Raw genomic sequence first — 52709 nt, forward strand, 5'->3', positions numbered from 1 at the left:
GCACGCCGTCCACCAGCGGATTGGCCGTTCCGATCGGGATGGCCACCGGTTCGGGGTACGCCTCGTAGGCCGCCTCAATCACGAGGTCCGGGTTGTAGTCGAACGTGGGAACGCCGTCGAACTCCGTCAGCACCGGCGAGCCGGAATCGCGGGTCCGGATGGCGTACCGGTCCGCGCGCATGGCGAGTTCCACCACTACCTGCTGCCCGTCCGCGCCGCCGAACTGCACCCACATCAGGGATTCCTCGTTGGTGAGGGAGGCGGTAATGGTCCCGTCCACGGGCTCGCCGGTTTCCACCAGCGTCAGGCCGTCCTGCGCCGCAGCGGTGAGTGTCGCCGTCGTGCCGTCCGTTGACCAGAGGCCGGGGGCGAGTTCGACGCCGGCGGGCCGGGATTCCAGCCACTGGAAGGAGGTGAGCGTCAGCCAGCCGTGGCGGGTGGCGAGGGCCTTGTTCCGGTTCGTGCGAAAACGCTGCCAGCGTTCCAGCTGCGCGGCTGCGGTGGTGTCCATGGTTCCATTCCACCACGGACCACCCCAGCCGTGTTGCTGCCGCAGCCCTTGTCTTGCCGGCGGCGGAGAGTAACGTCGAAAGCGGCGGAGCATCGTTCCGGACTCCCACGGCTGACCTTGGAGGAACCATGAAAATCGCGGTCCTGGGCACGGGTTTCGCGGGCCGGACCCTCGCGGGCGCCCTGTCAGCGCTGGGACACGACGTGGTGGTGGGCACCCGCGACCCGGGAGAGACCCTCGCCCGCAGCGCGCCGGACGCCATGGGCACGCCGCCCTTCAGCGAATGGCACGCAGCGAACCAGCACATAGCCCTGGAAACGTTTGCGGAGGCGGCAGCCGGGGCGGAACTGATAGTCAATGCAACGAACGGAGCTGGCGCACTGAGTGCCCTCAGTGCCGCGCGTTCGGCCAACCTGTCGGGGAAAGTGGTGGTGGACGTTTCCAACCCGCTCGACTTCTCCCAGGGTATGCCGCCGGTGCTGAACCCGGTCAACACGGACAGCAACGCCGAACGGATCCAGCACGCGTTTCCGGAGGCGCGGGTGGTCAAAACCCTGAACACCATGAACGCCGGGCTGATGGTTGACCCCGGACGGCTGGGCGGCGGGGACCACTCGGTGTTTGTCTCCGGCGACGACGCCGGTGCCAAGAACACCGTGACGGCGCTCCTCCAGGAGCTGGGCCACCGCGATATTATTGACCTCGGAGACATCACCACCGCCCGGGGAGCGGAGATGATGCTCCCGGTGTGGCTGCGCCTGTGGTCGGTGTTGGGGACTCCGGATTTCAATTTCAAGATCGTCCGCTGAAGTCCGGCGCGGCAGGGGCGGAGACCGGCGCAGTATCTGAGACGGATTCCGCCTTCGCCATCCCGTGCAGGTAGCATCGATAGCTAGTAACGTGGCTCACAGTATCCAGCGCAGTGTACGAGCCAAGTCCGAACCCTCGAAAGACAGTTTCCATGGCTAACACTGCAATGAACTCCTCAACCGACCTTGCCTCTGAACTGAGGGCCGACGTCCGGCGCGTCTCCACGCTGCTGGGTGAGTCCCTGGTCCGCCAGCACGGCCCCGAACTCCTTGATCTGGTGGAGCAGGTCCGCCTCCTCACCAAGGAGTCCAAGGAAGCCGCCCGCGGCGGTGCCGATGCCACCGGCCCATGGAGCGCGCACGACGTCGTCGAACAGGTCCGCGAACTGCTCGGCTCCCTGCCGATCGAGCAGGCCACCGACCTGGTGCGTGCGTTCGCGTTCTACTTCCACCTGGCCAACGCGGCCGAGCAGGTCCACCGGGTCCGCGGCCTGCGGACCCGGCAGGAAAAGGACGGGTGGCTGGCCAAGGCCGTCACCGAAATCGTCGCTCAGGCTGGTCCGGGCGTGCTCCAGGAAGTGGTCAACGGGCTGGACGTCCGCCCCATCTTCACGGCCCACCCCACCGAAGCCTCGCGCCGTTCCGTGCTGGACAAGATCCGCAAGCTCTCTGATGTCCTGGCCGAGCCCACGAAGGAAGGCACCACCGCGCGCCGCCGCCAGGACCGCCAGCTTTCGGAGGTCATCGACCAGATGTGGCAGACCGACGAACTGCGCCAGGTCCGCCCCACCCCGGTGGACGAGGCCCGCAACGCGATCTACTACCTCGGAGGCATCCTGACGGACGCCATGCCTGAGATGCTCTCGGATTTCTCGGAACTGCTCGGTGAACACGGCGTCAGCCTCTCCTCCCAGGACGCACCCATCCGGTTTGGTTCCTGGATCGGAGGCGACCGTGACGGCAATCCCAACGTCACGGCGGCGGTCACCCGGGAAATCCTGCAGATCCAGAACCAGCACGCCGTCCGCATCAGCATCGCGATGATGGACGAGCTGATCTCCATCCTGTCCAACTCCACCGCATTGTCCGGCGCGGACCAGACCCTGCTGGACTCCATCGACGCGGACCTGAAGAAGCTGCCGGGCTTGGACCGGCGCGTCCTGGAGCTCAACGCCCAGGAGCCGTACCGCCTGAAGCTCACGTGCATCAAGGCCAAGCTCATCAACACGGGCAAGCGGGTTGCCGCGGACTCCACCCATGAGCACGGCCGTGACTACCGCTCCACCGAGGAACTCCTCAACGACATCGAACTGCTGGAGCTGTCCCTCCGCAACCACTCGGCGTCGCTCGCTGCCGACGGCGCCCTGGCCCGTGTCCGCCGCGCCGTCGCGTCCTTCGGCCTGCACCTGGCCACCCTGGACATCCGCGAGCACGCCGACCACCACCACGACGCCGTCGGCCAGCTGATGGACCGGCTAGGCGGCCCCGGTATCCGCTATGCCGAACTGAGCCGTGAGGAACGCTTCGAGGTGCTCGGCTCGGAGCTCGCCTCACGCCGGCCGCTGTCCGGCCACCCGATTAAGCTCGACGGCGTCGCTGACGGCACGTACGACGTCTTCCGTGAGATCCGTCGCGCCCTGCGCACGTACGGTCCGGACGTCATCGAGACCTACATCATTTCCATGACCCGCGGCGCGGACGACGTCCTGGCCGCGGCCGTGCTGGCCCGCGAGGCAGGCCTGATCAACCTGTTCGGCGAATCCCCCTACGCCAAGATCGGGTTCGCGCCGCTTCTGGAGACCGTGGAGGAGCTGCGTGCCTCGGCGGAGATCGTGGACCAGCTGCTGTCCGTTCCGTCCTACCGCGACCTGGTCCGGTTGCGCGGCGACGTCCAGGAAATCATGCTGGGGTACTCCGACTCCAACAAGGAATCCGGCGTGATGACCAGCCAGTGGGAGATCCACAAGACCCAGCGCAACCTGCGCGACGTTGCGGCCAAGCATGGCGTCCGTGTCCGGTTGTTCCACGGCCGCGGCGGCTCCGTGGGCCGCGGCGGCGGACCCACCTACGACGCCATCATGGCCCAGCCCAACGGCGTGCTGGAAGGCGAGATCAAGTTCACTGAACAGGGCGAGGTCATCTCGGACAAATACTCGCTGCCGGAGCTGGCCCGGGAAAACCTGGAACTGTCCCTCGCTGCGGTGCTCCAGGGCTCGGCCCTGCACCGGGATCCGCGCACGTCGGACGACCAGCGCGAACGGTACGGGCACGTTATGGAAATCATCTCCGACGGCGCCTTCGACCGGTACCGGAACCTGATCGACCATCCTGACCTGCCAGCGTATTTCCTGGCCTCCACTCCGGTGGAGCAGCTGGGCTCGCTGAACATCGGCTCCCGCCCGTCCAAACGCCCGGATTCCGGGGCGGGGCTTGGCGGCCTGCGTGCCATCCCCTGGGTGTTCGGCTGGACCCAGTCCCGGCAGATCGTCCCGGGCTGGTTCGGTGTGGGCTCGGGCCTGAAGGCTGCCCGCGAGGCCGGAAACTCCGCGCAGCTGGTGGAGATGATGGAGAACTGGCACTTCTTCCGGTCGGTTGTCTCCAACGTGGAGATGACGCTGGCCAAGACGGACATGGACATCGCCGGGTACTACGTGGCCACCCTGGTTCCCGAGGATTTGCACCACATTTTCCGGGCCATCCGTGAAGAGTACGAACTCACGGTCACCGAGATCCAGAACCTGACGGGCGAGAACGTGCTCCTGGACGCGCAGCCGACGCTCAAGCGGTCGCTGGAGATCCGGGACCAGTACCTGGACCCCATCAGCTACCTGCAGGTGGAGTTGCTTCGCCGCGTGCGGGCTGCCCAGAACGCCGAAGGCGGGAGCATCAGCGGCGCCGAGATCGACGAACGCCTCCAGCGGGCCATGCTGATCACGGTCAACGGCGTGGCGGCCGGCCTGCGCAACACCGGGTAGAGCCGCGGTCCGGCTCGTGCGGTGGGCACTTGCTCGCCGGTAGGGTTGAAAGCATGCCTTCGTTCCAGACCCGCCTGAAAATCACCGGACTGAAGCCTGGCAACCCGCCGGAAGCCGTGATGGCCGCAGCGGTCGAGGCGTTGGAGACCCGTCACCATGTGGAATCCAACCAGATCGAACTTGCCGCCGGCGTCCCCCAACTGAACCTCCGCTTCCTCGTGGAGGCGACCGAATACAGCGGTGAGAACCAGCAGGCGCGCGAATCGGCAGCGATGATGCGCGACGCCGTCGAACGCGTTGCGCTCACCGGCTCACTGACGGTGCTCCGCCGCAACCGCGGCCGCTGGGCGCCCGTTTAGCTCAGTCGTCCTAGCTCACTCGCCGGGGGCGGGCTCGTCCACCGGTGAGCGGGTGCCGCGCCGGCGGGTGACAATGACGCCGACGGCGGCCCCGATCACCAGGCCCAGCACCACGCCGATCAGCGAACTCGCCCAGAACGGCAGGTTGGTTGCCGATCCCGTGAAGTAGCCCAGGCCCACCAGCCAGCTGGCCCAGAGGACTGCGCCGAGGCCGGCGCACAGGCTGAAACCCCGTGCCGAAACGTCGGCGATGCCCGAAGCCGCCGACGTCGCCAGCCGCCCGCCGGGGATGAAGCGGGCGCCGATGATGGTTCCGTAGGTGGAGGAGCGGCCGGCCTTGGCCATGGCCGCATGGATGCCCGTATGGACCTTGCGGCCCCAGCGCCAGCGGTCCAGGACATGGCTCAGCCGGCGTTTGAAGAGCTGGAACACCACCATGTCGCCGACCCAGGACGCCACTGCGGACAGTGCCCACACAAGGAAGACGTTGGCCCGGCCGTCGGCCGAGAGGGCGCCGCCCGTAATCACCACCATCTCTGAAGGGATGGGCGGGAAGATGGCATCGCCGAGGACCACGGGGATGATCCAGAAGTAGATCGCCGCCCCCCAGCTGTCGGCGTTGCCAAAGTCCATGGCCACAAAGTACCGCACTTTTGCGCAGCAGCACGGCCTGAGCCGGCCGGCGGCACGGACTTGCGGGGCGTTGGGTTCAGCGAGTGCCTCAGTACCCGGTGCCGATGTTCCGACGGCGTGGACCTGGGGCTCCGCCGGGAACTTCCCTGGGGACGTGGCTGAGGTGCCGGGCCGCGAGGAAATACCAGTACGGCCAGGCGACCCACGCTGTGGCGCCAACGGCCAGTCCCGCCCCGCCGATGCCCCAGCGGATCCAGGCCGGCGCCTGTTCCACCGCGGTCAGCGTCGCCAGGGGCAACGCCACCACCAAGGCGCCGCCAATGAACTGTCCCAGCTTCGCGAGATCCCGGGGATAGCTGCCCCTCTTGAGCAGTGCCCGGTGGGCCAGCAGGAACCAGCCGGCCTGGACCACCATTGCCCCCACCGAGATGCCAGTGGACACCGTGAAATCGAGCTTCCTCGCGACCAGGAGGAACGAGCTTGCTGATCCTGCGCCGCTGGCCGCGATCACCAGCCATTTGGCGGCCTCGGAGCCGGGTGTGCGGCGCAGGCGCCGGTGAACCTGGACGATCACCGGGATGATCACCAACTGGAAGACGCCGCCGGTGGCATCGTTGATCGTGCCGAAGACGTAGGGTCCGTTCTTTGGCACTTCGATGGCGTACATGGCGCCCAGTGTTGCCACGCCTACGACACCCACGCCGGCGGCCGCGTAGGCGAACTTGGCCGCCGTGCGGTCTCCGGGGATTTCGATGAGGGTATCCATGATGATTCCTCGCTCAGTGCGGATGGAACGCCGAGACAAGCTCGCTCAACTGGGTTGAGGGCAGGACACCGAGTTCGACCTCCAACCGGCTGGCAAACATCGTGTAGGCGCGGACCGCGGCGGCCCGGTTCCCGGCGGCCAGATGGGCCTGGACCAGCAGCAGATGGGCCGATTCCCTCAGTGGTTCGATGCTTGCCGCGGACAACGCCGCAATGACAGCTCCGCCGGGTTCGCCGGCCGCCAGATGTTGCCGGGCCATGAGTTCCAGCGCGCTGAGGCGCAACTGCCGTAGCCGCTCCTGTTCGAAGACCACCCAGTCGTCGTACCAGCCGGGAAGCAGGTCAGCGCGGCTCAGGTCGTCCAGATAGCTGTCAGGAATCCGGGTTTCAGGCTGGGTCTGCAGGGTGGCGACGTGGTGCTGCAGTGCCGTGACATCGACCCTGACCCCTTCGTGAAGCTCCAGCGTGTCCGCATCCGTCAAAAGGAGGTGCGGGAAGGCGTGGGAAATACACCAGACGGTGGTGCGCAGGTTCCCGGCCGCCTGCGTTTCGCTGCTTTTGGGCCACAGCAGGCCAGCCAGGAAACTCCGGTGCCTGCAGCCCAGTAGTCCCACACACGCGATGAGCCGCTGTTCCCGGCTGGCCACCGTCACGGTATTGCTGCCGCGGCGCAGCCGCCAGGCCCCCAGCAGGCTTAAATGCCAATCCTGTGCGAGAGCCACCGTCATGCCTATCCCCTTCAAATGACCGGACAACACGCGATACCCCAGATAACCATCGTGGCACTGGGGCGCATCATGTCAAGGCAATTTAGAAAGAGGGGGTTTTTGAGGGTATATACCGGGAATTGGTCCACATGCCGGTCAATCGACGTGGCGCCGGTTGTCATTCAAGAAAGCGTACCGGCATCAACTCAGCCCATAAGGAATCCAGGGTTATGCGCTGGGAGTGGTTTCTGCTGCTTTCAGCACGTCGAGCCAACGCTGAACAGCCAAAATGATTTCTTCTGCATCGCCGGCCGTCTCCACAATTTCCTGGTCCTGGCCCGGATGACTGGAGATCAGGCGTGCCCTTACGCGTTGGTTCTGGGCAGGCTCCGCCCACGCGCGGATGACCATGGTGCCTTCAATGTCCGCCATGAATCGGCGCCTGCTTTCCTTGTCTGCAATTTACGTCGTCCAGGAACATTACTGTCCAGTATGACCATCTTAGGCAAAGATTATTCGGCGCCCAAGTCAAGACTGCCACCACATTAGTTTCATGAAACAACAGAAAAATAACACCCCAGTAACGAAGCCGCTACGGGGCGACGCGTTGACTGATCGCGGGACGTCGAAAGGGGGTGATTGACATGATGAAGGAACTTACCGTTCACGAACTGGAAAGCCAGAAGGTGGAGCTGTTGCCTTCGCGGGAGACCCTGTTTCTGGACACGAACTGGGCGGGTGTTTACGCAAGCAACTCGTCTGTGGCTCTGAACGCTGCCTCGTTCTTTGCGGTAGCACACAGCACTGCGGTTCAGAACATCGCCGTAGTCCAGGGTTAAGTCCGTCTATCATCCGATATCTGGACCCCGGGACTGCCCGGGGGAGAGAGGTGAGGTGCTATGACGGCATCAACCCCGCTGTTACCGGTGGATCTCGACGCCGAGGTTGCAGAACTGCTTCCAATGAGGGAAACGCTGTTCTTCAACATCAACGTCGCTCCCGTAATCGCTGTGAACCTTTCGATGGCCATCAACGCGGCCTCGATCGGTTCAATCGCGAACTCGGCCGCCTGGCAGGAAGTGTTGGTCCTGCAGCAGTAGGTCCGCAGGATCAACAGGAAACCCGGAGGGCATGCTTCAGAGTCGGAGCATGCCCACCGTTCTTAGTGGCTCAACCAAGGTGGGGACCGTGACCACAGCACCCGAAGCCGCCTTTGTCCGGCATTGGTCGCCTTCGCCCGGGCTTGTTTTCCTGGGACCGGTTGAAGGGTCTGGCCTCAAGGACCGCAGCTACCTGCTGCAGCGCGGCGACGGGCAGATTGTCCAGCTGTCGGAGCTTTTACATCTGGTCATGGCCACCGTCTCGCCGGAGAAATCCGCTGATGAGCTGGCGCGCGATGTCAGCGACGCCTACGGCCGCGAACTCGGTGTGAGCGGACTCCTTCACCTCATCGACACCAGGCTGGCGCCGATGGGCCTCGTTCACGACGCCGATGCGGACTTGGCCGAGGCCGGGACGCCGCCGCGGGCAAACCCGTTACTGGCCCTGCGGCTGCGGGGAACGCTGCTGCCGGAAAAGGCAGTCAACACGTTGGCCCTGATCCTGGCCCCGCTGTATTGGAGTCCGGTGGTGGCCACCGTCCTGGTCGGGCTGGCCGCCGTCGACATCCTGGTGCTGGCCAAGGGCGACCTCCTGGCTTCCCTGGAGCAGGTACTTCTCACGCCGGCGCTGCTCCTTGGCATCTTCGCGATGCTGACGGCGGGAGCCGTGATCCACGAACTGGGGCATGCCACGGCGTGCCGGTACGGCGGCGCCAGGCCGGGAGTGATCGGCGTCGGCGTTTATCTGGTCTTCCCGGCATTCTTCACAAACGTCACCGACTCCTATCGTTTGGGCCGGGCGGGCAGGATCCGCACGGACCTTGGCGGGCTGTACTTCAACTGCCTGTGCCTGATCGGCCTGGGCGGCGCCTACCTGCTGACAGGGCAGGGCTTTTTCCTGCTGGCGGCGGCACTGATGCATTTCGAGATGATCCAGCAGCTGGTGCCGACGCTGCGCTTCGACGGCTACTTCGTCCTGGCCGACATCGCCGGTGTCCCCGACTTGTTCAACCGCATCCGCCCGGTTCTGCTCAGTCTCATTCCCGGGCGCGCGGTGGATCCGCGGGTTGCCGAGCTCCGGACGTTCGCGCGCCGCATCGTCACCATCTGGGTGGTCACGGTGGTGCCGCTCCTGTGCCTGGCGCTTGGCTGGATGTTGCTGAACCTCCCCATGATCATCGAGCAGACCGCTAACGCCATCCGGCAGCACGCGGGGCTCGCCAGCGAGGCCATCGCCGCCGGCGACCCGGCGGCCGCTGCGCTCTCCATCCTGTCCATCCTGATGCTGTCCCTGCCGGTGATCGGCCTGGCCATTCTGCTGTACCGGTTGCTGTCGGTCCTCCTCGACCTGCTTGGCCGCCTCGGCACGCGCCTGTGGCGCCTGACGGCGGAGCCGGACGCCGTGGCGCCACGGCATCTTCGGGCAGCGAGGCCACAGGCGGGGCGGCCATTACAGGCGGGGCGGCCACCACAGATGGGGAAGCCACTACAGAAAGGAACGTCCGCCATGGTTATCGCAGTCCCTCCCGCGGCCATGCCCGACGACGATGTCCCCCCGGCGCCGCTGCGTCCACCGGTGCATTTTCAGACTCCCGAGCGCTTTCAAGCTTCCGCGGCCCTCCCGGCTGCAGCCATGCACGACGACGTTCCCACCCTCCAGGATTTTCTCGCCGACAGGCCCGCCCAGCCCGCCCCGCTCGCCGAATTGGGCTGGCAGGGTGCCGTCCGGCGGCTCAGCCGCAATTCCCTGAGCCTCGGTCCCGGCCGGCGGGAACTCGCCCACCTGGACGCCGTCGAAGAGGTTCAGCGGCGCCTGGACGGCCCCCGGACCGTCGTCGTAGTTAACCCCAAGGGCGGCGCCCACAAGACGACGGCAACCCTGCTTTTGGCCGCGACGCTGGGGATCCAGCGCGGCGGGTACACGCTTGCCTGGGACAACAATGAAACACGCGGAACGATGGGGTGGCGGGCGCCTTTGGCCGGGCACGCCGGCACTGCCGTAGACCTGATGCAGGAAGTGGACCGTTTCGAAGACCCTGTCCTTGGCCGGATCGGGGACCTGGACCGCTATGTGCGCTACCAGGGATCCGCGCAGTTTGATGTGCTGGCCTCGGACGAGGACGCGGCCGGGGCCGCCACCATCGGCAGCCGTGAATTCGACCGGCTGCACTCGGCGCTGCGCCGCTTCTACCGGATCATCATGGTGGACACCGGCAACAATATGCGGTCCTCGAACTGGGAAGCCGCTGTGGCGGCGGCGGACGAGCTGGTCATCGTTTCCACGGTCCGCGAAGACACCGTGGCCAGTGCCGTCTGGCTCGTGGACGGGCTGCGTGAACGCGGCTACCAGGACAAAGTCAGCAACGCCGTAACCCTGCTGGCCGCGCCGTCACTGCACACCGATCTGCAGCTTCATGACCGGACCCGGACCCACTTCGAGACGCTGACAAGGGAAGTCCTCGACGTTCCCTATGACAAGTCCCTCGTCTCCGGCGGGCCGCTCAACTACCAGGCGCTGATGCCGGCCACCCGCGAGGCCTGGTTGCGTGCCTCGGCTGCGGTGATGCGGGGCCTATGAGCCGCACCCCGTAAGTGGGAAACTGGCGGCATGCGGATCACCATCCTCCAAGGCGACATCACCACCCGCACGGTTGACGCGATCGTGAACGCGGCGAACTCCTCGCTTCTGGGCGGCGGAGGCGTCGACGGGGCCATCCACAGGGGTGCCGGGCCTGAGCTGCTGGCCGCCTGCCGCGAACTGCGCGAAACGGACCTGCCGCACGGGCTGGCGCCCGGAGCCGCCGTCGCCACTCCTGGATTCCGGCTGCCGGCACGCTGGGTCATCCACACTGTTGGGCCCAACCGGCACGTGGGGCAGACCAACCCGGCGCTGCTGGTCTCCTGCTTCAGCGAAAGCCTGCGGCTGGCGGACTCGCTGGGCGCGGCTTCCATCGCGTTCCCGGCGGTGGGCGGGGGAGTCTACGGCTGGCACGGGCGCCAGGTGGCGGAGGCCGCGTACGACGCCGTCACAGGGTTTGGTGCCTCACATCCGGCCAGCGCGCTCAAGTTGGCGGAGTTTGTGCTGTTCGGCCCTGAGATGGAGCTGGCCTTCAAGACGGTGTTCGATCAGCGCAAGGTTTGAGCAGCCTCGCTGAGGTGGAGCCCGCTGCGGTATTCCACGGGCTTTTTGCTGATGGGGTCCACAAAACGGATGCCGCGGGCCAGGAGCTGGAGCGGTTTGGAGTAGTCGTCCGGCGCCTTGTCCAGCAGGTCCGGATAAAACGAGTCATTCACGATGCCCAACCCCAGGGACGCCATGTGAACCCTCAGCTGGTGCGTCTTTCCGGAGTGCGGCTCCAGCCGGTACCGCGCCAGGCGGGTTGGGTGGGTTTCGGCTGCGGTGCCAGCGGCAGGGGTGCCAGGCGCGCGGGTGCCGGCGGCACCTGCTGAAGTGCCGCCGTCGAACGTTTCCAGCCGTTCGATCCGGGTCTCCGCGTTCGGCTCGCCCTCGATCACTTCGGCCAGCAGGTAGCTGCGCGACTTGGTCATCCGGTTCCGGACCACCACGGGGAAGTCGACGGCGGGGTGTCCGGCGGCGGGCTCCGCAGCGGATACGCACTCGTATTCCTTCTGCACCTGCCGCTTCTCGAAGAGCACCTGGTAATTTCCGCGGGTTTCCGGGTTGGTGGACAGCAGCAGCACGCCGGCGGTCATCCGGTCCAGGCGGTGCATGGGGATCAGGTCCGGCAGGCTGAGCTGGTTCCGGAGCCGGACCAGGGCCGATTCCTGGATGTAGGTGCCGCCGGGGGTAGTGGGCAGGAAGTGCGGCTTGTCCACCACGAGGAGGTGGTCGTCCTGGTGCAGGATACTGATTTCCACCGGGATACGGGTCTCGGGCGGCAATGATCGGTAGTACCAGATGAAGGTGTGGTCCTCAAGCCTGGTGGCCCTGTCCAGGGCGACGCCGCCCTCGCCGACGATCTCGCCGGCGTCGAACCTGTCCTCGATGCCCTGCGGATCGATGTGGCCCCAGCGGTGCATCATGTAGTCCATCGCGGTGGTCCACGGCCCCTCGTCCGGGAGGCGCAGGCGGGTGGCGTTGACGCCTTCGCGCACGGGGAGGGGGGATTGCATCACCGGTCCATTCTACTTTGCCGGCTCCCTTGGCCCCGCCCCGAGCCCGTCCCCGCCCCGAGCCCGTCCCCGCCCCGAGCCCGCGCCCGCGCCCGCGCCCGCCCGCCCCACCCGCGCCCGCCCGCCCCACCCGCTCCCGTTTAGATGGTTCCCTGCGCAGACGATGGTTGGACCCATCGATCGGGCAGGGAACCATCGAATCGGAGCACAGATCCGGCGTTCTCGGCACCGACGGAAAAAAAGTTCTTGACAATAAAAGTTGTCGGTTGGCATGATGGAAGCATGTTGGACATCGAAGTGATCGAGGACCCGGCCGCGGCGGAAGCATCGTTGGACCCGATCCGGACGCGCATCCTCCGGGAGCTCGCGGAGCCGGGGTCGGCCACGCAGCTTGCCGCCAAGGTGGGCCTGCCGCGGCAGAAGGTCAACTACCACCTCAAAGCCCTCGAGCGGCACGGGCTGGTGGAGCTGGTGGAGGAGCGGCGCAAGGGGAACGTCACCGAGCGCGTCCTCCAGGCGACGGCGGCTTCGTATCTGATTTCGCCCGTGGCCCTCGCATCGGTGGCACCGGATCCGCACCGGTTCACCGACCGGTTCTCGGCCTTCTGGCTGCTGGCGCTCGCGGGCCGGATGGTCCAGGAAGTGGGCAAGCTGATTGCCGGTGCGGCCGCGGCCAGGCAGAAACTGGCAACGTTCGCGATCGACGGCGAGATCACCTTCCGGACGGCCGCGGACCGGGCCGCGTTTGCCGAGGAACTCGGCGTCGCCGTGACCCGCCTGGTGGACAAATATCACGACGGCGGCGCGGTCGCCGGCCCGGGCATCACGCCTCCGGCAGACACCCCGGCAGGCGGCTCGCCCCCAAGTGGCACTTCGGCGGGGGGCGGACGGAAGCACCGGCTCGTCGTCGCTCTTCACCCCGTTCTCAAAACCCCCATCAAACCCCTTTCAGCGAAGGAGCAGGACAATGACTGACAACCGCGAATTTGAGATCGTGTACGACACCGAACTGCCCGGCACGCCTGAGCGTGTCTGGGAAGCCGTGACAAGTGGAACGCCGGCGTGGATGTTCCCCACGGACCAGTGGCCGGACGTCAAGACCGTGCGCGAGCATCCCACACATCTCGTCTCCCGGATGGACGGCCCGGATGGCTGGTTCAACCAGCTGGAGCACATCCTGGAACCGCTCGACGGCGGCCGCGCCCGGCTGCACTATGTCCACAGCGGGATTTTCGCCGACAACTGGAACGAACAGTACGACGGCGCCAGCAAGCACACGGCGTTCTACCTGCACACGCTGGGCCAGTACCTGCAGCACTTCGACGGCAAGCCGGTCGTGTTTACGGACATCCAGTCTCCGGCGGCGTCGCAGACCCCGGACGGTTTCGACCGCCTGAAGAAAGCTATGGGCGTGGATTCTGCGGCGCAGGGTTCCGCTGTTGAGCTAGAGCTCGACGGCGTGGGGCGGCTGTCCGGGGAAGTGGACTTCTCCAACGAGCACTTCCTGGGCCTGCGGACGTCGGATGCGATGTACCGGTTCTTCGGCCGCAACGCCTTCGGCGCGCCGGTGGGTATGACTGTGCACGACTTCAGCGGAAGAGGTGACTCTTCAACGACCGCCGAGGCCTGGAGCGGCTTCCTCGAAAAGGTCTACGTTTAAGGGCTCCGGAGCCCAGCACCCGAATATCGACTCGCAGATTATCTGGCGCACCGGGAAATCCACCTGCGTCAGATAATTTGCGCGTCGCGGGCGGATCGGCGCGTCGGGAAAGTCCGCACGGGCGCGAGCATGCAGCGGCGTCAGGTCGCGTCAGGCGGCCCAGCCTCGGGCGACGGCGTCGAGGGCTGCGTTGTATGCGGCAGCCCAGTCTGCGTCCGGCGGCCCCACCTGTGCCAATTCCAGGCTGACCAGGCCGTGGACCTGGCCCCAGATTGCGACGGCGACCATTTCCACGGGTGCCTGCAGCACGGTGCCGGCAGACTGGGCGGAGGCCACTGCTTCCATCAGGGGCTCCATGGCATCGGCGGCAGCATCGGGGCTTGGCTGGCAATCGACGTAGGCTGCCAGCGCGCCACCGAACATCAGCCGGTAGAGCGCCCGATGCTCCAGCGCCCAGGTCCGGTAGGCCGCGCCGAGTCCCCGAAGCCCGCCCGGGGCCGCAGCCACCTGAGAGTCGCGGAACGACCGAAACCCATCGTCCACGACGGCCGTCAGGAGCTGGGATTTTCCGCCGAACAGCGAGTAGACGGCCGTGGTGGACGTTCCGGCGGCCGCTGCCACATCCCGCAGATTCACGCGTGCGGGACCGTCGCGGTCCACCAGGTCGGCTGTGACGGCCAGCAGGTCCTGCCTGAGGGAATCGTTATGCACTACGGGTCTTGCCATGGAGTCCATTGTTTCATAACCTTGTTTCGTAACCGTGTTATGAAACAAGGTTATGAAACCGCGAACCGAAGGAGTTCCCATGGCGCAGAACGTATTTCCGGGCCGGTACACCGCTGACCCGGGCCGCGAATCGGTGACGGTCTTCCTGATCGGCATGCGGGCGAACCGATGGTGGAAGGTCGGGACCGTCGGCAAGGTGGCTGCCGCCATGCCGCGGATGCTCCAGCACCTGGCCGCCGACCCCGCGGCAGGAATGCTCGGCTGTGAGCAGTGGTTCGGCCGCACCACCATCCTGCTCAGCTACTGGGAGAGCCCGGAGCATCTGCGGAAGTTCGCCGCGGACCGGGAGTCCCCGCACCTGGAACCGTGGCGACGATTCATGAAGGAACTCTCCGGGACCGGCGACGTCGGCGTCTGGCATGAGACGTACCAGGTGCCGGCCGGTGGAATTGAAGTTGTCTACAACGGGATGCCGGAGTTTGGGCTGGCCAAGGCGACGGCTCATGTCCCGGTCGGGGCCGGGACCAATACGGCCAAGCAGCGGATTGGGCGGGCCGCAGGCCGCGGTGCCAGCGGCACCTGATCCCGAAAGCCCACGCGCGTCACGCGATAGCCAGGGCCGGCGCGTTCTTCAGGGTCCGGCGGAGCTGCGGGGCGGCGTCGAGCCGGTCCTGGGCTGAGCGCAGGGCCAAGACGGCGGTCTCCAGCTGGTCCGGCGGCAGGGAGAAAGGCACCCGGAGGTAGCGTTCGAAAGCGCCGCCGATGCCAAACCGCGGCCCGGCGGCCAGCCGGATGCCAAAATCCGGAGCGATGACCGTCAGTGCAGTGCTGACTGGTGCGGGCAGCCTGCACCAGACGGACAGTCCGCCGGCCGGGCGTCCCGTTTCCCAGTCCGGCAGGTGTCCGGCAAGGAGCTCCAGAAGTGCGGTGCGGTTGTCCCGGAGGGCGCTAAGCCGTGCGGGGAGCGGCTCGTCGAGGGCGCGGACCAAGTGGGCCGCCGCCAGCTGTTCCATAAGCGGTCCGCCCAGATCCAGGGACGTCCGTGCCGCCGCAAAGCGCTGGATCATGGCTTCGGAGGCGCGGATCCAGCCTGTCCGAAGTCCGGCCCAGTGGGATTTGCTGAGCGAGCCGATGGTGACCACTGCGGGACTGAAGGCTGCCACGGGACTGGTTTCGACGCCGTCGAGGTTCAGCGCCCGGAGGGTCTCGTCCACCACCAGGACCGTCCCCGCAACCGCGGCCGCCCGGACCAGTTGGCGGCGCTGGACATCGGGCATCAGCTGCCCGGTTGGGTTGTGGAAGTCCGGCACGACGTACGCCATCCTGGGACGCTGCTGTGTCATGGCGGCCTGCAGGGCGTGCATGTCCCACGCCAGGGAGGGACCGCCGTCGGCCCTGTCAGTGCCGGCGCCGTGGGCTGCGGTGAACGCCACCGGAATGGCCCGGCACCCGGCCGCGCGGATCGCATCCAGGGCATTTGGGTAGCTGGGGTGTTCCACCAGCACCCTGTCCTGCCGGCCCGCCAAGGCGCGGATGATGATGTTCAGGGCGTGCTGCGCGCCCGATGTCACCAGGATCTGTTCGGCGGTGGTCGGCACGCCGGCCGCCGTATAACGCGCCGCCACCGTCTCGCGCAGGGGGAGCAGACCCATGGCGTCGTAGCCGAATCCCGGCAGCAGGGCGGGAAGTTCGGTGAGGGCTGCGGCGAACGCGCGATGCACCACCTCGCCGCAGGCGGGCAGCGACGCGTAGGCGAGGTCGATCAGACCCTCCGGTGCCGCGAGTCCGGGAGACGTTGTGCCGGGCGTCCGCCCCGCGGTTGTAAGGCCCGGGTCCGTGAGCACCGTGGTACCCAACGCCGTCAGGCGCGGAATCCGGGTCCGGCCCCTGCTGCCCTGCCCGCTGCTGAGGAAACCCTGCTCGCGGAGGTGGCCGTAGGCGGCTGTCACGGTGGTGCGGCTGACGCCTAGCGCCTCAGACAGTGCCCGCTCGCTGGGCAGGGCCGTGTCCAGGGCCACCCGGCCGTCCAGGACCAGGAGGCGGACGACGTCGGCCAGCTCGCGGTACGCGGGCGCGACGCCGAGGTTCCACTCGCCCAGGAGACGGGCCAGCGCAGGCGGGTTCAGCGAAGGGGACATGATGCCAGTATCTCAGACTGGCTATGTAATTCAATGCCAGTTTTCTGTCAGAGTGGTCGTTATGTTGACTCGCAGACTACTCCAGCTCTTTACCGGCCTCGCCATGTACGGCATCTCCCTGGCCATGTTCATCCGTGCCGGACTTGGACTGGACCCGTGGGATGTTTTCCATCAGGGAGTGGCCGGCCGGACGGGACTGAGCATTGGTGTGGTGGTCATCATTGTGAGTTTCCTGGTGCTGCTCCTCTGGATCCCGCTCCGGCAGTGGCCAGGGTTCGGCACGCTCTGCAACGCCGTGCTGGTGGGTGTCTTCGCGGACATCGGCCTGGCCTTGATCCCCGCGTTCTCGCATCTGGGCGGCCAGATCGGCATGCTCGCAGGCGCCGTGCTGCTGAACGGCATCGCGTCCGCCTGCTACATCGGCGCACGGTTCGGTCCGGGTGCCAGGGACGGGCTGATGACCGGGCTGGCTCGGCGCACAGGCTGGTCCGTGCGGGTCTCGCGCACGCTGATCGAAGTGGTCGTGTTGGGAGTGGGCTGGCTGCTGGGCGGTTCCGTGGGCGTGGGCACGGTGGTCTACGCCCTCGCCATCGGGCCGCTGGTGCAGCTGCTGCTCCCGCGGTTCATGGTGCCCACAGCGCTTCCAGCCGAACCTGCAGTCCTCGAGCAGGATGCCGGCGAGTTCGATGCCGCTGAGTTGGACGCTGGCGAGACGGTCACCGGCGAGCCGGTCGCCGTCGAACGCGTTGCCAGGACTTCCTAGGACCGCCTAGGACCGCCCAGGGCACAATGCTCAGGGCAGCATTGGCTGGCACTGCGGGCAGAAGTAGATGTCCCGTTCTTCCTCGCCGTTGGGTTTGCCCAGCGCGCCGCGGCGGATGGGGGTCCGGCATTTCAGGCAGGGCTGGTGTTCGCGCCGGTAAACCCAGTAGCCCGGGCGGCCCGCCATCCGTCCCACGGGCATGCCTCGCGGGTTGAGGACGGTCACCCGGCGTCCCGGGCCCAGGTTGGCTTCGAGCAACTGCTTGGCATCGGTCATCAGGGTCCTGAGGTCGTGGACAGTCGAAACCGGAGTCGCCGGGTGCACACCGGACAGGAAGCACGCCTCGCAGCGATAGATGTTGCCGATGCCCGCCAGATTGCGCTGGTCCAGCAGGGCGACGCCGATGGGCACGTCGGGTGCCGCTCGGATCCGCGCCTCCGCTTCGGCCACGTCCCAGTCCGGACCGAGGAGGTCCGGCCCCAGATGGCCCACGATGGTGTCCTCGTCCGCGGTGCGGACCACTTCCACGATGCCCAGGGAAAATCCGACGGCGTCGGCCACCGCTGTGCGCAGGACGCACCGGGCGGTGAATCCCGGCTTCCGCCAGCGCCCTCCCGGCGGATAGACCTGCCAGGTGCCTTCCATCTTCAGGTGCGAGTGGATGGTGAGTTTCCGCTCGTCCGGTCTATTCCCGTCCGGTCCCACCACGCGCATCAGGAGGTGCTTGCCGCGCGGGACCACCTCCTCCACGGTCCAGCCGGCCAGGTTGAGCGTGGCGAACCTCGGCACGCGGAAGTCCGAGGCGGTGAGCGTCTGCCCAGCCAAGGCCTGGTGCAGTTCGGCGGCCGCCCGCCAGACGGAGTCGCCCTCAGGCACGGATTCTCAGACCTTTGGGCGTGGAGTATGCCCCGGCGGCGGCCAGCGCCGCTGCCACCGGCGTGTCCAGGATGCCGTGGCCGTTGACCTTTTCCATGATGAGCTTGTCCACGGCTCCCCGGGTGACCACACCTACCAAGGCCGCGCCGGCGGCGGACAGCACGGCCGCGTCTTCGCTGAAGGCCAGCAGCGTTTTCCCGCCCCGTTCCACGTAGAGGACCAGGGCGCCGTCCACCATGACCACCAGCGCTCCTGCTTTCCGCCCTGGCCGGTGCCCCGTCCCGGCCTCCACATTGAGTGCCGGCCACGGCAGCGCCGCGCCATAGGGGTTAGCAGGATCCGTGGCCGCAAGGGCCAGTGCCATTGGCTCGGGCTTGGCCAGCTGGGTGTCCTCGGAATAGGAGCGCAGCCGGTCCACGGTTGCGGGAACAGCGAACTGCGCGGCCCCAAGATGCTCGATAAAGTACCCGCGGCGGCAGCGTCCAGCCTCTTCCAACCGGGCCAGGACCTTGTACATCAGGCCGAACCCGCCGAGGATCTGCTCCGCCATGACCGACCCCCGGGTCACCACGCCATACCGGTCCAGCAACAGTTCAGCCGTGGCGCGGGCGTGGATGGTGGCGTCCAGCTCGGGCGAGGGCAGGGCAGACCAACGCCCCGCGGCCAGCGGGGGTGTTGCCGCAGTGCCCGACAACGAGCCGTACCGTCCGCCGCCCAGCGCAGGGGAGCCCAGTCCAGGGGAGCCCAGCCCGGGCGATCCCAGGAGGCCGGTGCCGTGCGAGCGGCCCAGCCTGCTCAGCCTGGGGGCACGGGCGCGGGGCGAGCGGGCCACTTGGCGGTGCGCCGTGTGGCCGCCGGCGATGAGGGCGCGGACCGGGGCGAAGGTGTCACCGGTGATACGGCCCGCCCACGCCAGATCCCACAGTGCGGACACCACTTCCTGGTCGCTGAGCACCGAGTCCATGCCACCGGCCACGTCCTTCAGCTGGCGGAAGAAGTAACCGCCGCCGTTGTTCCTCAGGTGGTCAAGCAGGCGTTGCTGCGCGTCACCGGGTTCGTATTCGACGGCGGGATTCAGCGTCAGTTCGGCGGAATCGGCCAGGTGGAGGCTGACCCAGCCGTCGTTTCCAGGCAGCGCTCCCGCCCCGGACCAGAGGACCTCGCCGGCGGCCATGAGCTCGTCGAGCATGGCGGGCTGGTAGTTCGAAACCCTGCTGGCCAGGACCAGCGGCTCCCACGCCGAAGCCGGTACCGGCACGCCGGAGAGCTGGTCGATCGCGGTGACAATACCGTCCAGCCCCCGCAGGGACGGCTGCCCGCGCCCGGCTCCCGGAGTGCGGACATGCTGCCAGGCCGGCAGGAAGCGCCCATAGGCGGCGGCGTCCACCGGTTCCACTTCGGCGCGCAGTGCTGCGAGCGAACGACGCCGGAGCTTGCGGAGCACCTCGGCGTCGCACCATTCGCTGGTGGTGGGGGAGGGAAGATGCGTCTGCTTGGATTCTGGCGGGAGCGGCTGAGCCGTTTGGACATCCTCAACTGGTGTGTCGTCCGATGGCCCATAGTTGGCCGCCTGTTCCGGCGGGGCAGCGTGCGGCCGGAACTCGCCTTCCACCACGCGGCCGTCCGCGGCGAGACGTTTCAATGCAGTGCCCACCACGGCGACGCCGAGCCCCAACCGGGCCGCGGCTTCCGCCGAGGTGAAGGGCCCGTGCGTGCGGGCGTACCGGGAGACGAGGTCGCCCAGGGGATCGGCCACCGGTTCGATGAAGGCGAGGGGTACGCCCATGGGCAGCGGAACGCCGATGGCATCACGGAGCCGGGCGGCATCCTCGACCGCGGCGTAGCGTTCAGCCCCGCCGACGTTGACTTTGATGGCCCGGTTGGCCCGCAGCAGCGCAGTCAGGTGGGACGTGGCCAGAGGCGTGCCGGCATGCGGGGTTTCGACAGGATCAACCACCGGAGTTTCGACGGGCTCAACCACCACCGCAGGCTCCACCACCGGCGCAGCCTCCAGACGGGCGGCGACTTCTTCCGGGGTCAGCGGGCCCAGCAACCTGAGAAGATCGGCAACGCCTTCCATGCCCCGGGCACGGCGGTCCGGGGCAAGGCGTTGAAGTTCAAGCTCGGTGGCCTCGATGACCTTCGCGTCGAGCAGTTCGCGGAGCTCAACGCGGCCGAGCAGCTCGTTCAAGAGCGTCGAGTCCAGGGCCAGGGCCGCGGCCCGGCGTTCGGCCAGTGGCGAGTCCCCTTCATACAGGAACTGGGCCACGTACCCGAACAGCAGGGACTTGGCGAACGGTGAGGGCTGCTGTGTGGTGGTCTGCACGATCCTGAGTTCGCGGCGTTCCACCGAGGCCGCAATGTCCTTCAGGGCCGGAAGGTCGTACACGTCCTGGAGGCATTCGCGAACGGTCTCCAGCACGATGGGGAATGTGGGGTATTTCCGCGCGACATCAAGCAGTTGGGCGGACCGCTGGCGCTGCTGCCAGAGCGGCTGCCGCTTGCCGGGGGTTTGCCGGGGAAGCAGCAGGGCGCGCGCGGCACATTCCCGGAAACGCGACGCGAAGAGCGCACTGCCGCCTACCTCGGCGGTGACAATCTGCTCCAGCTCGTCGGGATCAAACAGGAACAGCTCGGCGCCGGGCGGTTCGTCCTCCATCATGGGGACCCGCAGCACGATGCCGTCGTCCGCCGCCATGGCAGACCCGTCCAGGCCGTACCGTTGGTGCAGGCGCTGCCCGACGGCGAGTGCCCAGGGAGCGTGCACCGGCATCCCGAACGGGCTGTGCAGGATCACCCGCCAGTCGCCCAGTTCGTCGTGGAAGCGCTCCACCACCAGCGTTGTGTCGCAGGGGACCACCTCGGTGGCGAGCTTCTGTTCACTGAGGTACTGGATCAGGTTGTTCGCGGCGAATTCATCCAGCCCGCTGGCCTTGCAGCGTTCGGTGGCAGGGCCGACGTCGGACGCGGACAGTTCACGCACGAAGGCGCCCAGCGCACGGCCCAGGTCAACGGGCCGCCCCAGTGAGTCCCCCTTCCAGAAGGGGAGTTTGCCCGGCTGGCCGAAGGCGGGGGAGACCAGGACGCGGTCGTGGGTGATGTCTTCGATTTTCCAGCTAGTGGCGCCCAGCGCAAAAATGTCACCCACCCGGGACTCGTAGACCATCTCCTCGTCCAGCTCGCCCACGCGGCGGCCGCCTTTTGCCGGTGACGCGGCGGGTTTGCCGTCCGCTCCCGGCGCACCGGAGCCTTCCACCTCCGTGCCGATGATGTAGACACCGAAAAGGCCGCGGTCCGGGATGGTGCCGCCGGACGTCACGGCAAGCCGTTGGGCCCCGGGCCTGCCTTCGATGGTGCCGGCGTTCCGGTCCCAGATGATCCGGGGCCGGAGTTCGGCGAATTCATCCGACGGGTACCGCCCGGCCAGCAGGTCAAGGGTTGCCTCGTACGCGGACCGGGGGAGGGATGCGAACGGGGCGGACCGGCGGACGGTGGCGAACCATTCCTCCACATCGATGCTGCCCAGGGCGGTGGCCGCGACGGTCTGCTGGGCCAGGATGTCCAAGGGGTTGGCCGGGACGAAAAGCCGCTCGATCTTCCCTACGAGCATCCTCTCCACTGTGATGGCCGTGTGCACCAGGTCTGCCCGGTGCTTGGGAAACAGTACACCCTGCGAAATTTCCCCCACCTGGTGCCCGGCACGGCCCACGCGCTGGAGTCCGCTGGCCACCGACGGCGGTGATTCCACCTGCACCACAAGGTCCACGGCCCCCATGTCGATGCCGAGTTCCAGTGACGAAGTGGCCACGACGCAGCGCAGCCGGCCGGACTTGAGGTCGTCCTCTATGAGCGCCCGTTGGTCCTTGGAAACGGAGCCGTGGTGGGCACGGGCCAGCAGCGGATCGGCTCCCGCCGTGCTGCCGGCCTGCGCCATCATGTGGGCCGGCGTCGCCGTGGAGGCAGGATTGAAATCAGGACCGAACGCAGCGGCTCCGGACGGAAACCCTAGGTCCGCGGCACCAGCGTCAGGCGAGTCCCAGCCACCGCCGACCGTGATCAGCTGCCGTTCGGCGTAAATCTCGTTGAGCCGCGCCGTGAGCCGTTCAGCCAGGCGACGGGAGTTCGCGAAGACGATGGTGGACTGGTTGGCCAGCACCAGGTCAACGATCTTTTCCTCCACATGGGGCCAGATCGAGGCCTGAGGCTGCAGGCCTGATGCCGGACCGGAGTCAAAGGCGCCCGCGGCGCCCGGGAGGTCGGACATGTCCTCCACGGGGACGGAAACGGTAAGGTCCCAGTTCTTCCGCGACGGCGGGGCCACGATTTCCACCGGCGCAGCACCGGCCAGGAACTGGGCCACCAACTCGCGCGGCTCCACCGTGGCGGAGAGTCCGATCCGCTGGGCGGGCTTGGGCAGCAGCGCATCCAGCCGTTCCAGGGAGACCGCAAGGTGCGCGCCACGCTTGGTTCCAGCGACGGCATGGACCTCGTCAACGATGATGGTGTCCACCTCGGTGAGGGTCTCGCGCGCCCTGGACGTGAGCATCAGGAACAGCGATTCCGGCGTGGTGATGAGGATGTCCGGCGGGTTGCTGAGCAGCGCGCGACGGTCCGCCGTCGTAGTGTCACCGGACCGGACCCCCACGGTGATCAGGGGCGCCGGCAGCCCCAGCCGCTTGGCAGTCTGGGTGATTCCGATTAGCGGCGAGCGGAGGTTGCGTTCCACATCCACACCAAGGGCCTTCAGCGGCGAGATGTACAGGACGCGGGTCTTGCGTTTGGGCGGGCGGGGGCGTCGTCCCTTGGCCTGCCCTTTCACCGGCACAGCATCCACGCCCGGCAATACAGGGTCACCCAGTTCCGGACCAGGGAAGGGAGCCTCAACAAGCAAACGATCCAAAGCCCAGAGGAACGCCGCGAGCGTCTTGCCGGACCCGGTGGGTGCCACCACCAGCGCGTGCGAGCCGGACGAGATGGCGTTCCAGGCGCCGGTCTGGGCAGGGGTGGGCTCCGCAAAGGCGCCCAGGAACCAGTCGCGCGTGGGCCGGCTGAAACGGCCCATGGGAGTGCCGGGAAGGGCGTCCGGCTCCGCTCCCGGCGGTTGCTGCTCCTGCATTCCTCCATCATGCCCTACCCCACCGACAGTATTGCTGGCCCCGCTGGAGGCGTGGATCAACCTTGCTCGAACCTCGGAAGATCCCTGGTGGCGGGTCCTTCAAGGAGCTTGCCGTCGGGGCTGAAGCGCGAGCCGTGGAGCGGGCAGTCCCAGGTCAGTTCGCTGTCGTTCCAGTGGACAATCCCGCCCAGATGCGTGCAGACGGCGGAGAGCCGGCACATGGTGCCGTCGACTGTGGAGACCGCCGCCGGCCGGGCGCCGTCGCGGTAAACCGTCGCCTCGCCGTCGGGCGGTACGGCACCTCCGGTGGTTGAGCCCGCCGAAGCCCCGGTTTCGGCAGGCTGAACCATAGACTTGCCAGCCGCCACCTTTCCCCAGTCGGTGGCCAGCCGCGCAGCCACGCCCGCGTTGACGGCGACGGCGGTCAGCGCCCCGCCAGGAGACGTCACGCGGTGATGGATCGTGTTGGCCCAACGGAGGCTGCCGCCGAGGATGTCCGCGGAAATGCCCAGGGCAGCGGCCACCGCGTTGGTCATGCCCCACTTGTTGTAGCCGGTGCCGAAGAAGATGTGGCCCCGGCCCCGGGGCAGTTTGCCAAAGAAGGGCATGAGGTTGGTGGCCTGGTAGTCCTGGGCCGACCACGTGTGGGTGGCCACCGCGCCCGGGAAGTGCCCCGTAGCCCAGTCCAACAGACCCGACAGATGGGACTTTTCCGATTCCGTCCGCGCCACCTGATGCCCATGCCCGCCCACCAACAGGAACTGACGACCGTCAGTCTCATAGTCCCGCAAGGAGTGGGTGGGTTCCTCCGCCGATAGGTACATTCCGGGCGGCGCAGTGACTCCGGCGGGCAGTTCCAGGGCCGCGGCATAGGAGCGTAAGGGCTTGAGTTTGGTGAAGTAGAGCCCGCGGTCCAGGACAGGGATCCCAGTGGCCAGCACAACGTTGTTGGCGGTGACCGTGCCCTGGTCCGTGTGGACGGTCAGCGGTCCGCTCCCGGAGACATTCCGCAGCCGGGTCCCGCCCACCACGCTCCCGCCGCGGGCCCGGACGTCCTTCAGCAGCGTGTCCAGGACGTCCATGGGATTGATCTGGGCCTGATTGGTCAGGAGCAGGGCGCCTTGGATGGGGAAGGGGAGGCGTGCATCGCGGACGTACTCGACGTCCAGGCCGGCGGTGGTCGCTGCGCCGAGTTCCTCAAGCAGCCGCTCCGTCCCCTGGGCAGTGGTGGCGTACGTGTAGGCATCCCGGCGCTGATACGGCACGTGGTGTTCGTCGAGATAGCGAAGCAGCCAGGACTGCCCCTCCCGGTTGGCCTCAACGTAGGCGCCAACCTGCTTCTGCGCATACTGCCTGGCCAGGGCGGACAGGACGGTCCCCTGCAGCAGGCTGACTTTCGCCGTTGTGTTCCCGGTGGTCACGGCCCCGGGAAACCTGGCCTCCAGGACCAGGACTCGCTGCCCGGACCGGGCCAGCAGCAGCGCGGTGACCAGCCCCGTCAGCCCGGCCCCCGCCACCACCGTGTCGTAGCTGCTGCCTGCCTCGAACGTGTCAGTGCTGAAGGATTGCCGGCGGTCTAGCCAGAGCGACATCATGGAAGCTAAGTGTACTTACTATGGCCCGCCAGGCCCAGAGCCTTGGGGATGCGGGCACACTGTTGACGCCGGATGTGATGCACGATACAGTTCTACGAAGTTATACGAATAACCCACGAAAGCAACTGGCCCGAGGAGGTGCCCATTTATGGCTGGATCACGGCCAAAGTCAGGACCGACAATGCACGACGTCGCTGCTGCTGCCGGTGTTTCACAGGCCACCGTGTCATTGGTGCTGAATTCGGCCTCCGGGTCGCGCTTCTCCGAGGATACCCGTAAGCGCGTTCGGGACGCCGTGAACCGGCTCGGCTACCGCACTAACGCCCACGCCAAAGTCCTTCGCGAGGGCGTGGCCGGCATGATCGGTTTCATCGGCGATTCCGTGGCCACCACTCCTTTTGCGGGCGCCATCATCGAAGGCGCGCAGCAGCGGGCGTGGGAGGACGGGCTCCTCCTGCTCTCGGTGAACACCGGTGGAGATAGGCAGCTCGAGGCCGCTTCGTTGGACACCATGCTCTCCTATAAGGTTGCCGGCGTGGTCTACGCCGCCATGTATCACCGGCGGCTGGAAGTTCCGGAGGCCCTGGCGGGCGTCAGGTCCGTGGTGCTGAATTCGCAGGACCGGGCCGGTCAGGTCCCGAGTGTCGCCCCGGACGAGGTCAAGGGCGGGTACGCGGCCACCACCCGACTGCTCGAGGCAGGCCACGCCAGGGTAGGGATGATCAATATCGAAACTCTTGAAAGCGGGCTTCCTGCCGCCGTCGGCCGCTACGAGGGCTACTGCGCGGCACTTGAGGAAGCGGGGCTGGACGTTGATCCGTCGCTGGTCCGTTTCGGTCAAGGCGGTGAGGAACATGGCTACAAGTACGCGATGGAGCTGCTGACCTCCAGCAACCCGCCGACCGCGATTTTTTGCGCGAACGATCGCGGCGCCTGGGGTGCCTATCAGGCCGTCTCGGACCTGCGCCTCTCAATCCCTGGGGACGTCTCGATCGTGGGGTTCGATAATCAGGCGACTCTGGCGCCGTTTCTTCGTCCGGGATTGACCACTTTTGAATTGCCGTTCGTCGCCATGGGCCGGCGCGCGGTTGAGCTGATCCTCCAGGATGCGGAACCCGATGGCCGGGTCGAGCTGATGGACTGCCCTCTGATTGAACGGAATTCAGTGACTCATCCTAAGGAGATGCCATGAGCCGCACCATCCCGGCCCGACGCGGGCGTCCTGCTGCGGCGCCGTTGCCGCAGCGGAAAACTTCTCTTTCGCTCCGCTTGAAGAGGATTTCCCGCGCCTGGCAGTTATACGTATTACTAGCCCCGGCGATCATCTACGTTCTGGTCTTCAAGTACTGGCCGATGTACGGCGTTCAGATCGCTTTCAAGAACTACAACCCGGTGGACGGGTTTACGGACAGCCCCTGGGTGGGCCTGACCCACTTCATCAGGTTTGTGAACTCTTACCAGTTCGGCCAGGTGGTCGGTAACACCTTGTGGATCGCCGTCCTAGGCCTGCTGCTGGCCTTCCCCATTCCGATCATCCTGGCGTTGCTGGTCAACCAGCTCCAGAGCGAGAGGTTCAAGAAGTTCACGCAGACGGTGCTGTATTCGCCCGCATTCATCTCCACCGTGGTGGTGGTGGGCATCATGTTCGTAGTCCTGTCCCCGAGGTCGGGGCTGGTGAACAACGCCATCCAGCTGGGCGGCGGTGAGCCGATCTTCTTCATGGGTTCGGCGGAGTGGTTCCGTCCTATCTATGTGATCTCGGATGTCTGGCAGAACGCCGGCTTCTCGATGATCGTGTACCTGGCGGCCCTGGCGGCCATCGACCCGGCGCTCCACGATGCGGCCAAGGTCGACGGTGCCTCGAAGCTGCAGCGCATCCGGCACATTGACCTGCCGGGCATCATGCCGGTGGTGACCATCCTGTTCATCCTGGCTATCGGCAACCTGCTCAACGTCGGTTTCGAGAAGGCGCTGCTGATGCAGACGCCGCTGAACCTCTCAAGCTCGGAGATCATCCAGACCTACGTCTACCACGCGGGCCTGCAGCAGGCGCAGTTCAGCTACTCGGCCGCCATCGGCCTGTTCAACTCCCTCCTCAACCTGGCACTGCTGCTCGTCTTCAACACGATTGCGCGCCGGGCCAACCAAGCGACCCTGTGGTGATGCCGAAATGTCCCTGACAACCAACCCCCGCACAACCGTGAACCCGAACCGGCCCCTCAGCCAGGTCCGCCCCAAGCCGTCGCTGCGCGACAAATACGGCGACCGAGCCTTCAACATCGCCGCCACCACTGTCCTGTTGCTGTCCATCCTGGCCGTGGTCTATCCGCTGTACTTCATCGTCATCGCTTCCATTAGCGACCCGAATGCCGTGTACGAAGGTAAGGTCTGGCTGTTTCCTTCCGGGGTGACTACAGAGGGTTACGAACGGATCTTCGCCGACAGCCGCATCTGGAATGGCCTGGGCAACACCGTCATCTACACCGTGCTCGGCACCGCCGTGAGCGTCAGCACCATCCTGTGCGGCGCCTACGCACTGTCCCGCAAGGACATGCCCGGCCGGAAGATTCTGATGCTCCTGTTCGTGATCACCATGTTCTTCGACGGCGGACTCATCACCAAGTACCTGGTGGTCCGCGACCTGGGCATGCTGGACACCGTCTGGGCAGTGGTCCTTCCCGGCGCGGTGGGCGTGTGGAACCTGATCATCGCCAGGTCCTTCTTTGAACACACCATCCCCAACGAGCTGCGCGAAGCCGCGCAGATGGACGGGGCAACCGACTTCAAATTCTTCTTCAAAATGGTGCTCCCACTGTCCAAACCGCTGATCATGCTCATGATCATGGTCCACGTCGTGGCTCAGTGGAACTCGTTCTTTGACGCACTGATCTTCCTCAACGACGACTCCAAATACCCGCTGCAGCTCGTCCTGCGCAACATCCTCATCCAGTCAGACGTCTCCTCCACCGGAACCACCGGCGGAGACATCGAATCCTATGCCGCCGCGCAAAGGATCGCAGAGCTCACCAAGTACGCCATGATCGTCGTCTCGAGCCTGCCCCTCATGATTGCCCTGCCATTCATGCAGAAGCACTTCACCAAGGGCGCCATGATCGGCGCCGTCAAATAGCTCCTTCCCTTAGGGAAACCGCCCGGGCAATCGCCGTCGGACGGCACCATCCCCACCTCAGAAACCCCCCTCAGAATAGGAATCACCATGGCATTCAGCCGCAAATTCACCGCCCTCGGCGCCGTCCTGGCCGGAACATTGATGTTCACCGCCTGCTCCGGCGGCGGCTCAGGCACCACGGAGATCAAAGACGCCTCCGCGGACTTCGGCTTCCAGGAAACAGGCTTCCCGATCGTCAGCAAGCAGCTCGACCTGACCTTCTCTGGCACCAAGTCGGCTCTCGCACCGGACTACAACACCATGACCGTGGTCAAGGAATGGGAAAAAGCCACCAACGTCCACATCAACTGGGAGAACCTGCCCGAAACGGTCTTCCAGGAAAAGAAGAACCTCATCCTGGCCAGCGGTGACCTGCCCGACGCGTTCTTCAACACCGGCCTGACCGACGCCGAGATCGCCACCTACTCCGCCAGTGGCACGCTCATCCCGCTCGAGGGTCTGATCGAGAAGAACGCCCCGAACCTCTCCAAGATGCTCTCGGAACGACCTGACATCAAGGCAGCCATCACCTCGTCGGACGGGCACATCTACTCCCTGCCGTCGGTGGAGGAGCTCGGCCTGGTCCAGTTCCCCAACGAACTGGCCATCAACACTTCCTGGCTGAAGAAGCTCAACATCCCGATGCCGAAAACCATCGATGAGTTCCACGACGCACTGCTGGCCTTCAAGACCCAGGACGCCTCCGGGACCGGCAAAACTATCCCGCTGAGCTTCATGCCCGGCTCTTGGTGCGGGGACATCGTTGACCTGATCGCCGCCCTCGGCGGAGTGCCGGACAACATGGACCACCGCATCGTCCAGGACGACAAAGTCATCTTCACCCCCACCCAGGACGGCTACAAAAAAGCCATCCTGACGCTGCACGAGTGGTACCAGGAAGGCCTGATCGACCCCGAATCCTTCTCCCAGGATGACAAGGCGTACCTGGCCAAGGGCAAAGCCGCCACGGAAAACCTCGGCTCATTCGTCTGGTGGGAAGTCCCCGAAATGGTCGGCGCTGACCGCGCCAACAACTACTCCCTCGTCCCCGTCCTCGAAGGCGTGAACGGCAAACGGATCGCCAGCCAGTCCAACAACCAGGAAATCTCCCGCGGCGCCTTCGCCATCACCCGGGCCAACAAATACCCGGCCGCGACCATGCGCTGGGCCGACAACCTCTATGACCCCATCCAGTCCGCCCAGGCCAACTGGGGACCCATCGGTGAAACCCTGCAAAAGGACGCCAGCGGCCTGCTGACGCAGATCCCCGCCCCGGCCGGGACCAGCGAAGGCGAACGCCGCCAAAAGGTCGCCCCGGGCGGCCCGAAGGCCAACACCGCCGAGAACTTCACCACCGTCGTCGCGCCAGAACCACGCGCCGCCGAACGCCAGAAGACCGTCAACGAACTCTACAAGCCCTTCGCCGGCAACGACGGCTACCCGCCGGTCGCCCTCTCCAACGAAGAACTGCAGCAGATCAGCACCATCCAGACGGACATCACCTCCCTGGTGAAGCAGAACATGGCCAAGTGGATCGTCTCCGGCGGCATCGAGCAGGAATGGGACGGCTACGTCTCCCAGCTCAAAAATGTCGGCGTCGACAAAATGATTGAGGTCTACCAGCAGGCCTACGACCGCTACAAGAGCAACTCCTAGCTCCGACAAACCGGGTGGGCCGGCGCAAACCGGCCCACCCGCCCACGAAACCCTGTACAGGGGCTCCCAGACTTGCAAAGAAACGAGACCTGACCTTCATGACTGCCGCGACCGCCACGACAGCCGACACCTTCCGGCCGGCCCTGCACTACGCCGCCCGGAACACCTGGCTCAATGATCCCAACGGCCTGATTTTTCACGACGGCGTCTACCACCTCTACTACCAGAACAACCCGCTGGATAATGTCTGGGGCAACATGTCCTGGGGACACGCCACCTCCCCGGACCTGGTCACCTGGACCGAACACCCCGTCGCCATCGCCTGTGACGAGGAAGAAGACATCTTCTCCGGCAGCATCGTCTTGGACCGGGACAACACCAGCGGATTCGGGACCGACTCGGCCCCGCCCCTGGTCGCCGTCTACACCAGCGCCTTCAAGCCCGGCTCCACACACGAGGGGCTCCAGGCACAGTCGCTCGCCTACAGCCGCGACGGCGGCTACACCTGGACCAAACACGCCGCCAACCCCGTCCTGAACCGTGGATCCGCCGAGTTCCGCGACCCCAAAGTCATCAGGTACGACGGCGGTGCCGGCAGCTACTGGGTCATGGTCGCCGTGGAAGCCACGGACTTCCAGGTGGTGCTCTACAAGTCGCACGACCTCAAGAGCTGGGAGCCGCTGAGTACGTTCGGCCCGGCCAACGCCACCGGAGGCGTCTGGGAATGCCCGGACCTGTTCCCGCTGCCCGTCGACGGTGATCCGACCAACCTGCAGTGGGTCCTCACCGTCAACCTCAACCCGGGCGGACCCAACAACGGCACCGCCGGGCAGTACTTCGTGGGGGATTTCGACGGGACCACATTCACCTCGGCCACCACCGTGACCGAAGGCCTCCAGGACCCGGACCGGCTGGGCGAGTACCAGTGGCTGGACTGGGGCCGCGACTACTACGCCGCCGTTTCGTTCAGCGACGTTCCGGACGGCCGGCGGCTCATGATCGGGTGGATGAACAACTGGCAATACGCCAACCAGATCCCCACCTCGCCCTGGCGCAGCCCCATGACGCTGGCCCGCGAAGTATCCCTCCGCACCATCGACGGAAAAGCGCGACTCGTTCAAGAGGCCGCCGGAGATTTCGCCTCAATTTCCGACCCGGCCCGGGCGTTCAGCCTCGCGCACACGGAAATCGCTGAGGGTACACACATCCTGGACGGTGCAGCGGGCAGCGTCCAACGCATCGATATCACCCTGACGCCCGGAAACGCCACGGAATTCGGGCTTGTGGTCCGCGGCGACGGGGACCAGGGAACCCGCATCGGCGTCAGCCCCGCTGAAGGCACCCTCGTTGTTGACCGCCGCGATTCCGGGCAGACAAGTTTCCACGAAACTTTCGCCTCCATCGACGCAGCCCCCATCCGCGGGATCGAAGGCTCCTACAAGCTCACCATCTTCGTGGACCGCTGCTCCGTTGAGGTCTTCGCCCAGGACGGCCAGGTCACCATGACCGAACTGATCTTCCCGGCACCCACCAGTACCGACCTGGCGCTCTATTCCATCGGTGGCACAGCCACCGTAAACAGCCTCAACGTCACTCAGTTCGTCGCCTGACTGCAGAGTTCGCGGTCACGGCACACCAGCCGAAGAAAGACAGCAGATGCACTACCCCGCCGCGCCCGGCCCGGCCGAACTTGCCTGGACGTCATCGTCGTCGGCGAGGCGCTCACCGACGTCGTCACCTCGCCCCAGGGCACAAGTGACCGAATCCTTCCCACATTTTCAGGCGGGCTGGAAAGCTCCCACGCTCAGGAGGGCGATGTTCGCATTAGTGCACGCGCTGGTGGGCTGCGGCAGGAACAACGACGCCGTGTCTTCGGGCGGGTAGATGCGGTAGCCGGCCGCGTCCGTCAGTGTGCAGTCGCTGTAATTCGCGGCCTGGGTGTAGCGGAGCACGGCAGTTCCGGTCTGGCCCGGCGCGAGCAGGACGTCCGCTACGGGGGTGGTTTCGTCGCGGGTCGCCGCCGCACCAATCGGTGCACCGTCGGCGTTGGCGGTCAGCGACACCCCCGGGTAGCCCTTGAGCAGGCAGGGCGCCGTGCCCGTATTCGTGAGGTTCAGCTTCATGTAGACGCTGCCCGCCGCGCCCCCGCCGGACGCATCGGTAGCCGCCGACAGTGTGGCCGCTTTGCAGAGCGCGGGACCGGCCTGGGTGGTGCCGGACGACGACGGCGACTGGGACGCGCCCGGAGACGCCGGCGTGGTGGACGGGCTGGCGGAGTTGGTCCCCGGCGTCGTCGTCCCCCGCGTCTGCGGCTGGCTCGGTCCGCAGGCAGTGAGCATCAGCGCCGCCGCCGCGACCGCCGTCGTAAAAACAAACACCCGTGACATTCGCTGAGAGCTCATGCCATAACAGTTGCGGCCTGTGTGGCTGGAGTCAACGATGCCACGGGCAGGCAGGACGATTTGATGCCCGGATTGTGATCATCCGGGCATCAAATCCCGCGATGTTACGTGGCGGATTCCTGCCGGCGCTTCGAGCCGCTGCGCGCGAAGGCCACCCCGCCCAGGGCGAGTCCACCGAGACCGGCAGCAAGCCCAGCCCAGCTGCGGGCGTCCGCGCCATTGTCAGTCACCGCGGCTGCCTGCTCGGTGGCATGGGCGGCGGTGGCCGGAGCCTCGGTGGTGTGCGCCGCGGAAGAAGCCGCGCCGTGGCCATCAGTGCTCGCCGCCTCGGTGATGGTGATGGACGGCGCCGGCGCCTTCAGGGAGTGCGGGTCCTGGCCGTCCTTGGCGATCTCCGACCAGTCAGTCTGCCCCGTTTCGCACGTCTGCAGCGTGGGGAAGTAGAGCGTGGAGCCGGCCGCGTCGGGCAGCTTCACGGACAGCACCAGGGCATCGCGCAGGTCGTGGGCCAGCGGAGATTTCGCCGTGTACACAATCTGGCTGGTGCGTTTGGTGATGGAGGTGCCGTCGGCCAGTTTCTTGGGCTCGGCGAGCTGCTCGGTCACCCTTTCCACGCTCCAGTTGGGGTTCACTGTGGGCTGGGCGTCGTTGAGTTCGGCCGGCAGGGTGATGGCCACCTTGGTGGTGCCGGACTCCTCGCAGCCGTGCGGGATGCCGAAGGTCAGCAGGGCGTAGGAATTGGCGGCGGTTTTGTCAGGGTTGACGCCTACGTGGGCGGACGCACCTGCTGCTGCGGTCAGGATCAGGACGGCTGCGCCGCCGGTGGCTGCCGCTGCGGTGAGGGTGCGGCGAAGGAATGTAGTGGTCATGGGGTTGCCTTTCGGACGCACGCCGGATGGGGGCGTGCGGAAGTACGGGATGAGGCCCGCGGCCTGCGGAAGTGCGGTGCGGGTGGAGTCAGGAAAGTACGACGGCGGAAGGCGGGCCGCGTCGGCTGTGTTGCCTGAGGTTCCGCCAGGGGCGGAGGGGGAGAACCGCCGGTGGGGCAGTCACCGCACGCGGTGTGCCGGCGTCGGGCGTTACTGCTTCGGGGAGCCGGACGAGGGGCCTCAGCCACGCGGCCAGAGCCCACAGCGCAGCTTCACCCCTGGCCAGCAGGAGGGCGCACGCGCCGGTGGCGAGTGCGTGGGTCAGGAGCATCAGGAGGCCCGCGGATCCGGGATCGTGGACGTGTCCGGTGGCAGCGATGACGGGCGCGGCGGCGCCGGCGAGGTGGGCGTTATGGAGCCCGGAGGCGGCAGCGCCTACAGCGGTACCCGACGAACTGAAGACCGTGAAGGCTTCGTGCAGGATGAACTGTCCCGCGCCGAGGACAGTGAGCATGGCTGGAAAATTGAGTCGCAGCCTCGTGGCGGAGGTGGCTGCCAGCACTGTCAGTGCGAGCACGGCCAGCAGGATGCCTGGGGCGGGAAGGTCGCCGCCGCCGGCCACGTGGGCGCCTGCGGCAAGAGTCAGGACTCCTGTGGACAGGGACGCTGCGCGAAGGAAATGGAAGGGTGGCCGGGCGTGGTTGGTGCGCACGGATCCTCCTTATTTCGGTCGCCGGTGACGGGCTTCAGTCGCGTTCTTCCAGTGGTCCTCGGCGACGTTCAGATTCTACCGGCCTTTGGGCGGGCGGTCCGTCGGTGACAGTCCGTGCAGCGCGATCACGTTGGATGGAGATTCTGTCGTTTCGGATGGCTCGGCTGGCAACTTCAAGAAACCCATGGCCAGGTCGAGGCACTGGATGGCGACCGGGGGAACACGGTAATCGGTCACCGCCTCCACCAATCCGAGTTCGGCGAGAAGGGTTAGCTTCTGCTGTGCCTGCAGGGCCGCGAACGACGCGTAGATCTCTTCAAGGCCCGTTTCTTCGAGTTCCGTGTCTTCAAGGTCTACGTCCTGCAAGGCGCCTTCAAGGTCCGGCGACGCCATAAGTTCGAGTTCCGCCACGGGCATCGGTTCATCGGTGGTGCCATAGGTGAGGACGGCCAGCAGTGTCCCGGCTACCGCTTCCTGGTCCCACACCTGGTCCTCGTCGGTGAGCACTCCGACCAGCAGGACCACCGACAGCATCCGGCGGATGTCCAGCCGTTCCTCGATCCTCGTGCTGTTCCAGGCGGCCACTTCCGGGCCGGGAACGGCTTTGGTGGATCCGAGCCTGATTAGGTTTGCCCCCACCAAGGCTGACCAGATCTCGCGGAGCACCGGCACGTCGTGCATGGTTCCGACTTCCAGCAACGTTTTGGGCCGGCTCTCGGCAGATTCCAGATCGAAAAGTGGGAGGGTCCGGCTCGCGGCCCGCTTTCCACTGGCATGTACTCCTACGGCTGCGGCTGCCGGCTCGATGTCCTTAAGCCGCAGGGCACCCGTGCTGGTGATTTCCTTGCCGGTTCCGATCCAGTCCAGCAGGGAGGTGGCATGCTGGATCAGCGGCATGGCATTGAACGCAGCCTCCTGGTGGTCGTCGCTGAGGTCAGGTACCTGGATAACCGGCAATTGCGGGACAGCCGCGGCGATACCGTTTCCCAGCGCTGAATGGAGTTCCTCGAAGTCGGCGTCCGTGCCGCTCCATCGGCCGGTCCCTTTCAGGAAATGGATGTACGAGTGAAGGGCGAAGTAGATGTCGTCGAAGGCCTCATCCATGTCGTCGGGGTCCAACGACGCCGCAATGGCTCCGGCCGCCTGCTCCACGCCTTCACTGTCGATTGCGGTGGCCGAACTCGAACCGTTGATGGCGTGCTGGGCCGTGAGAAAGAGCTTGACCAGTTCGAGGGACTCGAAGGCATCGGCAGGATCAGGAGCTTCAGCCGCGTTCCATTGAAGAAACTCGACAGCCATCGAGTCGATTGCCCGATGGTTCAGGACCAGCTGCAGCGGCATCTTGGGGGCCGAGGGAACAGCCTTGAGGTGCCGCCGGTCCTTGTTCTTGCTCTTGGATTTGCCGGTCTTTTTGGTCAAGGATTGCCTCCGGTGTCAACGGGCGATCGTCCCACATTCGATGGCTGGGATAACCGCGGATGTATCGAGCTTACAAAGCCGGACTGCCGGCGAGCAGTTCCGCAAGGACATCAGCGGCGGAGTCATGCCGGATCAGCGGTGTGGCCTGCCCCGCCCACAGCGACATAAGCTCCGTGTTTCCCTGGGCGGCTGCCTCCGGGCGGAAGCGGCCGGTGAGCCAGTTCTGCGTTGGGAACGGGGCTATTCCGGCTTCCGAGAGACCAGCTCCTGACAGTTCGGCGATGATGCGGTTGGGGATCCCGCGGGCAAGCCGTCCGCTGAGGGCTCTTGTCAACACTGTTTCCCGCGCGGCCGGGCTGTGCAGGATGGCCCGGTATGCAGGGACGGCCGCGGATTCGCGGGTGGCCAGGAACGCCGAGCCCACCTGGACCGCTTCGGCGCCGAGGGCTCGTGCAGCAGCGTAGCCGCGGCGGTCTGCAATGCCGCCAGCGGCGATTACCGGAATCCCGACGGCGTCAACCACCTGCGGAACCAGTGCAAAAGTTCCGATCAGGGACTCCTCCGCGGGCTTCAGGAACGAGACGCGGTGGCCGCCGGATTCCATGCCGCTGGCAACCACGGCATCCACGCCGCCTGCTTCCAGGGCAACGGCTTCCGCGACCGTGGTGGCGGTTCCCACCACGACAATTCCACGCCGGTGCGCCGCTTCAACCAGTTCCGGCGCGGGCACACCGAACACAAAGCTGACGACGGCGGAACGCGCCTCCAGGGTTGCCTCCACCTGCTCGTCGTAGTCGGGCAGGTAGCGGTCCGGCATGTGAGGAACCGGCAGGCCCAGTTCGTCAAAGTACGGCTTCAGGGTCCCGACGTAGTGGTCGAAATCCGGCTGGGGGAGCGAGGTGGCTTCGTCGCCGGTGGGAATCCAGAGGTTGAGGGCGAACGGCTTCGCCGTTGCCTTCTTGAGCTCGGCAGCTGTGTTCCGAATGGCGTCGGCACCGTAACCGTAGAGGCCGTAGGAACCCAGCCCGCCGCCGTCGCTCACGGCTGCTGTCAGCTCCACCGAAGAGACGCCACCGAAGGGACCCAGCACCACCGGAACGTCCGTGCCGAACAATTCGGTGATGCGGTTTGAGCTGGCTGAGGTGCTGTTCTCGAGAGTCATGCGGTGGCTCCTGGCAGATCGACGTCGGCTTCAGGACTCAGTCTCGCAGGGCTGGCGGCCGCTGCCCAACCTGTGGCTGGGTTCAGTCTGTTTCCGGGCCTGAGCAGTAATGGCAGTCGTCGGGGCAGGTATCGGTCACGGCTGGCTCCAGGTGAGTTCGAAGCCGTCGCTGACATGGAAGAGCCTGCGGCCGCCCACCGGCGTCCTGACCCAGACGGTCTCGCCGTCCGTTGTCCTGTTGTCCACGGCGCCGGCGTACTCGGTGTGGCCGTTCCGGGTCAGCAGAACGGTGTCGCCCACCTGGACGTCGTCCCATTGGCCGGGGGCATTAACGCGATTCGTCATCGAAGTCACGGTTCTTCCTTTAAAGATCGGGTGCCGGACAGGTGTGCCGGGTCCACTACATACAACCCGAAGGGCTCTGGTCTGCTCAATGGAGGATGTGACCACTCTTGCTGCGGCCGTTTGTGCAGGCATCCAGTAGGGCCATGTACCACGGCATGGGGCGGGGCTAGACTGCTGGCGTAAGTGGCCAACTACCTCAGGGAGCACATGATGAACTACTCAGGGACTGGCAACGAGAAAGCGATTCCGGCCAGTGAACTTAACAGGACCCACGTGGGTCAGACCGTCAGTTTTGAGCCAGACGAATTCACGCTGGTGTTCGGAAAAATCGCGGCCATTGCGCGCAAGGAAGGCGGCGTGACCATCGCCCTGCAGGGCGTCGAAGGAAGCGGCGGCCTGCAGTCCAGTTACAGCCTCCCGGGCAGTCAACACGTCTACCTTCAGCCGGACATGCTGACGAATACCGAATCCACCATCAAGGATCTCTTCGGCAAGGTCCAGGAAAACCTGCGCGGCGGGCACAAGGGAGATGACAAGACGGACAAGCTTTAGCGGGGGGACTGTCCGTCGGGTACAGCAAAGGCCCTTGCCGTCTATGACGGGGAGGAGGGCCCGAATTGGGCTGGGCGTAGGGTGGAAGTTAGACGGAAGGAGCACTTCATGAAGAAAATTCTCATGGTACTGACCAGCGTTTCCGAGATCGGCGATACCGGAGAGAAGACCGGATACAACGTGGCCGAGGCTGCACATCCCTGGAAGGTCTTCAAGGATTCAGGGCATTTCGTCGACTTCGCGTCCATCCAGGGCGGCCAGCCCCCGCGCGACGAGGTGGACTCAAAAGATCCCATCCAGGTCGCCTTCACGGAGGACGAGACCACGCGCGCCGGTCTCTACAACACCGCCCGCGTCGACGTGGTTGATCCCGACCAGTACGACGCCGTCTACCTCGTGGGAGGGCACGGCGCCATGTGGGACTTCCCGGACAGCGAAGGCTTGCAGAACCTCGTAGCCAGCGTCTACAACGCCGGCGGCGTGGTGGGCGCTGTCTGTCACGGGCCGGCCGGACTGCTGAACGTCGAGTTGGCCAACGGCTTTCGGCTGGTCGAGGGCAGGAAGGTCGCTGCTTTCACCAACGACGAGGAGGTTGCCGCAGGGAAGGACCAGGTCATCCCGTTCTTTTTGGCAGACCGGCTTGAGGAACAGGGTGCCACCCACGTCTCCGCTGGTGTCTTTGAGGAAAAGGTCGTGGTCGACGACCGGCTGGTGACCGGCCAGAACCCAGCGTCAGCGGCCGGCGTGGCCAAGGAGATGGAGAAGCTCCTGGCAGAGGTCATCCACCAGGAAAAAGCCGAGGAGCAGCACGAGGCGGAGGCTCTGCGCGCCGAGAAGGACGCCGAGAAGAACGCCAGGAAGGCTGCTGCGGCAGGCACCGAGCACTAGCGCCCGCAGCGCACTGACACTGGCGGCCGCCTCGACGACGGGGCGGTCGCCAGTCGGCGTATTGGCGCCGGCAACAACACTGTCCAACGCATCGCCGACCTGCTTCAGGTTTTCGCGCCCCACGATCTACGGCAACGTCAGCAAATCAAGGGGCTAAGTTTGGGGCAAAACAAAACCCCCACTTCCCTTTTATAAGGGAAGCAGGGGCCTTGCCAATTGGCGGTGACGGTGGGATTTGAACCCACGTTGGCTTTGACACCAAACAACATTTCGAGTGTTGCACCTTCGGCCGCTCGGACACGTCACCAACCTGAATAGGTTACCGGAGCATACCGCCCATCCACAAAACGGCAGGCGTTCAGCCCCCGGATGGTGCGAAGGGATCCTTAAGCCCACTCCAGCGCCCGAACGGACACTTAAGCCCCACAACGTTGGCGCGCCCGCGCGAACGGACACTTGAGGCCCTGAATTGCCGCGGCGCGATTCGCGGCACCGATCGTTGCTTCGCAGGGTTATGCACATAGCCCTTCAGCCTCGCCGTTATTGTCACACCCTCCGGGGATGATTTGAGTATGGATAGCAGAGCAGCTGTGGCGACGGCGGAGGCCCTTTCTGTGTCCTTCGCTGAGCTTGCGGTTGTGATCCGTGAGGCTGTCGAAGCCCCGGGTCAGTGTGCTGATCCGCTGCATCGGAGGTCCGAGCTCGCCCTGCAGACGCTGGCTGCCGTGGCCCGCGGGGAGGCGAAGATGGCGGCGCTGAAAGTCCAGGCGGTCGCCGACTATGACGACGCTGCCCAAGCGCTGGCGGGTCCGGCCACGTCACCTGAGGACAACACCGGGCAAGAGATGGCCGTGGTCGCGGAGGTCGCGTGCGTGCTCACGGTGAGCGAACGGTCCGCTGGGGCGCTGTTGGCCGAGGCCCACCAACTCACCACCAGGCTGCCCCTGACCTTATCCGCGCTGCAGGCCGGGACGATTTCCTGGCAGCACGCCCGGATTATGGTCGACGAAACCACCAACCTTGACCGGCCGGCCGCTGCGGCGTTGGAGGCGCATTTCCTGGACGCCGCCACCGTGAATCCTGCCCGGGGGTGCCTGGCCGGTGGGCTCGTCCCCGGCCGGTTCCGGCACAAGGCCCGGACGTGGCGGGAGCGGCATCATCCGGTCAGCATCGAAAAACGCCACGCACGAGGTGTCCAGGATCGGCGATTGGAGTATGCCCCGGACCGTGATGGCATGGCCTGGCTCAGCGCGTATCTGCCCGCCGATCAGGCCGCGGGGATCTGGGACCGCACCACTTCAGCCGCCAGGGCCCTGCAAGGCCCGGACGAAGGGCGGACCCTCAGCCAGATCCGCGCCGACACCGCCGCCACCTGGCTCCTCGGCGGCACCGGTGACCAGGCAGATATCGACGGCGGCAGAGTGGTTGCTGGTGTCCCGTCGCCGCGGGCTCAGGTTCTTGTTACGGTCCCCGTGCTTTCGCTGCTGGGTGTCACGGATGAGCCGGCCATGCTGGACGGGTACGGGCCGATCCCGCCGTCCATGGCCCGCCGTCTCGTCGCGAACGGTGCGGAGTCCTTCCATCGGGTTCTGATCGACGCCCGCGACGGAGCTCCGTTGGAGATCGGGCGGACCAGCTACCGGGTGACGAAAGCCCAACGCCAATGGCTGCGAATGCGGGATGGGAAGTGCCCGTTCCCCGGCTGCAGCAACCAGTCCCTCGACAACGAAGCCGACCATCTCCTCGCCTGGGCCAAAGGAGGCAGCACCGGGATCAGCAATCTCGGCCAGCCATGCCACAAACACCACAGACTCAGACACACCACGGCCTGGAAACCTACCACCGCAACCAAGAACGAACCACCCGGCTGGACATCACCGACCGGACGCCACTACCAAAGCGAACACCCCGACTGGGAACCACCCCACTGGCCAAAACTCCGGCCACAACAACAACCGGGCCAAAAGTCAGAGCTGGTTCTCCATGCTGATCCGCGTGGACTCGGATATCCAGGGGCACCCGTAGTCGAAACTCCCGGCGGCACCTTGGAGGACGATCCATCTCCAGAGCTGCACGGCGTCAATATTCACGGCATCGACTTTGACCGGGCCGGCCCAAATGAGCCCGGCGATGAACTGTTCGACTATGCGCTGTTCCCGGACGACACGCCGCCCGACGGACCCATGCCCGAAGACCCCTACCCGAACTGGGACTTCACTGCCCACAGCACTGTCTGACCGCCAGCCCCAAGCGGCGGCGAGGCCGCATTTGGTCTGAGGCAGAGTCGGGGCGGGCAGAACAGGGCTGCCTCCCATCAACCGTGCGAACCATCAACAGCGCGAACGGACAGTTATGGCCCCGATTCCAAGGGCCCCAAGTGTCCGTTCGCGCCGGGTGGGTGTCGCGGAGAGCGCTCGCGGACTAGATTCATAAGCAAGATGACCAAGTCACGCAAAGAAGCGCAGGCGACCGCATACTGGACCACGGGCCCGGAACACGGCGAGCTCCGCAACGAGGCACTGCCCGCTCCCGGGCCCGGCGAAGCTTTGGTCCGTACGCTGTATTCAGGCATCAGCAAGGGCACGGAAATTGTTGTGCACAAAGGCTCCGTCCCGCCCCGCGTGGCTGCGGAAATGCGCGCCCCGCACCAGGAGGGTACCTTCCCGTCGCCCGTGAAGTTCGGATATCTCTCCGTGGGCGTTGTGGAGGAGGGGCCCGAAGGCTGGGCGGGCCAGAAAGTCTTCTGCCTCAATCCGCATCAGGACCGCTATGTCATTTCCACCGACGCCCTCACCAGGATTCCCGACGGCGTCCCCGCCCGCCGCGCCGTCCTCACCGGCACCGTGGAAACCGCCGTCAACGCCCTCTGGGAAGCCGGACCGAGGCTGGGGGACCGGATCGCCGTCGTCGGCGCGGGTCTGGTGGGTGGAATGGTGGCGACCCTGCTGCGGACTTTCCCGCTGGCCCGCCTGCAACTCGTGGACGTGGACCCGGAACGCAAGCAGTTGGCGGACAGGCTCGGCGTGGAGTTCACCCGCCCGGATGATGCCAAACCCGACTGCGACATCGTGTTCCACTGCTCCGCTTCCCAGGAAGGCCTCGAACGCAGCCTGCAGCTGGCCGGCGATGAGGGGGAGATCATCGAGATGTCCTGGTATGCCAACCGCAAGGTCACGCTGCCGCTGGGTGAAGACTTTCACGCACGCCGGCTCTCCATCCGGGCCAGCCAGGTGGGCGTGGTTGCCCGGGCACGGCGGCACCGCCGGACCACGGCCGAGCGCCTGGAATTGGCTGTTGAGCTCCTCAAGGACCCGGTCTTCGATGTATTCCTCACCGGGGCCTCTCCGTTCACGGACCTGCCGGCAGTAGTGCAGAACCTAGCCGACGGCACGCTCGAAGCCCTGTGCCATGTGATCGAATACCCCAACGCAGACAGCCCCGCGGAAGCCAACCCCAAAGACAGGAAGTAGCCCGTGTTCAGCCTGACCGTCCGACGCCACTTTATGATCGCCCACAGCCTCCCGCGGGAGGCATTTGGCCCGGCCCAGGCCCTCCACGGGGCGACGTTCGTGGCGGAGGTGACGTTCCGCCGTCGTGCGCTGAACCAGGACTCGATCGTCCTGGACATCGGAGCCGCCGGCGGCATCATCGAGGACGTAGTGTCCGGCCTCAACTACAAAAACCTGGACGAACACCCGGACTTCGAAGGGAAGCTCAGCACCACCGAGGCGCTCGCGGAGTACATCGCCCACGCCGTCGCAGCCAAGCTCACGGATGACGGCGACGGTGACGGCGACGGCCGCGAGCTCGCGGGGATCGACGTCACCCTGCGCGAAAATCCGGACGCGTGGGCCACTTACACCCTCGACCTGTCCGCCTGATCCCATGTTGGTCAGGTTCCTGGTCCCCGCCAACATCCGCCACAACTCCGGCGGCAACGTCTACAACGCGCGGCTCACCCAGGGCCTGAGATCGTTGGGGGTTGCTGTGGAGATGCTGGCGGTGGAAGGTTCGTGGCCTGACGCCAGCGCTGGAGACCGACGGCGGCTGGGCGGCCTGCTGGGCGCCTGGGACCCAAGGTCGGACCCCCCGCAGGCGGACATCACCCCGGAAGCGGTCACCCTCGTGGACGGGCTGATTGCGTGCGGTGCGCCTGGCGAACTGGAGTACGCCGCGGCCGCCGGACAACACACCTGGGTCCTGCAGCATATGCCGTCGCCCAGCCACCCCGACGGCGAGGGGCGGGCACTGTGGGCGGCCGCCGGAGTGATCTGCACCAGTTCGTCCGCAGCGGCCTCGGCGGCAGAAAAGCACGGGCTCCGCGCCAGCCGGGTTGTCTTGCCCGGGACGGACGCGGCACCGGTGGCGTCAGGTTCGGCCCCGCCCCACATCATTGCGGTGGCCGCGCTGCTGCCCAACAAGGACCAGTTGCTGACCGTGGCCGCGCTGGCCCGGCTCCAGGACCTCGCCTGGACAGCCTCCCTGGTAGGAACGGACGACGCCGATCCCGCCTATGCGGCACAGGTCCGGGCAGCCATTGCCTCCTCTGGAATGGAGGACAGGGTGCGCGTGACCGGCCAGCTCGCCGGGACCGAACTGGCGAACGAATGGAACCGGACAGACCTGAGCCTTCTCGTGTCGCGGGCCGAAGCCTTTGGGCTTGTGGTGACGGAATCGCTGGCCCACGGCATTCCCGTCATCGTGAGGGAGGGAACCGGCGCCGTGGACGCGTTGGGCCTCGCCGGGAGACTCGCCGGCAGGCTCGCGGGAAGACCGGACGGCGAGCGTGGTGGTGGTGAACGTGATGGCGGGACATCTGCGGTGCCAGGTGCCGCCGTCGGACTCGCCGGACCCGAAGGCGACGCACCTCGTGGCAACGGACCTGAAGACCACCACGCGGACGTGCTCGCTGCCGTGATCCGGCAGTGGCTGGTGGACGAATCCCTCCGAGTCGGCTGGCGTTCCGCTGCCCTGGCGGCACGGGAACGGCTGCCCGGCTGGGACTCCACCGCCCGGAACGTCCTGGAAATCCTCGGCACGCCTGCTAAAACGCCTCATGCCAAATCGCCCGCTGAAGAAAACTCCGCCGAGGGGATGCCTACCGCTGCGCGTACGGCCGGTGGACAATAAGCCATGACCACGCTGCCGACCTCCGCCGCCGTATTGACCCCCCAAGCTGTGATCCCCCAAGCCGTGACCCCACAATCCTTCAGCCAAGATGCCCCGGATCCGCAGGTGCTCACTCCGGAGTTCCTCAGGGCATGGGCCTGGCACAAGCAGGGCCTCGACGGCACACTCCAGGGCGCGGATGCCGCCGACGTGTTTAGCAGCGCGGGCTGGGCCCGTTCCGTCGGCGGCGCCAACCCGTACCTCACGCTCTTTGCCCGCGCCGGCACTAGCCGTGAGCGGGCGGATGCCGACGTCCTGTCGCTGAACATCCATGAGCTGCCCACCGCCCGCGGCTGCACCTATGTGCTGGGACAGGATGACTTCGCGTGGGGCCTCCAGATTGGCCGGGACGCTGCCGTGGCGCCGTTCCGTGTGCTGGCAAGAATGGGCGTCGAGCGCGGCGAGATCACGCTGCTGGAGGAGGAGATCCTCCACGCCCTCGCCGAGGCCGGCCACCCGCTGGACCCCAAACAGCTCAAGGATCTCCTGGGCGATTCGGTCCGGAACCTCGGCGAGGAGGGCAAAAAGAAGGGCGCGGCCACCACGTTGCCCACGGCCTTGGGCCTCCTCCAGGCGGACGGCCGGATCCGGCGCGTGCCCGCCAACGGCCGGCTGGATCAGCAGCGCTACGCCTACACACTGTGGGGTTTGCCGCCCACCGCCATGGACGACGAAGCCGCCCGCAGTCTCCTGCTGCAGCGCTATCTCGGCTGGACTGGCGGCGCCACGGTCAAGCAGTCGCAATGGTTCACCGGGTTCACCCTGGCCCACACGAAGGCAGCGTTGGCCGCCACTGGGGCGGTGGAGGTTCCCACCGCCAACGGTGAGGTGTTGTGGATGATGCCCGACGACGTCGGGCGGCTTGCGTCGTTCGAGGCGCCGGCGGAGGAACAGATTCAGCTGCTGGCCGGCACGGATTCGTTGGTCCTGCTCCGCAGGAACTCGGGGGATCTGTTTGCCGAGCAGGACAAGGGTAAGCAGGTCCTGGGGTCCACGTTGGCGTTGCAGGCTGACCTGCCGGATCATCCCATCTTCGACCGCGGCCGGATCATCGGGCTGTGGCAATACGATCCCGGGAAATCACGGATTGCCCATTGGCTCTTTGGCGGGGCCACACCCGCTGTATCCCGGCGCATCGCCGAGGTAGAGGCCTGGATCCGGGACGAACTGGGCGACTTCCGCTCGTTCAGCCTGGACTCGCCGGCCTCGCGCCAGGACAGGATCGACGCCCTGGATGCCGCAGGCTGAGAGTCGTGCAGGCAGGTGAGAGCGCTACAGCAGGCCCGAGACGAATTGCAGCCCGCTACGACCCGTCACAGCACGACCCGTTACAGCCGACTGCGGTGCGCTGCGAAGAAGTCCCTGAGGACCGCTCCGCACTCCTCTTCCCTGACCCCGCCGTACACCTCAACCCAGTGGTTGAGCCGGCGCTCGCGGAGGACATCGAACACCGAGCCCGCCGCTCCGGCTTTCTCATCCCAGGCACCGAAGACCACGCGGGGAATCCTGGCCAGGACCACCGCGCCGGCGCACATGGCGCACGGCTCCAGAGTCACCACGAGCGTGCAGTCGGCCAGCCGCCAGCCGTCCCCGGTGCCGCCGTCGAGTTTGGACAAGGCACGCAACCGGTCCGCCGCCTGGCGGATGGCCACTATCTCTGCGTGGGCAGTGGGGTCTCCCAGTTCTTCCCGCTGGTTCCGTCCGGAACCCAGCACGGCGCCGTCGGGCCCAATCACCACGGCGCCGATCGGCACGTCCCCGGTGGCCAGCGCGCGCCGGGCTTCGTCCAGGGCAAGACCCATCCATTCGAGGTGGTTCTTTTCTGCGGCGACCATGGCTCAATGATAGTTTCGAAGGATATCCAGCCTGCAAAGCATTAACGCCGGGGAGGCATCGTGGACAGATTCAGGGACCGTCTGGGCAAATGGTTCAAACCGTACGCCGCGCTGTGGATCACCATGCTGGTTGGCGGTGCCTTGGTGGTCACCATGGCGCTCCTGGGTGCCGAGGTCTACGACAACGTGGTGGATGAAGAGGGCCTGGCCGCCCTGGACCTGCCCGCGCTGGAGCTGTCCCAGGGCTTGCGGAACCCCGTACTGGATGCCGGGGTAACGGCTTTCACCAACATCGGCGGGGGCATCGGCATGCCCATCCTGGCAAGCATCCTTACGGCCTGGCTCACGTTCCTGAGCCGGACTTGGCGGCCCATCATCCTGGTGGGCGGCGCCGCGGCCGTCTCCACACTGGCCACCACGGTGGGCAAGCGGCTGGTGGGCCGCAACCGCCCGGACCACTCGGAAGCGGTCCCGCCGTACGAGACCTCTCCGTCCTTCCCCAGCGGCCACACGCTGAATACGACGGTGGTGATCGGTGTCCTGGTCTATGTCATGTGCCTCCAGTTCGAGTTGCTGTGGGCGCGCATCACGGCCATCATCGCCGGGGTGATCTTCATCATCGCGATGGGCCTGAGCCGGGTGTTCCTGGGCCACCACTGGCTGACGGATGTGATGGCCGGCTGGTTCCTGGGCCTTGCCTGGGTGGGCATCGTGATCCTGGCGCACCGGCTGTTCCATGTGCTGCGGAAACGCGAGCACGCGGGCCCGGCACCCACGTTCGAACAACCCGCCTTGAGGGACGATCCGTCGAGCTGATTCCCGGCCGGGCGCTGCCCGCGCGGGTGATAGTTTTGACGCATGCGCACTCTCGTTGTGGACCACCCGCTGGTCGCCCATAAGCTCACCGTCCTGCGGGACAAGAACACTCCGTCACCGGTCTTCCGGCAGTTGACGGAAGAGCTGGTGACCCTCCTGGCCTACGAAGCCACCCGTGAGGTCCGCACCCAGCCGGTCACCATCGAGACGCCGGTCAGCACCACAGTGGGCACCGCTTTCACCAAGCCCACGCCTCTGGTGGTTCCCATCCTGCGCGCCGGGCTCGGCATGCTCGAGGGCATGACCAAGCTGGTCCCTACCGCTGAGGTGGGCTTCCTGGGCATGGCCCGCGATGAGGAAACCCTGGACATCATCACCTACGCGGAGCGGCTCCCGGAGGACCTGACGGACCGGCAGATCTTTGTGCTGGATCCGATGCTTGCCACCGGCGGAACCCTGCGCGAAGCCATCAAGTTCCTGTTCAAGCGCGGCGCCTCCGACGTCACGTGCATTTGCCTCCTGGCCGCGCCGGAAGGCCTGGCCAAGCTCGAAGAGGAACTGGCCGAGGCCAACGTGACCATCGTGCTGGCCTCCATTGACGAACGGCTCGACGAGAAGTCCTACATCGTTCCCGGGCTGGGCGACGCCGGCGACCGCCTGTACGGCATCGCTGGCTGATTCGGGGTTGCTTCGGATTTCAGGTCTTCCGCTTTCCTGCCGCCGCCGTTAGCCTGTGGCGCATGGACTGGAAACTTGAACTCGTTTTTGTGCCCGTATCCGACGTCGACCGCGCCAAGGATTTCTACGTCAACAAAGTTGGCTTCAACCCGGATTTCGACGAGCGGCCCATGGATGGCATCCGCTTCGTCCAGCTGACCCCGCCGGGATCCGCCTGCTCCATTTGTATTGGCGAGGGCCTCAATGACGCCCCTCCGGGTACGGCCCCAAGCCTGCAGATGGTGGTCGGCGACATCCAGGCTGCCCACGACCACCTCAAGAGCAACGGTGTGGAGGTCAGCGACATAGACATCCAGGACTGGGGGCACTTCGTCTACTTCGCGGATCCCGACGGCAACAAGTGGGCGGTGCAGTACATCCCGGGCCGTGACGCCTAAGGGCGTGATGCCCGGGGTCGCGACGCCTAAGCCCGTGACACTTAAGCCGGTGACGCCTAAGGCAAAATAGGCAGCATGAACATCCCCACACCTGCCGCCACACGAGTACCTGCCGCCACACGAGCACTGACATGCCGGGCCGTCCTTTTCGATATGGACGGCACACTGGTGGACTCCACGGCAGCAGTGGAGGAGGTCTGGGGAGAATTCGCGGCCCGGTACGGCCTGGACATCGCCGAAATCCTGCGCACTTCGCATGGCGTCCAGGCTGCCGATACCGTACGCCGGTTCGCGCCGGGGGGAGCGGACGTCGAGGCCCTCACCGAGGAACTGGGCGCGATGGAACGGGTGCGGACTGCCGGTATCGTCGCGTTGCCGGGGGCTGCCGACCTGCTTCGCAGCCTCCCGGCCGAGGCAGTGGCGCTGGTGACTTCAGCGGACAGGACCCTGGCGGACATCCGCATGGACGCTGCCGGGCTGGACATGCCGGCCATCGCCGTGACGGCGGACCTGGTCACACGGGGCAAGCCGCACCCGGAAGGCTATCTGATGGCCGCCGGGCTGCTGGGCGTCAATCCGGAGGACGCCGTGATCTTTGAGGATGCGCCCGCCGGAATAGCGGCAGGCGTTGCTGCTGGTATCCGGACGGTGGCCGTGGGTCCCAATGCGGGCGAATTGCCGGCAGGCGTGCTGCATATCGCGGATTACCGTGCCGTGACCGCCTCCGTGGAAACGGACGCCGCGGGACGGAAGCTCATTTCTTTCCGGCTTTGACGCCGGCGGATCACTATCGTGATCCGCCGGCGCAGCTCAGCGACGCCAGCCGCCGGCGCCGCTCGGTCGGCTTAGTACCAGTTGTGCGACAGGTGGAAGTTCAGCGCGCCGCACGGTGACTGGTAGCGCTCCTGGATGTAGTTCAGGCCCCAGTTGATCTGCGTGCGGTAGTTGGTGACGTAGTCCGCGCCGGCGCTCGCCATCTTCTCAGCGGGCAACGACTGGACGATGCCGTACGCGCCGCTGCTGGCGTTGGTGGCCGTGGTGGTCCATTCGGATTCCTTGGTCCACAGCGTCTGCAGGCACTGCATCTGGTCAGCGGACCAGCCGTACGTCGCCAGTTGGCCGGCAGCGTAGGCCTGCGCTCCTGCGGGGTCGTTGACGGCCACAACAGGGGCAGGCTCGGGGGCCGGAGCAGGAGCACCAGCGGGTTCCGGTGCCGGGGCAGGTGCCGGGGCAGGTGCCGGATCGGCGGCCTGGGGCGCGACGTTGATTTCAGCCGGAGCCGCTTCCGGAGTGGCCGGGGCCTGGATCTCAGCCGCTTCGAAGCTGAGCTTCGACTGGGCGTTCTCTTCTTCGGCGGCCTGGTTGGCGCTGGCCGCAAGCGAGGCCGACTCGGAAGCGTGTGCTGCGGCGCTTACACCGACCAACAGGGCGCACGCGGTGGCGAACACCGCGACGCGCTGGCCCACGGAGGGAATCCGGGCGGCCTTGGAAAGTGGGGACATAGCTGCGCCGAAGCGGGTCTGCTTGCGGTGGCTATCGGACTTGTTGTCGCCCTGCGGGCGCGGTTCTACCTTGAATTCAGACATGATGGATCGCCTCTCACACCTGCGGAGTTAGCTGTCGGGTTCGGATGAGGGCATCCGGCCACACGGCACAATCACGTGTTGGCTTAACCCCAAAGGGCACTTGGTGCCCGGGACGGTGGGTCCCCCGCCTCTGCCTCTGAAAACGGAATCCGGGAAGCGGCAGAGCTTGGCGTCATCCGGATATGCGGCCCAAACGGGAACCACACCTCATCGACGCTACAGGAGCTGGAAGCTTAAGTCACATTTTGGTAACAGGAATCACGACGACGGTGTGTCGCCTTGCTGGGCTCGGGTGCCAGTGGGTCGCGCCAGCGCGCCGGCAGGGAAGAGTAACGCGAACTCCGTCCGTCCGGCCCGCGATGTCACTTCCACGCTCCCGCCGTGGGCCTCCATGATCGACTGGACAATGGACAGGCCCAAGCCACTAGTGCCTTCGGACGCCCCGGCGCCCGAGGCCGGCGCCGTACCCTTGCGCGCCGCGTCTGCGCGGGCAAACCGGGAGAAAACGTGGTCTACGAATTCCGCAGGGATGCCCCCGCCGTCGTCCGTTACCGTCACCGCTGCGCCGCCATTGGCAGACTTCGTGACAGCGGTGACCACCGTGGTCCCCGGCGGCGTGTGCTTGCGCGCATTGGAGAGCAGGTTGACAAGCACCTGACGCAGTTGGGACGCATCACCCGTGACGGCGAGCGGCTCGTCAGGCAGTTCAAGGCGCCAGTGGTGGTCCGGGGCGATGACCTTCTCGTCACTGACGGTTTCGATCACGAGTTGTGTGAGGTCTACTTCGCTGAGCTTCAGGGGCTGGCCCTCATCGAGCCGGGCAAGCAGGAGCAGATCCTCCACCAGGGTGGTCATGCGTTCGGACTGGCTTTGGACCCGGGCCAGGGATTTCCGGCCGTCCGGCGTGAAGTTCTCGGTCATCCGCATCAGCTCCGTGTACCCGCGGATGGCGGTCAGCGGGGTGCGCAGCTCATGGGAAGCGTCGGCAACAAACTGCCGCACCTTGGTCTCGCTCCGCTGCCGCGCCTCGAGTGCGTTGGCGACGTTGTCCAGCATCTGATTGAGGGCGTGCCCTACGCTGCCCACGTCGGTTCCGGGATTGGAGTTCGACGGCGGGACGCGCACCGCGAGTGCCACCTCGCCCGCGTCCAGCGGGAGCCGGGCCACCCGGGTTGCCACCTCGGAAAGCTGCTCCAGCGGCTTCATGGTGCGCCGGATCAGCACGGTTCCCGCCAGTCCGATCAGCGCCAGGCCGCCCAAGGAGACAAACACAAAGGTCCACACCAGCGATGCCAGCGTGCTCTCCTTGGCGGCGAGCGGAAGGCCCGTGACAAGGACATCGCCGTAGCCGGTTTGCACTGCCACAATCCGGTAATCCCCGTTGGACAGCGAGCGGTTCACGGGAAGGCCGTTCTGCGTCAGCGCCAGCAGGGTCTGCTTGTCCTCGGCGTCGAGGGCCAGGCGCGTGGTGTCCGAGTCCAGGAAACCGCCGCTGGGGATCTGGCCGTCCAGGATCCGCGCATTCAGCGTTCCGACACTCTGCCCGCGGGAGTCAAGCGGGTCCGGCCTGCCGTTGAATCCGCCCATGGGCGGGCGGCCCGGATCGTTCGACCGTTCGGCGGCCTGGCTCAGCTGTTCATCCAGCTGCCCGGTGAGAAAGGAATCCATGGACGCGTAACTGAACAGCCCCACGGCGCCGCAGATGGCCACCAGCAGGGCCATGGCCAACAAGATCAGGCGCGTGCGCAGATGCCAGGTGTCCGGTTTCAGCCAGCTCCGGGCTGGTGCTGGGGTTGCTCGCGGCGAGGACATCGAGCTGCTACTCAGCCGGCTTGATGACGTAGCCGGCGCCCCGCACGGTATGGATCATGGGCGGGTGCACTGCATCCACTTTCTTGCGCAGGTAGGAGATGTAGAGCTCCACAATGTTGGCCTGGCCGCCGAAGTCGTAGTTCCAGACGCGGTCCAGGATCTGGGCTTTGCTGATGACGCGTTTGGGGTTCTCCATGAGGTACCGGAGCAGCTCGAACTGGGTGGCGGTGAGCTGGAGGGCGTCGCCCGCACGGGTCACTTCGCGGGTGTCGATGTTGAGGACAAGATCGCCCACCACAAGTTCGGCAGTGTCCATCGCGGCAACGCCGGAGCGCTGGACCAGGCGGTGCAGCCGCAACAGGACCTCTTCCATGCTGAACGGCTTGGTCACGTAGTCGTCCCCGCCGGCCGCCAGGCCCACGATCCTGTCCTGGACAGCGTCCTTGGCAGTCAGGAAAAGCGCAGGTACCTCGGGCGCGAAGGCGCGGATCCTGCCCAGCAGCTCAACGCCGTCGAACCCTGGCAGCATCACGTCCAGCACCAGGACGTCCGGGCGGAACTCCTTGGCAAGCTTGACGGCCTCCGGGCCGTCCGAAGCCACGGCAACAGACCAGCCGGCCATGCGCAGCCCCATGCTCATGAGCTCGGAAAGGCTGGGTTCGTCGTCAACCACCAGGGCGCGGATGGGGGAGCCGTCCGGGTGGGTCAGTTGGGGAAGGTTGTTGGTCATGGAGTGCGAAGTGGCCATGGGACAACTCTCCGATCATTCGGTTAGCCCGCGCTATGGGGTTCCTGTGCGCACGCTGTGAATCCCAGCCTAGCGAGCTGGATGGGCGATCTGCCCGGCAGGGCGGGCGCCGATAATCCGCAGGCGGCCGCCTTCTCCGTTGGACAGGCGGCAAAACCCAGCAGGGAATCTTGGCAAGTAATTGGCCAGTGAATTTCAAGGTCTTAGTATGGCGAAAGGGCGAACATTGTTCGCCGGAGAGGGCCATTTGCGCACCCTTGGCGGACAACAACTCCTATTTTGCCGCCAAATCAGAATGGTGATCTGTAACACAAATCCGCATTTTGTCTCAGTATGCGGAACGTTGCACCCATTGTTACTTGCAAGTTTTCATTGTTACGTTGCACACTTTCAATTGTGAACAAGAACTCAACAGCACCTGCAGCCGCAGAATATTGGCCCAGCACATCCGCTGCTGCCGACATGCGCTGTTGTCGAATGCACGCCTGATCTTCAGACCCCACGAAGTTCTTAGGCATTCGCCCCCAGCCCAGCGTAGGGCGCCATCCCCAGATTTCATTGCGGGGACAACCAGCATTCGAGCCGCGATGACGGCCATTCACATTGAGGTAAGCATTCATGTCAGTTGCATCTGGATACGTCCACATCTCCGTCCGTAACGCGGGCAAGGCCGGCCAGGCTTCCGGCCTTCGCCAGGGTTTCGGTGCCCGACCGGCGTTCGCCCCGGCCGCCCCCGGCGCCAGCTTCCCCGCCCCCGGCTACGCACCGCAGGGCTACAACCCCAATTCCTACGGCCAGCTCCGCGCCGTCCAGCCTGCCGAAGCAGCGCCGCTGACCGCGCCCACTCCGGTTGTCGCTGGACCCAACGCCGTGCGGCCCGTCGCCAACGACACCGTGGCCCGCGGATTTGTCCTCTACATGGGCATCGACGAGGAGACCGCGGCGGCTGCCGGAACCTCCATTGCCAAACTTGCCCAGGAAATCCGCGCATACGCACAGTCACTCGTGACCGGTGCCGAAAGCTACGCGGCCGTGGCCGTGGCCCCGGCCGGCACCCCCGGTTCCGCGCTCGACGTCGTCCGTTCCACCTTCGGTGACCCCACCGTGAACGCGCAGAAGCGCACGGAGACTGCCCGGCTGCAGCAGCCCCAGGACCTGCGCCCGTCCGGCGTCCTGATCGACCTCGCCCGCCGCGAAGTCCACCTTGACGGCGAATCCCTGAACCTGACCTTCAAGGAATTCGAACTCCTGAACTACCTGGTGGAAAACGGCACCCGCACGGTTGGCCGCGATGAACTGCTCGAGGGCCTGTGGCGCAACGCCGAGGAAGTCCCCAACGAGCGCACCATCGACGTCCACATCCGCCGCCTCCGCTCCAAGCTGGGCCGCCTCGCCAACACCGTCCGTACCGTCCGCGGCCAGGGCTACCGCTTCTACGAGCACCCCGAAGTGATTGTCTGGGCCGCTCCGGAATACTCGATCTAGCCTTTTTGTCCCTTGCGGGACGCCCGTTCCGGGCTGAAAATGTGCTTGTGGTCGCCTGCTGACGCCGTGGTTCTATGGTTCGTTGAGGCCGTGATCTAGCCG

50 protein-coding genes, 1 tRNA gene and 1 riboswitch (1 of these 52 cut by a window edge) are annotated in these 52709 nt (G+C 66.1%); of the genes, 28 read left to right on the forward strand and 23 right to left on the reverse strand.

Going from position 1 to position 52709, the window contains the following annotated elements; all coding sequences use genetic code 11:
- A protein-coding gene (locus tag ACX80V_RS14865) for a DUF1684 domain-containing protein (protein WP_485843790.1) crosses the window boundary here: on the reverse strand, positions 1–511 show its 5' portion. The gene continues 326 nt to the left of window position 1, outside the view; 511 of the gene's 837 nt are visible here — the first part of the coding sequence; the start codon lies at positions 509–511; its stop codon lies off the left edge, out of view.
- Between the two features lie 128 nt (positions 512–639).
- Here ACX80V_RS14865 and ACX80V_RS14870 point away from each other — a divergent pair, with 128 nt between their 5' ends.
- The 3 genes from ACX80V_RS14870 to ACX80V_RS14880 all read left to right on the forward strand — a co-directional run bounded on the left by ACX80V_RS14870 (position 640) and on the right by ACX80V_RS14880 (position 4654).
- On the forward strand, positions 640–1320 hold the full coding sequence (locus tag ACX80V_RS14870) for an NADPH-dependent F420 reductase (protein ID WP_485843791.1): 681 nt from the start codon (positions 640–642) through the stop codon (positions 1318–1320).
- A 152-nt stretch (positions 1321–1472) separates the two neighbouring features.
- Positions 1473–4295, forward strand: a complete 2823-nt coding sequence (ppc, locus tag ACX80V_RS14875; protein ID WP_485843792.1) for a phosphoenolpyruvate carboxylase — start codon at positions 1473–1475, stop codon at positions 4293–4295.
- 53 nt (positions 4296–4348) lie between these two features.
- Positions 4349–4654, forward strand: coding sequence for a hypothetical protein (locus ACX80V_RS14880; RefSeq protein WP_058930109.1), 306 nt, complete (start codon positions 4349–4351; stop codon positions 4652–4654).
- Positions 4655–4669: 15 nt separating this feature from the next.
- Here ACX80V_RS14880 and ACX80V_RS14885 read toward each other — a convergent pair whose 3' ends face one another.
- The 4 genes from ACX80V_RS14885 to ACX80V_RS14900 all read right to left on the reverse strand — a co-directional run bounded on the left by ACX80V_RS14885 (position 4670) and on the right by ACX80V_RS14900 (position 7191).
- The gene (locus ACX80V_RS14885) at positions 4670–5287 is read right to left on the reverse strand and encodes a DedA family protein (protein WP_485843793.1); all 618 of its coding nucleotides are present in this window, start codon (positions 5285–5287) and stop codon (positions 4670–4672) included.
- A gap of 88 nt (positions 5288–5375) precedes the next feature.
- Positions 5376–6053 carry a hypothetical protein gene (locus ACX80V_RS14890; protein WP_485843794.1) on the reverse strand — a complete coding sequence of 226 codons (678 nt, stop codon included), beginning with the start codon at positions 6051–6053 and terminating at the stop codon, positions 5376–5378.
- Positions 6054–6066: 13 nt separating this feature from the next.
- Entirely contained in the window at positions 6067–6780 is a 714-nt protein-coding gene (locus ACX80V_RS14895; RefSeq protein ID WP_485843795.1) for an AfsR/SARP family transcriptional regulator, read from the reverse strand.
- A gap of 207 nt (positions 6781–6987) precedes the next feature.
- Positions 6988–7191, reverse strand: a complete 204-nt coding sequence (locus ACX80V_RS14900) for a hypothetical protein (RefSeq protein WP_485843796.1) — start codon at positions 7189–7191, stop codon at positions 6988–6990.
- A 212-nt stretch (positions 7192–7403) separates the two neighbouring features.
- On the opposite strand from ACX80V_RS14900, the gene ACX80V_RS14905 reads away from it, so the two are divergent.
- The 4 genes from ACX80V_RS14905 to ACX80V_RS14920 all read left to right on the forward strand — a co-directional run bounded on the left by ACX80V_RS14905 (position 7404) and on the right by ACX80V_RS14920 (position 11001).
- Positions 7404–7598: a hypothetical protein gene (locus tag ACX80V_RS14905; protein WP_485843797.1), complete on the forward strand. Its 195-nt coding sequence runs from the start codon at positions 7404–7406 to the stop codon at positions 7596–7598.
- A gap of 60 nt (positions 7599–7658) precedes the next feature.
- Complete coding sequence (locus ACX80V_RS14910; protein ID WP_485843798.1) at positions 7659–7859, forward strand: hypothetical protein; 201 nt, start codon at positions 7659–7661, stop codon at positions 7857–7859.
- 88 nt (positions 7860–7947) lie between these two features.
- Entirely contained in the window at positions 7948–10437 is a 2490-nt protein-coding gene (locus ACX80V_RS14915) for a MinD/ParA family ATP-binding protein (protein WP_485843799.1), read from the forward strand.
- A 30-nt stretch (positions 10438–10467) separates the two neighbouring features.
- Positions 10468–11001, forward strand: a complete 534-nt coding sequence (locus tag ACX80V_RS14920; RefSeq protein WP_485843800.1) for an O-acetyl-ADP-ribose deacetylase — start codon at positions 10468–10470, stop codon at positions 10999–11001.
- Here ACX80V_RS14920 and ACX80V_RS14925 read toward each other — a convergent pair.
- Positions 10986–11993, reverse strand: a complete 1008-nt coding sequence (locus ACX80V_RS14925; RefSeq protein WP_485843834.1) for an RluA family pseudouridine synthase — start codon at positions 11991–11993, stop codon at positions 10986–10988. The two genes, ACX80V_RS14920 and ACX80V_RS14925, sit on opposite strands and share 16 nt — an antisense overlap.
- Before the next feature lie 282 nt (positions 11994–12275).
- Between ACX80V_RS14925 and ACX80V_RS14930 the strand changes: the two genes are divergently transcribed.
- Both ACX80V_RS14930 and ACX80V_RS14935 read left to right on the forward strand, forming a co-directional pair.
- Complete coding sequence (locus ACX80V_RS14930; protein WP_058930101.1) at positions 12276–12968, forward strand: winged helix-turn-helix domain-containing protein; 693 nt, start codon at positions 12276–12278, stop codon at positions 12966–12968.
- Positions 12961–13653 (forward strand): SRPBCC family protein, encoded by a 693-nt coding sequence (locus ACX80V_RS14935; protein WP_485843801.1) that lies wholly within the window; start codon positions 12961–12963, stop codon positions 13651–13653. Before ACX80V_RS14930 ends, ACX80V_RS14935 begins: the two co-directional genes overlap by 8 nt.
- Before the next feature lie 150 nt (positions 13654–13803).
- Here ACX80V_RS14935 and ACX80V_RS14940 read toward each other — a convergent pair whose 3' ends face one another.
- A complete protein-coding gene (locus tag ACX80V_RS14940) occupies positions 13804–14379 on the reverse strand; it encodes a TetR-like C-terminal domain-containing protein (RefSeq protein ID WP_485843802.1) in 576 nt (191 codons plus the stop codon).
- Positions 14380–14458: 79 nt separating this feature from the next.
- Here ACX80V_RS14940 and ACX80V_RS14945 point away from each other — a divergent pair, with 79 nt between their 5' ends.
- Positions 14459–14962: a DUF4188 domain-containing protein gene (locus tag ACX80V_RS14945; RefSeq protein ID WP_485843803.1), complete on the forward strand. Its 504-nt coding sequence runs from the start codon at positions 14459–14461 to the stop codon at positions 14960–14962.
- Between the two features lie 19 nt (positions 14963–14981).
- On the opposite strand, the gene yczR is transcribed toward ACX80V_RS14945, so the two are convergent.
- The gene (yczR, locus tag ACX80V_RS14950) at positions 14982–16517 is read right to left on the reverse strand and encodes a MocR-like transcription factor YczR (RefSeq protein ID WP_485843804.1); all 1536 of its coding nucleotides are present in this window, start codon (positions 16515–16517) and stop codon (positions 14982–14984) included.
- A 61-nt stretch (positions 16518–16578) separates the two neighbouring features.
- Here yczR and yczE point away from each other — a divergent pair, with 61 nt between their 5' ends.
- On the forward strand, positions 16579–17280 hold the full coding sequence (gene yczE, locus ACX80V_RS14955; RefSeq protein ID WP_485843805.1) for a membrane protein YczE: 702 nt from the start codon (positions 16579–16581) through the stop codon (positions 17278–17280).
- 30 nt (positions 17281–17310) lie between these two features.
- Here yczE and ACX80V_RS14960 read toward each other — a convergent pair whose 3' ends face one another.
- The 3 genes from ACX80V_RS14960 to ACX80V_RS14970 are packed head-to-tail and all read right to left on the reverse strand — an operon-like array spanning position 17311 to position 24867.
- Complete coding sequence (locus ACX80V_RS14960) at positions 17311–18156, reverse strand: DNA-formamidopyrimidine glycosylase family protein (protein WP_485843806.1); 846 nt, start codon at positions 18154–18156, stop codon at positions 17311–17313.
- Positions 18149–23272: an ATP-dependent helicase gene (locus tag ACX80V_RS14965; RefSeq protein WP_485843807.1), complete on the reverse strand. Its 5124-nt coding sequence runs from the start codon at positions 23270–23272 to the stop codon at positions 18149–18151. Before ACX80V_RS14965 ends, ACX80V_RS14960 begins: the two co-directional genes overlap by 8 nt.
- Positions 23273–23328: 56 nt before the next feature.
- The gene (locus ACX80V_RS14970) at positions 23329–24867 is read right to left on the reverse strand and encodes an FAD-dependent oxidoreductase (RefSeq protein WP_485843808.1); all 1539 of its coding nucleotides are present in this window, start codon (positions 24865–24867) and stop codon (positions 23329–23331) included.
- Positions 24868–25048: 181 nt separating this feature from the next.
- Here ACX80V_RS14970 and ACX80V_RS14975 point away from each other — a divergent pair, with 181 nt between their 5' ends.
- The 5 genes from ACX80V_RS14975 to ACX80V_RS14995 all read left to right on the forward strand — a co-directional run bounded on the left by ACX80V_RS14975 (position 25049) and on the right by ACX80V_RS14995 (position 31302).
- Positions 25049–26059 carry a LacI family DNA-binding transcriptional regulator gene (locus ACX80V_RS14975; RefSeq protein WP_485843809.1) on the forward strand — a complete coding sequence of 337 codons (1011 nt, stop codon included), beginning with the start codon at positions 25049–25051 and terminating at the stop codon, positions 26057–26059.
- On the forward strand, positions 26056–27030 hold the full coding sequence (locus ACX80V_RS14980) for an ABC transporter permease (RefSeq protein WP_485843810.1): 975 nt from the start codon (positions 26056–26058) through the stop codon (positions 27028–27030). Before ACX80V_RS14975 ends, ACX80V_RS14980 begins: the two co-directional genes overlap by 4 nt.
- A 7-nt stretch (positions 27031–27037) precedes the next feature.
- Positions 27038–27997 (forward strand): carbohydrate ABC transporter permease, encoded by a 960-nt coding sequence (locus ACX80V_RS14985; protein ID WP_058930092.1) that lies wholly within the window; start codon positions 27038–27040, stop codon positions 27995–27997.
- Positions 27998–28084: 87 nt separating this feature from the next.
- The gene (locus tag ACX80V_RS14990) at positions 28085–29692 is read left to right on the forward strand and encodes an ABC transporter substrate-binding protein (protein WP_485843811.1); all 1608 of its coding nucleotides are present in this window, start codon (positions 28085–28087) and stop codon (positions 29690–29692) included.
- A 98-nt stretch (positions 29693–29790) separates the two neighbouring features.
- On the forward strand, positions 29791–31302 hold the full coding sequence (locus ACX80V_RS14995; RefSeq protein ID WP_485843812.1) for a glycoside hydrolase family 32 protein: 1512 nt from the start codon (positions 29791–29793) through the stop codon (positions 31300–31302).
- A 168-nt stretch (positions 31303–31470) separates the two neighbouring features.
- Here the strand turns inward: ACX80V_RS14995 and ACX80V_RS15000 are convergent, their stop codons facing one another.
- The 6 genes from ACX80V_RS15000 to ACX80V_RS15025 all read right to left on the reverse strand — a co-directional run bounded on the left by ACX80V_RS15000 (position 31471) and on the right by ACX80V_RS15025 (position 36601).
- Entirely contained in the window at positions 31471–32094 is a 624-nt protein-coding gene (locus ACX80V_RS15000) for a DUF4232 domain-containing protein (protein ID WP_485843813.1), read from the reverse strand.
- Positions 32095–32198: 104 nt separating this feature from the next.
- Positions 32199–32963 (reverse strand): YcnI family copper-binding membrane protein, encoded by a 765-nt coding sequence (locus ACX80V_RS15005; protein WP_485843814.1) that lies wholly within the window; start codon positions 32961–32963, stop codon positions 32199–32201.
- Between the two features lie 88 nt (positions 32964–33051).
- Positions 33052–33675, reverse strand: a complete 624-nt coding sequence (locus tag ACX80V_RS15010) for a hypothetical protein (RefSeq protein WP_485843815.1) — start codon at positions 33673–33675, stop codon at positions 33052–33054.
- Positions 33676–33750: 75 nt separating this feature from the next.
- Positions 33751–35094 carry a hypothetical protein gene (locus ACX80V_RS15015; protein ID WP_485843816.1) on the reverse strand — a complete coding sequence of 448 codons (1344 nt, stop codon included), beginning with the start codon at positions 35092–35094 and terminating at the stop codon, positions 33751–33753.
- Between the two features lie 70 nt (positions 35095–35164).
- Entirely contained in the window at positions 35165–36256 is a 1092-nt protein-coding gene (locus ACX80V_RS15020; protein ID WP_485843817.1) for an NAD(P)H-dependent flavin oxidoreductase, read from the reverse strand.
- Between the two features lie 135 nt (positions 36257–36391).
- Positions 36392–36601: a hypothetical protein gene (locus tag ACX80V_RS15025; RefSeq protein WP_058930086.1), complete on the reverse strand. Its 210-nt coding sequence runs from the start codon at positions 36599–36601 to the stop codon at positions 36392–36394.
- A gap of 210 nt (positions 36602–36811) precedes the next feature.
- On the opposite strand from ACX80V_RS15025, the gene ACX80V_RS15030 reads away from it, so the two are divergent.
- Together ACX80V_RS15030 and ACX80V_RS15035 are read left to right on the forward strand one after the other, a co-directional pair.
- Positions 36812–37153 (forward strand): hypothetical protein, encoded by a 342-nt coding sequence (locus tag ACX80V_RS15030; protein WP_485838325.1) that lies wholly within the window; start codon positions 36812–36814, stop codon positions 37151–37153.
- Positions 37154–37261: 108 nt separating this feature from the next.
- Positions 37262–38041: a type 1 glutamine amidotransferase domain-containing protein gene (locus tag ACX80V_RS15035; protein ID WP_485843818.1), complete on the forward strand. Its 780-nt coding sequence runs from the start codon at positions 37262–37264 to the stop codon at positions 38039–38041.
- A gap of 217 nt (positions 38042–38258) precedes the next feature.
- On the opposite strand, the gene ACX80V_RS15040 is transcribed toward ACX80V_RS15035, so the two are convergent.
- Positions 38259–38348 (reverse strand) — tRNA-Ser (locus tag ACX80V_RS15040).
- A 265-nt stretch (positions 38349–38613) separates the two neighbouring features.
- On the opposite strand from ACX80V_RS15040, the gene ACX80V_RS15045 reads away from it, so the two are divergent.
- The 5 genes from ACX80V_RS15045 (at position 38614) to ACX80V_RS15065 (ending at position 44458) form a co-directional block, all read left to right on the forward strand.
- Complete coding sequence (locus ACX80V_RS15045; RefSeq protein ID WP_485843819.1) at positions 38614–40278, forward strand: HNH endonuclease signature motif containing protein; 1665 nt, start codon at positions 38614–38616, stop codon at positions 40276–40278.
- Between the two features lie 201 nt (positions 40279–40479).
- Positions 40480–41511, forward strand: a complete 1032-nt coding sequence (locus ACX80V_RS15050; RefSeq protein ID WP_485843820.1) for a zinc-dependent alcohol dehydrogenase — start codon at positions 40480–40482, stop codon at positions 41509–41511.
- Positions 41512–41514: 3 nt separating this feature from the next.
- Complete coding sequence (locus tag ACX80V_RS15055) at positions 41515–41922, forward strand: 6-pyruvoyl trahydropterin synthase family protein (protein ID WP_485843821.1); 408 nt, start codon at positions 41515–41517, stop codon at positions 41920–41922.
- A 4-nt stretch (positions 41923–41926) separates the two neighbouring features.
- Positions 41927–43171: a glycosyltransferase gene (locus ACX80V_RS15060; RefSeq protein WP_485843822.1), complete on the forward strand. Its 1245-nt coding sequence runs from the start codon at positions 41927–41929 to the stop codon at positions 43169–43171.
- Between the two features lie 3 nt (positions 43172–43174).
- The gene (locus tag ACX80V_RS15065; RefSeq protein ID WP_485843823.1) at positions 43175–44458 is read left to right on the forward strand and encodes a DNA glycosylase AlkZ-like family protein; all 1284 of its coding nucleotides are present in this window, start codon (positions 43175–43177) and stop codon (positions 44456–44458) included.
- 80 nt (positions 44459–44538) lie between these two features.
- Here ACX80V_RS15065 and tadA read toward each other — a convergent pair whose 3' ends face one another.
- Entirely contained in the window at positions 44539–45045 is a 507-nt protein-coding gene (tadA, locus tag ACX80V_RS15070) for a tRNA adenosine(34) deaminase TadA (RefSeq protein WP_485843824.1), read from the reverse strand.
- A gap of 123 nt (positions 45046–45168) precedes the next feature.
- On the opposite strand from tadA, the gene ACX80V_RS15075 reads away from it, so the two are divergent.
- The 4 genes from ACX80V_RS15075 (at position 45169) to ACX80V_RS15090 (ending at position 47750) form a co-directional block, all read left to right on the forward strand.
- Positions 45169–45861 carry a phosphatase PAP2 family protein gene (locus ACX80V_RS15075; protein WP_485843835.1) on the forward strand — a complete coding sequence of 231 codons (693 nt, stop codon included), beginning with the start codon at positions 45169–45171 and terminating at the stop codon, positions 45859–45861.
- A gap of 42 nt (positions 45862–45903) precedes the next feature.
- Entirely contained in the window at positions 45904–46539 is a 636-nt protein-coding gene (upp, locus tag ACX80V_RS15080; protein WP_056342624.1) for a uracil phosphoribosyltransferase, read from the forward strand.
- A 62-nt stretch (positions 46540–46601) separates the two neighbouring features.
- Positions 46602–46976, forward strand: a complete 375-nt coding sequence (locus tag ACX80V_RS15085) for a VOC family protein (protein ID WP_485843825.1) — start codon at positions 46602–46604, stop codon at positions 46974–46976.
- Between the two features lie 75 nt (positions 46977–47051).
- Positions 47052–47750 carry an HAD-IA family hydrolase gene (locus tag ACX80V_RS15090; RefSeq protein ID WP_485843826.1) on the forward strand — a complete coding sequence of 233 codons (699 nt, stop codon included), beginning with the start codon at positions 47052–47054 and terminating at the stop codon, positions 47748–47750.
- 71 nt (positions 47751–47821) lie between these two features.
- On the opposite strand, the gene ACX80V_RS15095 is transcribed toward ACX80V_RS15090, so the two are convergent.
- The 4 genes from ACX80V_RS15095 to ACX80V_RS15110 form a co-directional block, all read right to left on the reverse strand.
- The gene (locus ACX80V_RS15095; RefSeq protein WP_485843827.1) at positions 47822–48562 is read right to left on the reverse strand and encodes an aggregation-promoting factor C-terminal-like domain-containing protein; all 741 of its coding nucleotides are present in this window, start codon (positions 48560–48562) and stop codon (positions 47822–47824) included.
- 5 nt (positions 48563–48567) lie between these two features.
- A riboswitch (cyclic di-AMP (ydaO/yuaA leader) is annotated at positions 48568–48720 on the reverse strand.
- A gap of 100 nt (positions 48721–48820) precedes the next feature.
- Positions 48821–50374, reverse strand: a complete 1554-nt coding sequence (locus ACX80V_RS15100; protein WP_485843828.1) for a HAMP domain-containing sensor histidine kinase — start codon at positions 50372–50374, stop codon at positions 48821–48823.
- Between the two features lie 7 nt (positions 50375–50381).
- Positions 50382–51122 (reverse strand): response regulator transcription factor, encoded by a 741-nt coding sequence (locus tag ACX80V_RS15105; protein WP_254752394.1) that lies wholly within the window; start codon positions 51120–51122, stop codon positions 50382–50384.
- A 290-nt stretch (positions 51123–51412) separates the two neighbouring features.
- The gene (locus ACX80V_RS15110; RefSeq protein ID WP_157768949.1) at positions 51413–51742 is read right to left on the reverse strand and encodes a hypothetical protein; all 330 of its coding nucleotides are present in this window, start codon (positions 51740–51742) and stop codon (positions 51413–51415) included.
- On the opposite strand from ACX80V_RS15110, the gene ACX80V_RS15115 reads away from it, so the two are divergent.
- Positions 51741–52607, forward strand: coding sequence for a winged helix-turn-helix domain-containing protein (locus ACX80V_RS15115; RefSeq protein WP_485843829.1), 867 nt, complete (start codon positions 51741–51743; stop codon positions 52605–52607). The genes ACX80V_RS15110 and ACX80V_RS15115 overlap by 2 nt on opposite strands.
- The last annotated feature ends 102 nt before the right edge of the window (positions 52608–52709 follow it).

It is taken from the genome of Pseudarthrobacter arbutini (assembly GCF_054510915.1).

Coding starts and splice junctions, on each gene's coding strand:
- ACX80V_RS14965 (WP_485843807.1), bottom strand. CDS start 23,272: ATGCAGGAGCAGCAACCGCCGGGAGCGGAGCCGGACGCCCTTCCCGGC.
- yczE (WP_485843805.1), top strand. CDS start 16,579: ATGTTGACTCGCAGACTACTCCAGCTCTTTACCGGCCTCGCCATGTAC.
- ACX80V_RS14885 (WP_485843793.1), bottom strand. CDS start 5,287: ATGGACTTTGGCAACGCCGACAGCTGGGGGGCGGCGATCTACTTCTGG.
- tadA (WP_485843824.1), bottom strand. CDS start 45,045: ATGGTCGCCGCAGAAAAGAACCACCTCGAATGGATGGGTCTTGCCCTG.
- ACX80V_RS15020 (WP_485843817.1), bottom strand. CDS start 36,256: ATGACTCTCGAGAACAGCACCTCAGCCAGCTCAAACCGCATCACCGAA.
- ACX80V_RS14925 (WP_485843834.1), bottom strand. CDS start 11,993: ATGCAATCCCCCCTCCCCGTGCGCGAAGGCGTCAACGCCACCCGCCTG.
- ACX80V_RS14920 (WP_485843800.1), top strand. CDS start 10,468: ATGCGGATCACCATCCTCCAAGGCGACATCACCACCCGCACGGTTGAC.
- ACX80V_RS14935 (WP_485843801.1), top strand. CDS start 12,961: ATGACTGACAACCGCGAATTTGAGATCGTGTACGACACCGAACTGCCC.
- ACX80V_RS15005 (WP_485843814.1), bottom strand. CDS start 32,963: ATGACCACTACATTCCTTCGCCGCACCCTCACCGCAGCGGCAGCCACC.
- ACX80V_RS14895 (WP_485843795.1), bottom strand. CDS start 6,780: ATGACGGTGGCTCTCGCACAGGATTGGCATTTAAGCCTGCTGGGGGCC.
- ACX80V_RS14930 (WP_058930101.1), top strand. CDS start 12,276: ATGTTGGACATCGAAGTGATCGAGGACCCGGCCGCGGCGGAAGCATCG.
- ACX80V_RS15075 (WP_485843835.1), top strand. CDS start 45,169: ATGCTGGTTGGCGGTGCCTTGGTGGTCACCATGGCGCTCCTGGGTGCC.
- ACX80V_RS15000 (WP_485843813.1), bottom strand. CDS start 32,094: ATGAGCTCTCAGCGAATGTCACGGGTGTTTGTTTTTACGACGGCGGTC.
- ACX80V_RS14900 (WP_485843796.1), bottom strand. CDS start 7,191: ATGGCGGACATTGAAGGCACCATGGTCATCCGCGCGTGGGCGGAGCCT.
- ACX80V_RS15045 (WP_485843819.1), top strand. CDS start 38,614: ATGGATAGCAGAGCAGCTGTGGCGACGGCGGAGGCCCTTTCTGTGTCC.
- ACX80V_RS14990 (WP_485843811.1), top strand. CDS start 28,085: ATGGCATTCAGCCGCAAATTCACCGCCCTCGGCGCCGTCCTGGCCGGA.
- ACX80V_RS15100 (WP_485843828.1), bottom strand. CDS start 50,374: ATGTCCTCGCCGCGAGCAACCCCAGCACCAGCCCGGAGCTGGCTGAAA.
- ACX80V_RS15030 (WP_485838325.1), top strand. CDS start 36,812: ATGAACTACTCAGGGACTGGCAACGAGAAAGCGATTCCGGCCAGTGAA.
- ACX80V_RS15110 (WP_157768949.1), bottom strand. CDS start 51,742: ATGAATGCTTACCTCAATGTGAATGGCCGTCATCGCGGCTCGAATGCT.
- ACX80V_RS14985 (WP_058930092.1), top strand. CDS start 27,038: ATGTCCCTGACAACCAACCCCCGCACAACCGTGAACCCGAACCGGCCC.
- yczR (WP_485843804.1), bottom strand. CDS start 16,517: ATGTCCCCTTCGCTGAACCCGCCTGCGCTGGCCCGTCTCCTGGGCGAG.
- ACX80V_RS15035 (WP_485843818.1), top strand. CDS start 37,262: ATGAAGAAAATTCTCATGGTACTGACCAGCGTTTCCGAGATCGGCGAT.
- ACX80V_RS15095 (WP_485843827.1), bottom strand. CDS start 48,562: ATGTCTGAATTCAAGGTAGAACCGCGCCCGCAGGGCGACAACAAGTCC.
- ACX80V_RS14880 (WP_058930109.1), top strand. CDS start 4,349: ATGCCTTCGTTCCAGACCCGCCTGAAAATCACCGGACTGAAGCCTGGC.
- ACX80V_RS14975 (WP_485843809.1), top strand. CDS start 25,049: ATGCACGACGTCGCTGCTGCTGCCGGTGTTTCACAGGCCACCGTGTCA.
- ACX80V_RS15085 (WP_485843825.1), top strand. CDS start 46,602: ATGGACTGGAAACTTGAACTCGTTTTTGTGCCCGTATCCGACGTCGAC.
- ACX80V_RS14890 (WP_485843794.1), bottom strand. CDS start 6,053: ATGGATACCCTCATCGAAATCCCCGGAGACCGCACGGCGGCCAAGTTC.
- ACX80V_RS15090 (WP_485843826.1), top strand. CDS start 47,052: ATGAACATCCCCACACCTGCCGCCACACGAGTACCTGCCGCCACACGA.
- ACX80V_RS15065 (WP_485843823.1), top strand. CDS start 43,175: ATGACCACGCTGCCGACCTCCGCCGCCGTATTGACCCCCCAAGCTGTG.
- ACX80V_RS15025 (WP_058930086.1), bottom strand. CDS start 36,601: ATGACGAATCGCGTTAATGCCCCCGGCCAATGGGACGACGTCCAGGTG.
- ACX80V_RS14940 (WP_485843802.1), bottom strand. CDS start 14,379: ATGGCAAGACCCGTAGTGCATAACGATTCCCTCAGGCAGGACCTGCTG.
- ACX80V_RS14910 (WP_485843798.1), top strand. CDS start 7,659: ATGACGGCATCAACCCCGCTGTTACCGGTGGATCTCGACGCCGAGGTT.
- ACX80V_RS15115 (WP_485843829.1), top strand. CDS start 51,741: ATGTCAGTTGCATCTGGATACGTCCACATCTCCGTCCGTAACGCGGGC.
- upp (WP_056342624.1), top strand. CDS start 45,904: ATGCGCACTCTCGTTGTGGACCACCCGCTGGTCGCCCATAAGCTCACC.
- ACX80V_RS14995 (WP_485843812.1), top strand. CDS start 29,791: ATGACTGCCGCGACCGCCACGACAGCCGACACCTTCCGGCCGGCCCTG.
- ACX80V_RS14970 (WP_485843808.1), bottom strand. CDS start 24,867: ATGATGTCGCTCTGGCTAGACCGCCGGCAATCCTTCAGCACTGACACG.
- ACX80V_RS14945 (WP_485843803.1), top strand. CDS start 14,459: ATGGCGCAGAACGTATTTCCGGGCCGGTACACCGCTGACCCGGGCCGC.
- ACX80V_RS14980 (WP_485843810.1), top strand. CDS start 26,056: ATGAGCCGCACCATCCCGGCCCGACGCGGGCGTCCTGCTGCGGCGCCG.
- ACX80V_RS15105 (WP_254752394.1), bottom strand. CDS start 51,122: ATGGCCACTTCGCACTCCATGACCAACAACCTTCCCCAACTGACCCAC.
- ACX80V_RS15060 (WP_485843822.1), top strand. CDS start 41,927: ATGTTGGTCAGGTTCCTGGTCCCCGCCAACATCCGCCACAACTCCGGC.
- ppc (WP_485843792.1), top strand. CDS start 1,473: ATGGCTAACACTGCAATGAACTCCTCAACCGACCTTGCCTCTGAACTG.
- ACX80V_RS14905 (WP_485843797.1), top strand. CDS start 7,404: ATGATGAAGGAACTTACCGTTCACGAACTGGAAAGCCAGAAGGTGGAG.
- ACX80V_RS14870 (WP_485843791.1), top strand. CDS start 640: ATGAAAATCGCGGTCCTGGGCACGGGTTTCGCGGGCCGGACCCTCGCG.
- ACX80V_RS15050 (WP_485843820.1), top strand. CDS start 40,480: ATGACCAAGTCACGCAAAGAAGCGCAGGCGACCGCATACTGGACCACG.